The following is a 48489-nucleotide window of genomic DNA, read 5'->3' as shown; positions in this document are numbered from 1 at the left end:
TGGATCGACGAGCCAGCGGAAAGGGCATAGCTCACCGCGCTGAGCACTTTGTCGGTGCCGCCGCCCACCGCCTCAATCACCTTGTCGCCGGCATTGTCGACATAGTATGTGTCGTTGCCGCCATAGCCGGCCATCGTGTCGGCTCCGCCGAGACCGTTGATGACATTGGCACCGGCATTGCCTTGGATGGTCTGGGCGAACGCATTGCCGGTCAGGTTGATGGCCGTGGTGCCGGACGGGCTGTTGGTGGCGAGAAGTTCGATTTCCGATCCGGCCTCAAGCGCATGACTTACGGAGGCGAATGCTTTGTCGGTACCGCCGCCCGCAGCCTCAATCTCCTTATCGCGGACATCATCGACATAATAGGTGTCATTGCCGCCATAGCCGATCATCGTGTGGCCGCCGGCCCCGTGAAACACATCGTCGCCGCTGGTGCCGTACAAGGTGTCGCTTGTGTCGACGGGAGGCGGAGTGGTCCCCGTCGTTGCAAGGTTGTGTTCCCGGAAAACGGCCTGCAGTTCCGAAGAGCTCTCCAACGCTGTGTCGCCTCGCTGTGAACCCCAGGCGTATGCGTAGTCGAAGGCGGGTGACGGAACCAGCTTGGCCCAGTGCTCCATCATGGTTTCCATCTGGGCGGCGGTGGGCACCACATATTTGCCACCCATGTCGGTGTTATACTCGCCACCTCCAAACGCCTGGTAGCCCGGAACGATCTGGCTCGTCGGGATGCCCGATGCCTGAGCGGCGGCGACGAATTTATCGATCATGTTGTAGTCGACCGGGCCATCCGTGCGGACGGGATAGACATCTATGCCGTAGTAATCGATACCCGTATTGGCGGGATTGTACGTGCCCCTAAAATCCGGATTCGCCGACGTCCCCAAGCTCATCATTGTGATGTAGGTCTTGGCGCCTGGAAAATGCTCATGAATCCAGTCGGATTCTGCCTTCAGATTCGCGGCGGAGGCGTAAGTGCCCCATTGGCCGGTGGGATCCGGCTCGTCAACTAGGAAGAACCCAAATACGTTCGGATTGCCGAGGAAAGGAGTAACCTTGTCGATAAAGGATTGGGTTACGCCGTTGGCCTCGTCGAGATAGACCAAGCCTTTCATGCCCTCTGGCAGCTCATTGACCTGGTCAACATATTGCACGCTAGCCAGATTGAATCCGGCTTTTGCAATGTCCGTGCCGGATCCGCCCGACGTGTAATGGAGAGTCGCCATCCATAATCCCTCATTTTGATTCGATAGCGCCCCGCGGATGTCTGCCTACTAGAAGGTGTATATTAGCGCCAAATCACATACCTGCACGCCCTGATAGAATGATTGATCGGCGGCAGGATTCTCACGTTGCGGCGAAAAATATACTTACGGATAGTCGACATTGTGAGATAAAAAACAAATTTAAATGCAGAGATGCCCACGCTGTTTTCCGAGAGATGCTTATTGATATTTCTGCGACATTATACTTGTTGATGGCAGTACAAGGTAATATGATCGCTGATGTTTAAAAATAAATTACATTTTAATTAAAATTAGTTTTATAATTGCGCTGGTTGCTACTAGAGAAGCGTTGGAGGTCGCTGACTTATCTGAAGAAGAGCGAAAAAATCTGATGTTTTGGATTATAAAAGTCTAGACTATAAGATCGAACGCCGAACCGGGGCAGAAAAACTGCTTTTCTCCACAAGATGCATTTGACTGCCGGCCAATTGAGCCGACATTAAACTAAGATGCCAGCCGGATCGCGCTCTCTGCCGGAGACACCAATTTGTTGTGGACAGATACCGCAGATACCAGTCCGCGACCAAGGTGTCTGCAACTGAGATTACGACTCGGGGGATCGTCAGAATTGGAGAACTGGCTGGGGCGCCAGGATTCGAACCTGGGAATGTCGGTACCAAAAACCGATGCCTTACCACTTGGCGACGCCCCAACAGCCGGAGCCTGCCCGCTGTGCGCGCGGCCTTATAGGACGAGCCGGGAGAAAGCTCAATGCCGACTATGCGCGACCGATCCACCAGTTTTGCAAATCGCTAGTTTGAACGGATCTATTCACCCCACACCGCCATTTCATTGCCGGCCGGATCGACGAAATGGAACCGCCTGCCGCCGGGGAATGAAAAGATCGGCTTGACGATGGTGCCGCCGGCATTTTCGACGGCGCTCAATGTTTCCTCCAGCCTTTCGGAATAGAGCACGGGCAGCGGCTTGGCCGGCGGATCTTGCCCATCCGCCTGAAAACCGCCGTCCAGCCCTTCGGCAAAAGCTGAATAGGTCGGCCCGTAATCGGTGAACGACCATGAGAAGGCCGCGCTGTAGAAAGCCTTCACGCTGTCCAGCGTTCCGCCCGTCGCTGGCATTTCCAGATAATCGAGCTTTCCGGTCATTCTCATCGCTCTGCCTTTTGTTCTCGATATGTTCTACAACAAAGCTTTCCAAAAAGCAAGTCTTTTCGGCGCCGGTTTTCCTTAATCGATTGTAGAGGCCGGCCGGCTTGGTCGATGCCTTGCCTTTCGCACTGCAGCATCATATCGCTCGATTTGTCAGTATTTCCAATCTCCTGCAACCGGGGAGCAAGCATGACCAAATGGGTCTACACCTTTGGCGATGGAGCGGCGGAAGGCCGTGCCGGCGACCGCAATCTGCTCGGCGGCAAGGGCGCCAATCTTGCCGAAATGTGCAGCCTGGGCCTGCCGGTGCCACCAGGATTCACCATCACCACCGAGGTCTGCAACGCCTATTACGCCAACGGCCACGCGTATCCGGCCTCGCTGGAAGCGGATGTTGCGGTCGCCCTCGACCATATCGGCCGGCTGACCGGGCGCCGTTTCGGCGATCCCTCGAAACTGCTTTTGGTGTCGGTGCGCTCCGGTGCCCGCGCTTCCATGCCCGGCATGATGGACACCGTGCTCAATCTCGGCCTCAACGACGAGACGGTCGAAGCCCTGGCCGCCGATTCAGGCGACGCGCGTTTTGCCTATGACAGCTATCGCCGTTTCATCCAGATGTATTCCGATGTCGTCATGGGCCTCGACCATGAGGTCTTTGAGGAAATTCTCGAAGACCAGAAGGGCGGCCTCGGCCATGAGCTCGACACCGAGCTGACGGCCATCGAATGGCAAGGCGTGATCGCGCTCTACAAGGCCAAGGTCGAGGAGGAGCTCGGCAAACCGTTTCCGCAGGATCCGAACGAGCAGCTGTGGGGCGCCATCGGTGCGGTGTTTTCCAGCTGGATGAACAACCGCGCCATCACCTACCGGCGCCTGCACGATATTCCCGCAAGCTGGGGCACGGCGGTCAACGTTCAGGCCATGGTCTTCGGCAATATGGGCGACACTTCGGCCACCGGCGTTGCCTTCACCCGCAATCCTTCGACCGGCGAAAAGCAGCTTTACGGCGAGTTCCTGGTCAATGCGCAGGGCGAGGATGTCGTTGCCGGCATCCGCACGCCGCAGAACATCACCGAGGCGGCGCGCATTGCCGCCGGCTCCGACAAGCCGTCGCTGCAGAAACTGATGCCGGACGCCTTCCAGGCTTTCGTCAGCATCTCCGACCGCCTGGAAAAACATTACCGAGACATGCAGGATCTCGAATTCACCATCGAGCGCGGCAAATTGTGGATGCTGCAGACCAGGTCAGGCAAGCGCACCGCCAAGGCAGCGCTGAAGATTGCCGTCGACATGGCCAGGGACGGGCTGATCTCGAAGGAGGAGGCCGTCGCCCGCATCGATCCGGCCTCGCTCGACCAGTTGCTGCATCCCACGATCGATCCGAAGGCGGCGCGCGATATCATCGGCGTCGGCCTGCCGGCATCGCCAGGTGCTGCCACCGGCGAAATCGTGTTTTCCTCGAACGACGCCGAGGAGGCCAAGACACAAGGCCGCAAGGCGATCCTGGTGCGCATCGAGACCAGCCCCGAAGACATCCATGGCATGCATGCGGCCGAAGGCATCCTGACGACGCGCGGCGGCATGACCAGCCACGCCGCTGTTGTGGCGCGCGGCATGGGCAAGCCTTGCGTTTCGGGCGCCGGCTCGCTGCGCGTCGACTACAAGGCCGGCACGCTGATGGCGATGGGATCGACGTTCCGCAAGGGCGATATCATCACCATCGACGGCGGCAACGGCCAGGTGCTGAAAGGCGCGGTACCGATGCTGCAGCCGGAACTCTCGGGCGATTTCGCCGCCATCATGGAGTGGGCCGACGGCGCGCGCCGCATGAAGGTGCGCACCAATGCCGAGACGCCCCTGGATGCGCGCATGGCGCGGTCCTTCGGCGCCGAAGGCATCGGTCTTTGCCGCACCGAACACATGTTCTTCGACGGCGACCGCATCGTTGCTATGCGCGAGATGATCCTGGCCGATACGGAAAAGGATCGGCGAACGGCGCTGGCCAAGCTGTTGCCGATGCAGCGCTCGGATTTCCTCGAGCTGTTCGAGATCATGGCCGGGCTGCCGGTGACGATCCGATTGCTCGATCCGCCGCTGCACGAATTCCTGCCGAAGACCGAGGAGGAGGTGGCCGAGGTCGCCGCCGCCATGAATGTGTCGCCGGACAAGCTGCGGCGGCGCACCGAAGCGTTGCACGAGTTCAATCCGATGCTCGGCCATCGCGGCTGCCGGCTTGCCGTCTCATATCCCGAAATCGCCGAGATGCAGGCACGAGCCATTTTCGAGGCGGCCGTGGAGGCCGGCAGGAAGGCCGGCGCGCTGGTGGTCCCCGAAATCATGGTGCCGCTGGTCGGGCTGGCGAAGGAGCTCGACTACGTCAAGGCGCGGATCGATGCCGTCGCCAAGAGCGTGATGGAGGAAACCGGCGTCAAGATCGACTATCTTACCGGCACGATGATCGAACTGCCGCGCGCCGCGATCCGCGCTCATATCATTGCCGAGGCGGCCGAATTCTTCTCTTTCGGCACCAACGATCTGACCCAGACCACCTTCGGCATCTCGCGCGACGATGCGGCCTCGTTCCTCGAGACCTACCGGAAAAAAGGCATCATCGAGCAGGATCCGTTCGTGTCGCTCGATATCGAGGGCGTCGGCGAACTGGTGCGGATGGCGGCCGAAAAGGGCAGGGCAACGCGACCGGACATCAAGCTCGGTATTTGCGGCGAGCATGGCGGCGACCCGGCCTCGATCCATTTCTGCGAGAAGGTCGGCCTCGACTACGTCTCGTGCTCGCCATACCGGGTGCCGATCGCCAGGCTGGCCGCCGCGCAGGCGGCGGTACAGGCTGCGAAAGAACGGCCGCGGATAGGAGTTAAGGAGTCCACCGGCATCTGACCTTGCCGATTTGTAACCGAATTCACGCGAACGTGCGTCTGTCGGCTCCAAATCCCGACATCGTTTCTGCCCAGTTTCCGGCCCCCGAACCCGCCCCGGTGCCAGAAACAGATGTTGCAGAACCCGCCCACGCACGTCCGCTCGATTCTCATCCTCCAGACGAAATTCATCGGCGATCTTGTCCTCGCTTCCGCGCTCGCCAGAAACCTGCGCCTCCAATATCCAAAGGCCAGGATAGTGTTCCTTTGCGAGGCGAACTTTGCCAGTTTCCTGTTGGCTCATGGCATCGCCTCGGACGTGGTGGCGTTCCGGCGCGTACGGATGCGTGGCACCCCGGTGCAGCGTGGTAGCGAGCTTTACGCGATGGTGCGCGCTCTGCGCCGGTTCAGGTTTGACCTGACCATCGACCTGGCCGATTCCAAAACCTCACGCATCATCGTCAGGCTCGTCAACGCCAAGACCCGCGTCGGATATGATCCTCCCGAAAAACCGTTGCGCTGGCTGGAACGCCAGCCCGCCAACGTCCTAGCCAAGCCGTTTGGCTTTGGTGGCCAGCATTATCTCTACCGCTATCTTTCGCCGCTTGAGGCGCTTGGCGTGGAGTTGCGTGCGCCGGTCCCAACGATTGGGCCGCTGCCGCTGGAGACCGCCAGGGCATTGGCGCTTCTCGACCGGCATCATCTCCGGCGTAACGCCTTCATAGCCGTTCATGCAGGAGCGAGCTTCCGGGGGCGGCAATGGCAGCCGGAACGTTTTGCGCTGGCGATCGACGAGATCTCGCGGCAGACCGGGTTGGACTTCCTGCTTGTCGGCGGCCCCGATGAACGGGCATCTGCCGAGCGCATCGTCGCCAAGGCCGCTTCGCCGGTGGTCAACGTGGTCGGGGCGCTGTCGCTGGCAACGCTGCTGGCGGTCCTCGGCCAAGCACGCCTGTTCCTGGGAAACGAGAGTGGCCCGATGCACATGGCCGCCGCCGCCGGAACGCCGGTTGTCGGCCTGTTCGGCCTGACCGACCCGGCCGTCTGGGGGCCTGTCGGCGTGGCCAGTGTTACGCCGCGGCCCTCCATGCCTTGCGAGTGCATAGCCAGGGACGTGTGCCGCCGACCCGATCCGAGCAAGGCTTGCTGCGTCTGGCGACTTGAGGTCAAAGCGGTGGTCGACGCGGTGCTCGCGATCCTTTCACGTAAGGTTAAGGACGTGGAGCACGCATTGTGACCTCGCGCTTGCCAAAGGTCAGACCGGCGGTCAAATTGCTCCTGCCGACGCTTTTGCAGGGGCATCGTCCCGATTTCCGCCTTGATGGCGGTCTTGGGGTCGCCGCTTCAACTTTGATCCGGCCGACCTGGAAATAATCGATGCGCCCGTTCCAAAAGTTTTTTTGCGCCATTGCGATATCGCTGTGGGCTGTTTCTCCTGGCAACGCCCAGTTGCTCGTCGCACCGACGCTGCACATCAAGGCCGAGGCGGGCGGCGGCCGCGTCGCGCTGACGCTCGATGCGTGCGGCGGAAGGACCGACACACGGATTCTCTCGGCGCTGGTGCAAAACAAGATTCCTGCCACCATTTTCGTCACCGGCATCTGGCTGAAGCACAACGCCGCCGCCGTCGAGATCATGCGGGCGCATCCCGAACTGTTTGAATTGGAAAACCATGGCGGCCGCCATGTCCCGGCCGTCGACACGCCGCAAAAGATCTACGGCATTCGCAGTGCCGGCAGCCCGGAGGCCGTGCTGGCCGAGGTCGAATCGGGTGCTGCCGCGCTTGCCGTGACCGGCGAACCGGCGCCGAAATGGTTTCGCGGCGCAACCGCCGAATACAGCCCGTCGGCAATCGCGATGATACGCAAGCTTGGTTTCAAGATCGCCGGATTCTCAATCAACGGCGATGGCGGCTCATTGCTCGGCGCAAAAGAAACCGCCCGGCGCATTGCCGCGGCGAACGACGGCGACGTCATCATCGCTCACATCAACCAGCCGACCCATGCGGCCGGCGAAGGCGTGGTGCAGGGACTTCTGGCGCTGAAGGCCAAGGGCCTCACCTTCGTGCGTCTCGACGATGCCGACGGCGTCGGCGATGAAGGCACCACCGACTGATCAGTCGGGCGTGGCCTCGATGGTCACCTTGTTCGGATAGAACGCGCCGTGGTCGCGGATATCGGCCATCTCGTCGAACGGCCGCTCATAGGCCCACATCGCATCCTTGCCTGCATCGCCGGCGGGCAGCACGCTCCAATAGCTGGCATCGCCCTTATAGGGGCAATGGGTCGAGTGTTCGGTCTTGCCAAGCTGTTTGAAGTCGATGTCGCCGAACGGAATGTAGAAAACCGGGGGGTAGGGCGATTCGGTCAGCACTTTGGCCTTGTTGGACGAAGCGATGACGACATCGCCGGCGCGCACCGTCACGGTGCCCTTGTAAGGCTCGACTGTGATGACCTTGCCCGGATTCTGCTGAAAGCCGGGTGACCGGTTTGCGATCTGGTCCATATCGGATCTCCTTGCCTCTACCCCAAGATGTGTCTGGCAAGCGCGTTGCGCAAGACCTGCCCGCCACCGGCGGGCATCGCCTGCGGGTGGCAGTCTTGCGCTTTCCTCCGGTATCCCGCCTAAAATCAGGCGGCGGCCTGGAAAGCGTCCATCAGCCCGGCATACGCGGCGGCAATGCCGGCCACCGGATTGGTGCTTTTCGAGGTGGTCTCGACCTTCAGCGCACCACCGCTGGTCGGCAAGGTGAGCAGCAGGAACTGGCGATTGCCGGCATCGCCGACCGATGCGGCGGCGACGTGCTGGGCTTCGCCCTCGTTCTCGACGCACATCTTGAACAAGAGTGTGCCGCCGACCGCCTCGAGAGCGCCGCCAACGACCTCGACGAATTCATCTTCGGAAACGGTTGTGGCGCCGGGAACCAGATCGGCCGGCGCCACATCTGTCGCCACCAGATCGGCCAGGCTTTCGGCAAGCGTATTTTCCAGGGCTTTGTCGTCGAGCTGCGCGTCCATGCGAACCTCTTTCATCCGCCAATCGCGCCCCACCTTTTAATCAACGTTAACGCCGAGCATGGCCGGATTGTGGCGAATTCGGCCTCAATTGGCTCCATGCCCCGCTCCAGCCCGATCCTGGCTGGACAATCCGCCGGTTCGTCCCACAATGGGGCAAAATAACGGGAGGAACAAGATGCTCGGGCTGATGCAGGAATGGCCGCTGCTTTGCCATAAGCTGATCGACAATGCCGAGAGGCAGCACGGCAGCCGCGAAATCGTGTCGCGTTCGATCGAGGGGCCGATCGTGCGCAGCACATATGCCGAAATCCATGGTCGTGCCGTGAAGGTCGCCGAGCGGCTCGAGCGTGACGGTTTCGGGCTTGGCGACCGCATCGCGACCCTGGCCTGGAACACCGCGCGCCACATCGAGGCCTGGTACGGCATCATGGGTGTCGGCGCCATCTATCACACGCTCAACCCGCGGCTCTTTCCCGAGCAGATCACCTGGATCATGAACAATGCCGGGGACAAGGCGATCTTCGTCGACCTGACCTTCCTGCCGCTGCTCGAAAAGATCGCCGGCGCGGTCAAGTCGCTGAAGCAGGTTATCGTGCTGACCGATGAGGCGCATTTGCCGGAGACTGCGCTGCCCAATGTGGTTGCGTACGAAGAATGGCTTGCTGAAGCCGACGGCAACTTCGCCTGGAAGACATTCGATGAAAACACCGCCGCCGGCATGTGCTACACCTCGGGCACGACGGGCGACCCGAAGGGCGTCCTCTACAGCCATCGTTCGAACGTGCTGCACGCCATGATCGCCGCGATGCCCGACGCCATGGGCCTGTCGTCACGCGATACCATATTGCCGGTCGTGCCGATGTTTCACGCCAACGCCTGGGGCCTTGCCCAGAGCGCGCCGATGATTGGCGCCAAGCTGGTCATGCCCGGCTGCAAGATGGATGGTGCTTCGCTCTACGAGCTGCTCGACGCCGAGAAGGTGAGCTTCAGCGCCGCCGTGCCGACGGTGTGGATGATGCTCCTCCAGCATCTGGAAGAGACGGGCAAGAAACTGCCCTATCTGCAGAAAGTCGTCATCGGCGGCTCGTCCTGTCCACGCGCGCTCACGACGAAGTTCCAGGACAGTTACGATGTCCAAGTCGTCCACGCCTGGGGCATGACCGAGATGTCGCCGCTCGGCACGCTGTGCACCCTGAAGCCGGATTACGCCGGGCTGAAGGGCGAGGCCCGCCTCGGCGTCCAGCAGAAGCAAGGCTTTACACCGTTCGGCATCGAAATGAAGGTGACGGACGACGCCGGCAACGAACTGCCATGGGACGGCAAGACCTTCGGCCGGCTCAAGGTCCGCGGGCCGGCCGTCGCGCGCGCCTATTATGGCGGCATCGGATCCGAACAGTTCGATCAAGACGGCTGGTTCGATACCGGTGACGTCGCGCATATCGACCCCGGAGGCTATATGCAGATCACCGACCGCGCCAAGGACGTGATCAAGTCGGGCGGCGAATGGATCTCGACCATCGAGCTCGAGAACCTCGCGGTCGGCCATCCCGATGTGGCGGAGGCCGCCGCCATCGGCATTCCGCATTCGAAATGGGGCGAGCGGCCTTTGCTCGTGGTCGTGCGCAAGCCGGGTAGGGAGCCGACCAAGACGGACATCCTCGCTTTCATGGACGGCAAGGTGGCGAAGTGGTGGATGCCGGACGACGTCGCTTTTGTCGGTGAAATTCCACACACCGCTGCCGGCAAGATCCAGAAGATTACCTTGCGCCAGCAGTTCCGGGATTATCACCTGCCGACGGATTGACCGGAGATGCGGCGTCTTTTCGCCTTCAAGCCGCCGCTGAAAGGCACTATGCCTTTGTTCGGGTTGGGGCAGCGCGGAAAACAATGACGGGAATTCCCGAGCGACAAACGTCGAGGGCTGCCGGTTGGTCGCGGCGCGCCGGCGCGTTTTCGGCGATCCTGCTGCTGACCGCTTTCATCGGCCACCGCTATGACCTCGTCGAGACGCCCGCATTCCTGTGGGTGCTTTGCATTGTCGCCCTGCTGGCCGCATTTGCGCTTTTGTTCGCCGGGTTTGCCTTTGCGCGACTGTGGAATTTCGGCGATCGCGGCGGCCACGACCTGACCGTCGGCGCCTTGCTGGCGGTTCTGGTGCTCATCCCTTACGGCGTCGCGGCCTATTGGGCGGCGACCTATCCGCCGCTACGCGACATCTCGACGGATTTGGACGACCCACCGGTGCTCGATATTTCTACCCGGACAAAGGACATGAACGAGCTTTTGCCGCCGACGCCCGGCGAGCAGCGCCTGCAAATCGAAGCTTATCCGCTCGTTACCGGACGCAGCTACACCTTGCCTTTCGATCGCGTTCTGGAGGCGGTCAAAACCGTGCTCGATCGGCGCGGCTGGCAGCTCACGGCGCCGTTTCCCGACGCAGCAGGGCAAAGCGACGTGACGGTCGATGCGCTGGCCAAGAGCTTGCTGCTTGGCCTTCCCGCCGATGTTGCCATCCGCGTGACCGACGATGGTGATGTGGTCATCGTCGATATGCGCTCCGCCTCGCGTTACGGCCGCCACGACCTTGGCGACAATGCAGCGCGCATCACCGACTTCCTTGCCGAACTCGACCAGGAAGTCGCCGGCCAGGTGGGCGTGGCGCCGGCGGAATGATATCGGGAGGGTACTACTTTGCCGGCGAATAGATGCCGTCGATAGCCGGCGCGCCATCGGTGTGGACCAGGCCGCGCGCCACCAGGTCTTCCAGATGGGCAAGCACCGACAGGCCGGCCGCGCCATGCAGGCGCGGGTCGGTGTCTCGATAGATCGCCTCCACCATGTCCTTGATTGCCCGGTCGCCGCTGTTGATCCGCTCCAGAATTGCTCGTTCGCGCATTTTGCGATGCGTTTTCAATCCGCGCGTGAAGTTGCGCGGTTCGGTCACCGGCCCGCCATGGCCGGGCAGCAGCAGCCGGTCGTCGCGTTCGATCAGCCGATCGAGCGATGTCATGTAGTCGGCCATCGCGCCGTCCGGCGGCGCGACGATCGTGGTTGCCCACGCCATGACGTGGTCGGCCGAGAAAAGGATGCCGGTTCCCTCCAGCGCGAAGGCCGCGTGATTGGCGGTATGGCCGGGCGTCAGCACCGTCCGGATCGCCCAGCCGTCGCCGTCGATCACCATATCGTCCGGCAGCGCGATATCAGGAACAAAGTCGGTGTCGGCGCTGGCATCGAGTGGATTGACCTCGCCGGTGCGCAACGGCCGCGCCGGGCGATGCCGGCCCTCCGCCAGAACCACCGCACCAGTATGCTGCTTTAACCGAGCCGCCAGCGGCGAATGGTCGCGATGCGTGTGGCTGATGAAGATATGGCTGACCGGCCTGGTCCCGATCGCTTCGAGCAGTGTTCGAAGATGTGCCTCGTCATCCGGTCCGGGATCGATCACCGCCAGCGTCTCGCGCCCGACGATATAGCTGTTGGTTCCGTGAAAGGTGAACGGGCTTGGGTTCGGGGCGGTGACGCGTTGAATACCAGGCGCAACGGCTACGCCCTGGCCATAGGCCGGATCGAAGCGTGTATCGAATTTCAGCGCCATGCGAACGTCGCGACCTTTTTTGGGGCGAGGGCAAAACCGATTGCCGCATAGCACGGAAGCCAATATAGGAAAACGCAAGGCCGCGTTCGGCGGCAATCCGGAACGGAGAAGACTATGGCAATTACAACGACGATGCGTCCGCTCATTTCTCTCGCTTTGCCTGAAAAGGGCGCGGCCCGGCTGGCAGGACAGCTTTTGCTGGCGATCGCCGGAACGTTGCTGCTGATCTTGTCTGCCAAGACGAAGGTTATTCTCGGACCGGTAGACATCTCGATGCAGACGCTCGCCGTCTTCCTGATCGCTGCCTCCTTCGGCATGCGCCTTGGCGTCGCCACGCTGCTTCTCTACATGGCCGAGGGCGCGTTGGGCCTTCCGGTCTTCCAGAGCACGCCCGAAAAGGGCATCGGTATCGCTTACATGCTCGGTTCGACCGGCGGTTATCTAGCCGGCTTCGTCGTCATGGCGGCGATCGTCGGCTGGGCTGCCGACCGTGGCTGGGATCGCCATCCTATCAAGCTCTTCAATGCCATGCTGGTGGCCGAGATCGTCATGATGGCAATGGGCTTTGCCTGGCTGGCGCTGTTGATCGGCCCGGAAAAATCCTGGCAGTTCGGGGTGTTGCCCTTTATCGTCGGTGATCTGATCAAGGTTGCGCTGGCCGCGAGCTTGGTGCCGGCTGTCTGGTCGCTGTTGAAGCGTTCGTGAACGCCGGTCAAGCGGCTTGAGGTAAAAAAGCGGAATGCACATCGCATCGCTGTCACCATGTTATGGTCATTCCTTGATCGTAACCTGGTCTCCACGACGACCCATCGAAATGGCTTTTTCGTCGCGGTAGGTATGGCCGTGCAGGATCTTCTCGCTGGCGGCAGGCTTGTAGCGCGACGCCATGCAGCGGAGCCCGTCACATTAGCTTCAAGTCGACGGACTAAGTACCAGAACCAACGGGCGATTCGTCACGACCAGCGTAACCAAGCACCTACGTATGGAAATAAATTGCTCGACATAGCATCTGAGCCAGCTGAAAAAGAAAGCGGCTCGATGATTATTTAGGCACAGCTAAATTTCTGGACTATGTGTAGGAAATTCTTAACCCAACCGCCTTGACTCTAGTGGCTTGGTTGCTTGCTGATATCCACACACTGTCGTAACCGTTGACCTGAAATCATGCCGCCGAACGCCGAGGGAAGACACGTGAGTAGCGCGGAAAAAACAACGAGCAACGTGACCACCCTGTCGTCGGAGCCGACCGCGGCGCCGGCAACCCGCTGGTACGCGGCCAGCGTCTTTCCCGGAAAGGAGCATGTCGCCGAACGGCATCTCCGGATCCAGGGATTTCAGCCGTTTGTGCCTCGCTGCGAGAAAACCGTGCGTCATGCCCGGCGGCTCGAAACCCGGTCTGCGGCGTATTTCCCCGGTTATATGTTCATCGCCCTTAACGTTGCGCTGCAACGTTGGCGCTCGGTCAATGGAACATTCGGTGTGCGTTCCCTCGTCACGCAAGGCGACCGGCCTTTGCCGGTCCCCTCGGGTCTGGTAGAGCGTTTCATTGCGTTGACCGGTAAGGACGGGCTGCTTGATTTCAGTGGAGGCCTCGCAGCAGGCGCCTCGGTCCGAATCCTTTCGGGCCCTCTCGCGGAAACGATCGGTCGCCTTGACCGGCTTGATCCAGCCGGAAGGGCTCGGGTTCTAGTTGCCATCATGAATGGCGAGATCCCTGTCGATCTGGATGCCAGGGATCTAGTAGCCATCGCGTAGTCGCAAGCGTAAGGCGCGGCGAGGCGATGTAAATCGTTGTAGGATCGGCTCTCGGGTTTTCACCCGGGAGTGCGGTAGCCGTTGTTAATGGGATACGCGCTGTGTGGCGAAGTTGCCTCATCGGCGCTGATTGAGAGTACGCAATATGCGAATAACAATGATTGGTGCCGGCTATGTAGGGCTCGTCTCCGGCGCCTGTTTCGCCGATTTTGGCCATCAGGTCTGCTGCGTCGATCGTGATGCGGAAAAGCTTGCCATGCTCAAGCTTGGCAAGATACCGATCTACGAGCCAGGGCTCGACGATCTCGTCACGACCAACACCCTGCAAGGTCGCTTGCGATTCGACGACAATCTGGCGGATGCGGTTTCTCAATCGGATGTCGTCTTCATCGCCGTGGGCACGCCGTCACGGCGTGGCGACGGGCATGCCGATCTGTCCTTCGTTTACGACGCGGCCGCCGAAGTTGGTCGCGCACTCAAGGGGTTTACGGTCGTGGTGACGAAATCGACCGTCCCCGTCGGTACCGGCGATGAGGTGGAGCGAATCATCCGCGAGCAAAATCCCGCTGCCGATTTTGCTGTGGTTTCCAATCCGGAGTTTCTTCGCGAAGGATCGGCGATCGAGGATTTCAAGCGGCCCGACCGTATCATTGTCGGAACCGATGCCGAACGGGCAAAAGCCGTCATGGGCGAGATTTACCGGCCGCTTTCGCTGAACGCCGCGCCGATATTCTATACGAGCCGCCGTACGGCTGAGCTTACCAAATATGCTGGCAACGCATTTCTGGCCATGAAGATCACCTTCATCAACGAAATTGCCGATCTCTGCGAGCGGTTGGGGGCCGATGTGCAGGACGTCGCGCGCGGCATCGGCATGGACAACCGCATCGGCGCAAAATTTCTTCATGCCGGGCCGGGTTACGGTGGCTCCTGTTTCCCGAAAGATACGCTGGCACTGGTCAAGACTGCGCAGGATGCGGCAAGTCCGGTCCGGCTTATCGAGACGACGGTCTCTATAAACGATCAGCGCAAGCGGGCGATGGCGCGCAAGGTGGTCGAGGCCTGCGGCGGCTCGGTTCGCGGCAAGACCATCGGTATCCTGGGCCTTACGTTCAAGCCAAACACCGACGATATGCGCGATGCCCCCTCATTGGCGATCATTCAGGCACTCAAGGACGCGGGCGCTTCGATCAGGGCCTATGATCCGGTCGGCATGGAGCAGGCGCGCAAGATGATCGAGGGCATTGAATTCGGGGAAAGCGCCTACGCTGTGGCCGACGGTTCGCATGCGATCGTCATCGTCACCGAGTGGAACGCGTTTCGGTCATTGGATCTCAAGCGGCTTCATGCACTTATGGCGACGCCGGTGATGGTCGATCTTCGAAACGTCTACCGGGGCGAGGACGTCGTGAAGGAAGGCATAGCCTATTCGAGCGTTGGCCGAGGGCGGCATCCGGTCCAGTGAATTTCCAGGTTTCATGGGGCCCGATTCGCGGGATTCAAATTGATCGCCACCACCATCCATTTACCCAATCGAAGGCACCTCCTGCTCCGGATGCGCTTTCAACTGCTTGGCGGATTGACATTCGCGATTCTGCTGCCGGCGCTGGTCCGCATGTCGGTTGATCCCCGGGTAATCTGGTCATCGAACATGCAGGCTACGATTTTTGCAGCATTCATCGCGCACACGACAGGTTATTTCTTTTACAAGCGCATCGGCAATTTCCCGGGAGTCGCAGCGGCTGGTTACATTTTGCCGACCTTCGCCCTGACCTACGGCTTGGTGTTCGCTACCATTTTCTTCTTCAGGTTCGATTATAGCCGGTTCCAGGCTGCAGCGAGCTTCATTCAGTCGACATTGTGGTATTTTGGCTTGAGCCTGGTCACGCGTAGGCTCGATGCACACCGGCTGGCGATAATTCCTGGCGGCGACGTCCATAGGCTGGAGAGCATACCGGGTGTGAGCTGGCACAGAATTCATTCACCCGACATGGTCGTCGAGTACGCGACCGGTGTGGTGGCCGACCTTCGAGCCGACCTTTCGGATAACTGGGAGCGATACATCGCCGACCGCGCGCTCTCGGGAACACCGGTCTATCATGTCAAGCAAATCAGCGAATCGCTCACAGGCAGGGTAGAGATAGAGCATCTCTCTGAAAACACTCTAGGCTCCTTGAATCCAAACCAGGCTTACCTGAAAATAAAGCAGGCGATAGACTGGGCTTCTGCGTTATTTGTGCTTGTTGTTTTCTCACCATTGCTGTTGTTCGTGGCGATTGCGGTTAAGATCGATTCGCCTGGACCGGCGCTATTTAGACAGAAGCGAATGGGTTATCGAGGACATCCGTATGAGGTCTACAAGTTTCGAACGATGTCGCTCAGCGACACGGCTGTCGACGAGAAGGAAGCGGCCATCACGAAGGCCGGCGACACACGTATCACCCGATTGGGGCAGTTCTTAAGAAAATCCAGGATCGATGAGTTGCCGCAGGCCTTCAACATCCTGCGCGGCGAGATGAGCTGGATCGGTCCGCGGCCGGAAGCACTCGTACTGTCGACTTGGTACCAGGCGGAGCTGCCATTTTATCGGTACCGGCACATTGTTCGCCCTGGCATTACCGGATGGGCGCAAGTCAACCAGGGCCACGTTGCGGCTGTGGACGATGTCTTGGAAAAACTTCACTACGATTTTTACTACATCAAGAATTTCTCCCCTTGGCTCGACGTGCTGATTGTGTTTCGTACCATCCGAACCATGCTGACAGGATTTGGTGCGCGTTGACCTAGCTGCGAAGGGCAGCCGGTACGGTGAGCCCGCCACTCACGAGCACAGGATGGGATGCGACGAGGTTTTGAAGATGAGGCCAGGCTTTTGAAAGAAAATTGGCCTAGGCTTTTGAAATGAGTACAATAAGTCTCAGGCTACGCTGATCGTTGAGAGCATCGTAGTATCGACTCGGAGAAGCACAATGACTAGGAAGACCGCGCTCATTACCGGCATCACCGGCCAGGATGGTGCCTATTTGGCGGAACTTCTTTTGGCAAAGGGATATAACGTCCACGGCATCAAACGGCGTTCCTCGTCGTTCAACACCGGTCGCATTGACAATCTCTACCAAGATCCGCATGAAAAAGACGTAAGGCTGTCGCTGCACTACGGCGACATGACCGACGCTACCAACCTCATCCGCATCGTCCAGGAAGTGCAGCCAGACGAGATCTACAATCTCGCCGCACAGTCGCACGTCCAGGTGAGCTTCGAGACCGCGGAATATACGGCGAATGCCGACGCGATCGGCACGTTGCGTCTCCTCGAAGCCATCCGGCTGCTCGGACTGACAAAGAAGACGCGTTTTTATCAGGCGTCGACTTCCGAACTCTACGGCAAGGTGCAGGAGATCCCGCAACGGGAGACGACGCCGTTCTATCCTCGCTCGCCCTACGCGGCAGCAAAGATTTATGCCTACTGGATCACCGTCAATTACCGCGAAGCTTACGATATCCACGCTTCCAACGGCATCCTGTTCAATCACGAGAGCCCGATGCGCGGCGAGACGTTCGTCACCCGCAAGATCACGCGCGCGGCTGCCGCGATAAGCCTCGGCCTTCAGGACAAGCTCTACCTCGGCAATCTGTCGGCTGAACGGGATTGGGGGCATGCCCGCGATTATGTCGAAGGCATGTGGAGAATTCTCCAGCATGAGGTGCCCGACGATTATGTCCTTGCAACCGGGGTGAAGAACTCGGTCCGCCGCTTTGTCGAGCTTGCGTTCAACGAAGTCGGGACCGAGATCCGATGGGTTGGTTCCGGCATCGAAGAAAAAGGCATTGACGTGAAATCAGGTGCTGTTCTGGTCGAGGTGGACCCGCGCTATTTCAGACCGACCGAAGTTGAGCTTCTGATCGGCGACCCCGCGAAAGCGGAGCGCGTTCTCGGGTGGAAGGCAACGACGTCGCTCGCTACGATGGTCCAGGAAATGGTCCACTCCGACCTAGAAACGGTAAGGCGGGAATCCGAGCATCGGCGCCTTGACGAGGATCGCATCCGCGTTGCAGCACAGTAAGCGGCTTTGGTTCGGGTTGACATGAAAATCTCGGTCTTAACCGTCTGCTGGAACTCTGCGGCGACGATCAGGCATACGATCGATAGCTTCTTTGCTCAAGACCATGATAACAGGGAGCTGGTGGTGGTGGACGGCGGATCGTCGGACGAAACGCTGGCGATAGTCGGGTCCTATCCCCAAGACCGGATCCAGTTGGTCAGCGAGCCTGATCGCGGGATGTATGATGCATTGAACAAGGGACTGCGCCTCTACACCGGAGACGCCGTAGGTGTGCTGAATTCCGACGACTGTTTCCACGACTGCACTGTGCTGGGGCGAATTTCGGCGGGGCTCGAAAAGACTGACATTGTGCATGGTGATCTGGACTTTGTTGAAAATCATCTCAACAAGCGGGTTGTACGACGCTGGCGTGCTGCTCCAAGGCCGGCCAAAGGTTTTCGGACTGGTTGGATGCCGGCCCATCCGACGTTCTACGTCAGACGGAAGGTGGCGGAAGCGGTCGGCACGTTCGACCTCAGCCTCAAGGTGGCATCGGATTACGATTGGATGTTGAGAGCGGTTGAGCTCCATGGATTCGAATCCATCACCACCAACCATACATTAGTGGACATGATGGTTGGTGGGGTCAGCACAGGCAGCGTGGCGTCCTATATTGGGCACAATTTTGAGGCGCTGCGGTCGCGACGCCAATGGCTGCGCTCCGGTCCAATCGACTATGCGCTTCTTGCCAAGCCGGTGCGAAAGCTCGGGCAGTTCTTCGGCGTTAGCACTGACAGCACTGCTAAGCGAAGCCGCCATGGGTGGGCTGAGTAGTGGTTTCGGTACGTGATACCCGTGGTTGAAAGGTAGGCCCAGAGATGAAGGGCGACTGCGTTCATATGTCTGCGCCCAATGGCCACCGCCAATTTTATCAGGATCTCTGTGCCGGCTTATTTAGCGTTGGACTGGTATGGGCCGCATTGGCTTGGGCTGTGGCTCGACTTGGATCTGGCCCGCCATTTCCCGGTTGCTGCCATAAGACGATGGCGCCGTTGGTTTATAGCAGCTGCGTTTAGACGATCGCTGATGGGGGCGGCGGACGGCTAGGCTTTTTCTCAGGCCTTCAAATGCTTCGAGAGCGGGAGGCTCGTTTACCGTCTCAAGAGATGGACTTTCAGTAACTTGCACTATTTGCCTCACCTGTCGCACCTACGATTTTGCCGTGTCGGACGACGAACTTCTGAGCCTGTGTTAAATTTGCGATTTGCCTGGTGCCGCTACAAGCCGGACTATGATCAGGCATCCTCATACAGAAATCCGTGCGGCCCTTTGACCCGCTGTCCGGATGTCCGTCAATACCGTCGCCGCGGGCATTGGGGGCCGATTATGGTTCTGAGGATTCAAGATAAAGGCTAGTCACATGTTACACTCCTTGGGTCCGAAGGCGAAGGCCGCGATGCGCGACGTAGGGCGGCGGTTCGGCTTTGACGTCCGCCTGAATGGCATTAACTCGCGCGATGATTTGCGTTTCGTGCATTTCCTTCAAATGCATGAAGTCGATCTGGTAATCGATGTCGGCGCCAACAAGGGTCAATTCGGCACGATGCTGTTTGCCGCGGGGTTCCAGGGTTCGGTGATTTCGTTCGAACCGCTGCCAGATGCCCATTCCGAGCTCGTGCGCACTGCCAAGGCGTCGGACCGGAGGTGGATGGTTGGACCGGCGGTTGCGCTGAGCGACACTGCTGGGTCGGCGACGTTCCACGTGACGGAAGCAGCAACGAGCAGCTCGTTGCACGAGCCGCGCGATTCGTTCGTGGAACATACTCCTCAGGTGGCCATCGCCAAGCGGATCGAGGTCAAGACTGAGCGGCTCGATGCCTTCGCGAGTATGATCGACCTCGCTGGAAACCGAGCGTTCCTGAAAATTGACGTGCAGGGCGCCGAAGCGGCTGTTCTTGCAGGTGCCACCACCGTCCTGCCGCAACTGCGAGGCGTCCTGTCGGAACTGTCGCTGGTCGAACTCTATGCCGGTCAAGCCACTGCTCTGGAGGTGCATCAGCTCATTGCTGGCGGTGGATTCGAATTGTGGGATGTCTGGCAAGGGTATAGAAACCCCCGGACTCAGCGCTTAACCCAGATTGACGCACTATATTTTCGTGCAAGCGCCGGGCTTGGAAATTGAAAATACCGGCTGGCTTGAGAGTGTGGTAAAAAATCAGGAGCTTCCACCATCGAAGCGAAAAGTGGGACGCCTGCCGCACGGATGGTTCGAATACCATGAATGTTCTTCAGATTGTGGGCTGTGCGCTCGATACTGGCGCGGGTCGAGCGATCCGTGCTGTGCATGAAGCCTTATTGGAGGCGGGAGTTCATTCCCGCATCCTGGGGAGGGTTGAGCGCGATCTCCCGGAGGACTTGTTCGCCAGAAGAGTTCCCTTACTCCAACGCCTGCCTGTTGGTGTTACGAACCGTTTGTACATGTGGCATTTAATGCGCCGGTTCGGCGAAATTCCGGCGGGTTTCCATCCCGTCTCCCATGGCCTCCGCCTCCACAATTCGCCGGAATATCGGAAAGCTGATATTATCCATGTCCAGTGGTCACACGCTCCCACGCTTGGACCCGATTTCTGGCACGCGATCAACCGCGAAAAACGGCCGGTGGTCTGGACCCTTCGCGACATGTGGCCGTTCACTGGCGGGTGTCATTTCTCCGGTCGCTGCGAAAAATATGTAAGTGGTTGTGGCCAGTGTCCTCTGTTGGGTGGAGGGGACGAGACAATTACATCTGACGATGTTGCTTTCAAGGCCGAACACTACGGGCCACAATCTGTATTCGTCGCAATCAGTGAAACGATCGCCAAGCAGGCCCGAAAGAGTACGGTCCTACGCGATCGTGATATACATGTCATCCCCAACAGTGTGCAAATGAGCCAGCTTCGTCCGGTGGACAAGGCGCAGGCGCGTAGCGCATTGGGACTGCCAGCGAACAAATTCGTAATCGCCTCCGGTGCTTTGAATCTGGCTGATCCACGCAAAGGCGCGGATATCATGCGACATATGCTCAACATTTACCGAGATGAGAAGAATGTTCACTGGTGTGTGTTTGGCAATGGACTTGCAGAACTGGTCAATCCGGTGCCTGAAAACTGCACGGGCTTTGGCCTCATCCGCGACGAAGTCACTCTTGGTCAGATATATTCGGCGGCCGACGTGTTCGTGATGCCCTCACTTCAGGAGTCCTTCGGCAAGGTTACGGTCGAGGCGATGGCATGCGGGACTCCTGTCATCGGGCTCGTCAAAACGCCAGCCGAGGAAATCATCAGCCACGGGCGGACCGGATGGTTGGCCAAACATGGTGACGTTAATGCAGTGGTGGCCGCTGTTGAGACAGCACGGGCCATGCCAATTCCAAAATTAAGGAATTTTGGAGTGAGCGCACGCGCTGCCGTGATCGATAGATACTCACCGGAGGCGATCGCCAGTCGCTATATTGATTTTTATGAAGCGTTGTTGAACGGCAACCAATCATGACCCGAATCATGACATTTCGTTCTGCTGGTGCGTAAGGGCTTTATCTTGGTTCGAAAATTTGCAGGTCTCGTCGGACGATATTGGAGGTATGTTTCAAACTCCCTGTGGTTGATTTCTGAAAGGCTGCTAACGAGTCTGATGGGGCTGTTTGTGGTAGCCGCGGTGGCGCGCTATCTCGGGCCGAGCGATTTTGGATTGCTTTCTTACGCGTTCTCTTTGGCACTCCTGTTTGCGGTTGCCGGGCAACTTGGGCTCGATGGGCTGGTTATTCGAGAAATCGTCAACCGCCCCGACGACGTGCCGCGCGTACTCGGCACAGTATTCGTTCTGAAGTTCGCCGGGCATTTGCTCGGAGCCACAGGTTTGGTCATTTATGCGGTATTTGTCAGCATGCATTCGACAGAGCGTGTATTGTTGTTTTGGGCCGCTGCTTTCATACCCTTGGCGGCGCTGTCCGCGTTCCTCGGACTCTGGTTCCACTCGCGTGTTCAGGCCCGGTACAGTGCTATTTCGTCCAGCATATCCACGCTACTGGTCAGCTTGGGAAAACTCGGACTTGTTTGGGCAGGGGCTGGAGTGGTGGCGTTCGCCGCGGCAAACGTGGTCCAAGTTTTGATAGCGGCCACGCTCTCGCTCCGCTTTTACAGGCGCCAGAAAGGTCCGCCTTTATCGGCATTGCGGTTCTCACCGACGCTGGCCAAGACCCTGCTGGCCGAGAGCTGGCTGCTTTTCCTTGGGTCCATCTTTGCGCTCATTTACCTGAAGATCGACATGATCATGCTTCGCTGGCTGGCCGGGCCAGCAGAGGTTGGCACCTATGCGGTGGCAGCGGCCCTTTCCGAGGCAGCATACTTTGTGCCGGCCGCGTTGGTCGCGAGTGTGTTCCCCAAGCTGATTGAGTTCGCGAAAAGCGATCAAGACTTGTTTGACAGGCGGCTCCAGACGGTTTTTGATGTCTTGTGGCTCGCTGGGCTTGGCCTGGTCGCGACGATGTTCTTGCTTGGCGGGCCCATTATCCGGCTTTTTTTTGGAGCTCAGTACGAGGCATCAATCCCGGTGCTGCTGGTCCATGTCCTGTCTGCACCTTTCTATTTCATGCGGATCGCGTTCACGCGATGGACGATCATAAAAGGTGGCGCCACATTCTTCCTGATAACGGAAGGCCTTGGTGCGCTTACGAACGTGGCGCTTAATTTTCTTCTCATTCCACATTATGGGAGTCTTGGTGCCGCGCTCGCGACGTTCGTGTCATATGCGACGGCCTCCTACCTTACATTGTTCTTCCCGGTCCGCACGAGGCCGGTCTTCGTAATGATGTCGCGCTCCGCCTTGATGCCATGGCGCGCTCCCAAACAGTTTTTGAACTATGTAAGACGAAGCGCCTATGCCTGACCGGGCAGTTCTAGTGGCAAGACCAACTGCCCTATATCGCCGCCCCGGCGGCGGGCGTCCTTAGCGGCGATATTCAGTTGCAAACCAAGGCGGAGTTATGAGCGCATGACCGTGTTAAACAGGATCGCGACAAAGTGGAACCGCTTTGCGCAACGTTCCAACGATACGCGTGCTGCGGTAGAGTTATCCCGGCTGAACCTACCATACTTGCCGTGGTCCGACGCCTCCTTGCTTCCTTCAGCCCTGCAGGTCGTGCTCAACGAAATTGAAATCAATTCTCGCATGACAGTCGTCGAATTCGGAAGCGGTGTTTCCACCATCTACATTGCCCAAATCCTGTCGGGGCTTGGCGGCCGGATCGTCAGCTTCGAGAGCGACCTAGAATGGGCAACCTTCGTTCACAACCGCCTCGCAGCCTTGAACCTGTCTGAGTTCGTCTCAGTCATTCATGCGCCTCTTCGACCCTGCACTTTGAGTAAGAACGGTCTGCAATGGTACGACCAAGCGATCGTCACAACGGCTGTGCAGGATCTGTCGGTTGATTGTGTCGTCGTCGATGGCCCGCCCGCCTACAAGGCAGGATATGAATTGGCGCGCTATCCCGCACTTCCTGCTCTACAGGCACGTCTCGCCCAAGATTACGTGGTGTTTCTCGATGATATCCATCGCCTTGGGGAGCAGGAGATATTGCGGCTGTGGGCGGAACGCTTTGGTATCAAATTTCTTTCCCATTTTTCCAAAGGTAACATCGCGCGCGGTGTCCATGGCGAGGCACACTTCGTAGTCTAAGTTGTGCGCCGCGTATTTGAGCCGCGCCTTCACTGAGACTGTATTTTTGCTATTAAATCGGAGCTGGGCTTTTTGCAAATCGTCAACAGAGTAGTATATGTAAAGACCTGTGGCGGTCACAAAGGATCATACTTGGTTACGCTGGGTGAGATCTTCGGAATGCAAAAGGCTTTTGGCCGCATTGACACCAAGATGGCTTATAAACTACTCGCATGTAGCGAGCTACTGTTCGCTACGCTCGACGAGCACATATTTTCATTCGTCTTTTTTTCGCTGGCAAGAAGCCTACTTGGGAAGAATACGGTCGCGTTGTTTCTGCGGCCCGAGCAATGTTTCTTGCCCGGAAAAGCTAAATATCGAATGAAATGGCTGCTTTTCAGAGCTTTGCGACACCTTCCGGGCCTCACTGTTGTAACCATAACGCCGTTCAACGTAGTGGATAGGTACGCTCAGGTGGCCAGTGCCGGTGTGCACGACCCACAGTACTGGGACCTGCACGACGGTATGTCCGTCCTATGGCCGAAGGAGACCAGCCTATCTGCCCATGTTCGCTCAATGGCAGGTCGGAAGCGCTTGTGCACTGCGACGGGAGTTCTGAACGCGGGCAAGGGCTTGGAGTTCCTGGCCGACACTCTGGAGCAGTTTCCTGAAATCAAGGAACATACTCAGATTGTGGTGGCGGGCTCAGCAAACGCTCACACTCGCAGCCTGTTGAAAAGACTGTCCGATGCAGGATCGATCGTAGTTGACAGGCTTCTTTCTGATGGTGAACTCCTGAGCTTGATAGGTGCCTCAGAGTTGATTTGGGCATGCTATGATCCGAGGTATGATCAGGCCTCCGGCATTTTTGGTCGCGCCGTGCAGCTAGGCTCGGTCCCTATCATTCGAGAGGGCGCAATAGTTTCCCGGTTAGCGTCCGAGTCCGGAATCCCCTCTTTTCAGGTAAGATATGGGGCCACGGAACAGTTGGCGCAGGTTTTGATCGCAGGGAGGCCAACTACCACCGACCTGAGAGGTCCTGGCGCGGTCGAGATTGGGGAGTGGCGTCGAGATTTTATCGAAGTAGTGAGTGCTGGTTTGGCAGGAAAGACTTGAATGCTGCCAAGCCGCTATCTTACCGATGGAGATCACGCACCTTAGTGATGAAGTATACATCAATTGCAGTAGCCATGTATTCGGAATTTGGATTATGATGGTAGGTGATAGGCCCACCCGATCTTTCCAACCAGCGAGGTTGGTTGTTGTTGCGACTTCTGGCGCCGCGCTCTGGTTTGCGGCTTTTGCGAAGGCACAAGACTTCGAGGGTCAACTGTACCCTCCTATGAATGCTCCGCTTGAAGCTCTTTTCTCGTTGGGCCGCACTTTGTCGTTTGGCACTATGTTGCTGGCAGTTGTGGTCACCTTGACGTTTGGCAGCGGGCTCAATCGCATGGATTGGCGCAATGCATCCATGTACATCGCCGCGGTGAATGTGTTCATTCTTTTCAAATTGATGCTATATGGAAACTATGAGATATTTTTCCAAGGGTCGTTTGCAATTATCATTCAGATGCTTGTCTTCGTAGTATGTGCTTCTGGATACGAGAAGGAAGAGTTTGACCAGCAGAACCACGTCTCGCATGTCGTGCAGATTTTATATGTGTTTTCTGTACTTTTCATATTTACCAACGTTTATGCGTTTGTTTATTTCCCGAGCAGCTCCACTGTCCAAGCAAGTGGCCGGTTTTTCGGCATAACGGCTAACCCACAGCACTTGGCAATGTCATGCGCCTTGTGCGCGCCAGCTCTGCTGTATTGTCTTGTACATTACGGAGTAAGAAGTATTATTGGCGCATCCGCAGGTATTATGTCGTCCTGTGTGCTTTTTATCGAGTATGAATCGGGATCGCGCCTTGGATTCATAGCGACGTCGATATGTATTATTATGGCATGCCGGTATTTTCTGGATCGGCGTCGCATCGTTTACGTGATGATTGTAGGTGCTCTGGCGCTGCCGGTAGCCTATGCCTCGTTCTATGAATCGATATCGGGCCTGCTTCGGTCACGTTTTCTCGAAGGGCGCACCGATACTCGATCCGAGTACTGGATCTCCGGATGGAATGATTTTCTTCAAAACCCTTTGGTTGGCATCGAACCAACTGGCGACCCTCCTAAATATTATTTTACAGTTAGCTCTTGGGTGTCTGCAGCATACAGCGGAGGAGTGATAGCGTTGGTGCTTCTCCTCGTGTTTCTTTTTTCTGCAATTAGCTATGTTTTTCGGATTAACAAATTGAGAACGCTTCCATATATAGATCAAGAATACGTTGACCTTCATATATCAGCTGTTACAATGATTCTTGTTTTAAGTGTCTTTGAGGCGGTTTTTCTAGGTGTTTTTTCGACTCACACGATGATGGTGTATTTGTATGTTGCTGGCGCTGGCTCGCTTGTTGGCGGGTCAAAGAAATTGTTATACGCGAGGTATCGACAATTTGCTGATGCGGGCCGACTTCGTGTTGGGCGCCAACGATGAATGCGAAAGTAGTAGATCGGCTAGCCATGACGTCACGTCGTATTGAGTCTATTGCGTTCGCGTGGTCGGGTCTTCCGGACTATGCGGCTCGATGCATTCGCGCCGTGATTGATCGACATCCTGGGCGCGTAAAAGTGATTGGGACCCGGCCGGTTGTGCCAATTGCCGGTATGGAGCGTTCTCTTGGCCAAGCTGTGCACTGGGTTGATGGTCGAGACGCCAATGCAGACTGGAACCGCCTCGGCATGCGTCCGCCTGACTTGTTTTTCCAAGGCGGATATCACCGGGCCGCCTTCAACTCGCTAGGTCTTCGTTGCCGGTCGGATGGTGGAAAGGTGGTGTTGCAAACTGATTCGAATTGGCAAGGAACGCTGCGGCAACATTTGGTTGACCCGATACGACATCGCGCTTTTTTGAGGCGGCACTTCGATGGAGTGTTTGTGCCGGGCACTTCGGGAACGATATACGCTCAGCGTATGGGGTATCGGTCAAGCACTGTGTTCGAGGGACTGTACGGCGCCGATCCGACATTGTTCAACGGGGGCCCACCGCTGCACTCTCGCCCTAAGCGTTTTTTGTTCGTCGGAAGATTGGTGCAGGTAAAGTGTGTTGTCGCCCTCGCGCAGGCGTTTGTGCACTTCGCTGCCGACCGGTCAGATTGGTCTCTCCAGATCTGTGGGGCCGGACCATTGCGAGACCAGTTGCCTCATCATCCACTGATTGAGGTGTCTGATTTTCTCCAGCCAGCCCAACTTGCTGACGTGTTTCGAAATGCACGCTGTCTGGTTCTTCCATCCCTGTCTGAACCCTGGGGGTTGGTGGCCCATGAAGCTGTTCTTAGTGGATGTGCTCTTGCCTTGTCACAGGTGGTTGGCGCAGCAGCAGACCTTGCAACGAAAAGCAACTCGATCTTGTTTCGTCCCGGTGATGTGAATGCCATCGCTGATGCCCTACACTCCATCGCTTCCTGGGATACGATCCGTTGGCAGGAGGCCGAAAGCATGTCTCGATCGGTGGCCACCAAGTTCGGACCAGAGCCCTTCGCCAATGCTGTTGCTCAATTTATCGACAAGTTGAACAGCGAAATGTAAGCCAAGACCGCGGAGATGCGGTGTCGTGTTTCTTGAGGTGGGAGGATTAGTGTTAAGGGTCAGCTGCTACAGAACGAGGCTGCGGGCCAGCGGTTGGACGGATGTTTCCAACTGGCGACGTTGATGCCTTGGCCCGTTACTTGAGGACACAATGGCGAAATGCCGGTACTTCACAGCCTAGCACTTGGTGCGCTGGTTCCGGGCGACTGCTGGTGCCCAGTATCTGGATACGATCGTGTGCCGTTCGGCAAACCAGAGCGACCGATTTCCACACCTGGGAAACAAGGGACAATGTGCCGTAGATGAACGCTCCCAATTGCAACTGTCATAATGAATACCGTTGCGTCCGGACGAGGACTGGCGCTTGGGGCTGTTCGGTGTAACCATGCGCATTTCCCACACCGTATCCTCGATTGAGGCCCAAGCTTCAGGCCCCTCATATTCAGTGCCTCGCTTATGCCAAGCGCTTGCAGAGCTGGGGCATGCGGTCGACCTCAGCTCGCTTGGCGAGCCGCGCCCGGTTAATGTTGGGAGCTATCGCGACATACGTTCCAAGCGCGATCTTACGCAGCTTGAGACGTTGCGGAGGCTTGGCGTCTCCGCCGGCATGCGGCGCACTCTCGCGGCTTCGGGAGCAGAAATCTTTCACACTCACGGCCTATGGATGATGCCGAATGTCTATCCAGCCATGGTCGCCAGAGAACATCAGCGCCCACTGGTTCTTTCGCCCCGTGGTATGTTGGGGAAGGATGCTTTGCGTTTTTCCAAACTCAAGAAGCGAATCTTCTGGGCTCTGGCGCAAAGTACTGCCGTTCGATATGTGAACTGCTTTCACGCCACCTCGGACCACGAGTATGAAGATATACGGGCCTTTGGCTTAAGGCAGCCTGTCGCGGTCATACCGAACGGCATTGACTTGCCGGTCGCACAGCATCGGCTGACGAGTGTTGAGGCGCCTTTCGTGCTTTCCCTCGGCCGAATCCATCCCAAAAAAGCGCTCGACAGCCTTGTTCGCGCTTGGGCGCTGGTAGCGCCCGACTTTCCGCAATGGCGGCTGAAGATCGTCGGGCCCAGCGAGGTCGGCTATGCAGATCAACTGAAGAGATTGGCGCAGCAGTTGAAGGTCGACTCCGCCGAAATCTCCGGACCGGTGTTCGGCGACGAGAAGATCGCGCTGCTCGCCGAAGCTGAACTGTTTGCCCTGTCGACCTTGCATGAGAATTTCGGCATGGCTGTAGCGGAAAGCCTGGCAGTTTGCACGCCCGTAATTTCGACCAAGGGCGCACCTTGGTCAGGGCTTGAATCGCATGGGTGCGGATGGTGGGTCGATCACGGTGTCGAGCCGTTTGCCGTTGCTTTGCGTCAAGCGATGTCGATCTCGCCTGAACAGCGACACGCCATGGGCGAGCGGGGTCGCGCATGGATGGAGCGCGATTTCGCCTGGGCAACCATCGCCCCACAGATGGCCGAGGTCTATCATTGGCTTGTCGAAGGTAGCGATATCCCTCCTTGTGTGCGAGTGGGGTAAGCCGACGTGAAAAACGAATTCCACCTCGACGTCGCCGGCAATCGCGCTGCCCGGAAGTGGTCGGGAACTGAACTGGTGGTCCGCCTCCTTTGGGACCTATCGCATCCGCTGTTCGCCTTGAGCCCGCGGCCGCTCTGGGGATGGCGGCGTTCCCTCCTTCGCTTGTTCGGTGCCCGGATTGGCCGCGAGGTGCATATCTATCCCACTGTGCGGATTGCCATTCCGTGGAACCTGACGATCGGCGATCAGTCGGCCATCGGCGACCGGGCCATCCTGTACGCGCTCGGACCCATCTCGATTGCCGCGCGAGTCACTATCTCGCAAGGAGCTCACCTATGCGCGGGTACGCATGACTATCGCGACCCTGTCATGCCCCTGGAAAAACGCCCGATTGTCATCGGGCCGGGGGCTTGGGTTTGCGCGGATGCCTTCATCGGTCCCGGTGTGATGATTGGGGCCGGTGCTATAGCTGGCGCTAGAGCTGTCGTGGTGAAGGATGTGGATGAAAACTCGATCGTAGCCGGAAACCCTGCAGTGAAAGTTGGCCGTCGTTGAAAGACCGTGACATCGTGATTCCTGTTACTGTGATCATCCCTGTGAAGAATGAAGAATTGAATATTGGAAGATGCTTATCAAAGCTTCATAAGTTTGAAAAAATAATCGTTGTCGATTCGGGAAGTACCGACTCAACGAGAGAAATCGTGTCTGGGTATGACGTTGAACTCGTGAATTTCTCGTGGAACGGAAATTACCCAAAAAAAAGAAACTGGATGCTTATCAATCACGAGTTTGAAACACCATGGGTGTTATTTCTGGATGCAGATGAGCTTGTCTCAGACGAGTTTTGCAAGGAAATGGTTAGCGTTCTGGGGAGTACTGAAATTGAAGGATTCTGGCTAAATTATACGAACTACTTCCTAGGCGTTCCGCTTCGATTTGGTGTGCCGCAAAGAAAACTTGCCCTCTTTCGGGTTGGCTCTGCATATTACGAGAGAATTGATGAAGATCGTTGGAGCAACCTTGACATGGAAGTCCACGAGCATCCCATACTGAACGGCCAGGCCGGTGAAATAAAATCGAAAATAGATCATCAGGATTTCCGTGGAATAGAGAAGTTCATTGACAGGCACCAGGACTACGCCAAATGGGAAGCGAAGCGATACATCAACATTGACTGGTCAAAAGATACAGGGCATTTGACAGATCGGCAAAAATTCAAATATAGACACATGGGAAGCTGGTGGTATCCGTTGTTTTACTTTTTGTACAGCTATCTTTTGCGACTTGGGTTTTTGGACGGATCCGCAGGATTTGCTTATTCATTTTATAAGGCTTGGTATTTCTTTATGATACGAAATCTAATGGTTGAAGATAGTATTGAACAGAATAGGTAATAGGTAAACTGTGCATAACGCAAGGGACTCTGGAGAATGACAAGAATATATGGAAGCCGCAAACGGATCCTCGTTACTGGCGGCGCGGGGTTTGTTGGTTCGCACCTTATCGATCGCTTAATTGACGCGGGGCATGAGGTACTGTGTGTCGACAATCTGTTCACCGGAACGAAAAGGAATATCGATCATTTACATAACAGCCCGCGATTTGAATTTCTGAGGCATGACGTGACACTCCCGCTTTATGTGGAGGTCGATGAGATTTACAATCTTGCCTGCCCAGCGTCGCCCGTTCACTATCAACATGATCCGGTTCAGACGACGAAAACGTCGGTGCATGGGGCAATCAATATGCTCGGCTTGGCCAAGCGGCTTCGTTGCAAGATACTCCAGGCGTCAACTAGCGAAGTTTACGGCGACCCGGCAATTCACCCCCAAACAGAAGAATACTGGGGGCACGTAAATCCCATCGGGCCGCGATCATGTTACGATGAAGGGAAGCGGTGCGCTGAGACGCTCTTTTTCGACTATCATAGACAGTTGAATCTTGAGATAAAAGTGGCAAGAATATTCAATACTTACGGTCCGCGAATGCACTTGGCCGATGGGAGAGTGGTTTCCAATTTTATAGTTCAAGCTCTGAATGGTAACCCCATCACGATCTACGGGGACGGGAGTCAAACTCGTTCGTTCTGCTATGTAGATGATCTGGTCGAAGGGTTGATACGGCTTATGGAGACGAGTTACTCCGTTACCGGGCCCATCAACATTGGAAATCCCACGGAATTTACCATCAGCGAGCTGGCCCAAAGAATTTTAGCAATGACGGGATCTTCTGTTCCGATTGTCATGATGGATCTGCCCCAGGACGACCCGCGGCAGCGGCGGCCTGACATAACCAAGGCTAGGGACGTGCTTGGTTGGGAGCCAAAGATAGATCTCAAAGAGGGACTCCGCCGAACCGTTGAATACTTTAAGGAGGCGATGTGAGCCGAAACGGTACGAGCGCAAGCGGCTGGCTTGCATGGCTCAGTGCGGCGCTGTGTCCGAAACCTCATCTGCTCGGGAGCAAAGTGAACAAGGCCTCGTACAAGTTAGGCCTACCGATGTGGCGTGCGTGAAAAGAGCAGAGAATAGACGCTACTTGGTCGCGTTGGTCTGTTTGGCCATCGTTGCAGCTTTTGGATCTTTTGCCTTCTGCACCAGAAGCAGCGTTGCGCAGTCCGCTCAGGATTTCGATTGGAGCAGCATTCCTGCATTCTCCATGGCGGGTGGTCTAGAGGCATTCTGGAACGTCGGAGACGGTTCGAAGGGCGAGGCTTCGAAGAACGCCTACGCGAGGGGCTTCAAGCCCGTAACGATCTTGAACACCTATTCGGATTTTCCGGGTGGGCAACGTGAGAATATCTCCCGTGCGGTAGGGGTAAAGAACCTCAACCCGTGGCAGAGGCCGGCTTTCTTCGAGCGTATCATACGGCGCAACATCGAACGGGCGCCGGCAAAGGGGATATACGTCCACGACATTGAGTTCTCCTTCGAGGAAGATACGACACGTGCTTGGGGGAACCAGGCGACCCGACAGGCGTCGGGCATATCGCTAAAGGACGCATTCAACGAAGCTTACTTCCGACAATGGGCGGAATGGTTCTGGCTGCCTCTGAAATGGACGAAGGAGCGTTATCCGGATGCCCGCGTCGGATTGTACGGGGCACAACCGTTTCGCCGAGACTACTCGGGTAGATCCGGCAAGAATGCAGCTCAAATCGACGGCACTCACAGATCGGATTGGCAGCTTTGGAAATATATTGACCCCTACGTCGATTTTTACATAGCCAGCATATATGTGCTCCATAACAGGCCAGATTCTGTCTTGTACATGGCGGCCAACGTCGAAGAAAACTTTCTACGCACTCGGTCCCTGAGCGACAAGCCGGTTTATGCCTACGTATGGTTGCGATTTCATGACGCTAATCCACGGCTCAAGGGCACGGAACTGCCCCCTTACCTGGTCGAGGCGATGGCAATCGTGCCATACTTCAGCGGGGCCAAGGGCGTTGTCCTGTGGGGCTGGGAGCCTCAGCTGAAAGTTGGTACCCGGCAGCCGTATGAGCAGCTAGCGCTTTTCGCCCAGTCACTAAAGAGAATTTCTGCACTCTCGGAGAAAATAGCTCACGGTCGGCTAATAATCGATCAACCTGCCTATGCAGTATGGAACACACGTGGATCCTTAATCCGTAGGGTGATAGTAGATGAAAACGAGTGTGTTGTCATGGCGATCAACCCCTGGCAGAACGACAACGAGCGAACGACGCAACCCATTAAATGCGGCTCACTCAGTGCCCAAATCGTCCTCAAAGGTAAGCGTACGACTTTGGTTGTCGTGAATAGGCAGGGGGTGCGGGCTTATTGACCTGCTACAGACGGTCGAATTCGCACGGCCAGGAGATGTGGGCCGGGCACGACGGGAGTAGAGACATGTCGACGAGGATGGCGACGGTACTCGGCTTGATAGCGCTCGCGTTTACGGGCGGCTTTCTGATCCTCATCATCAACAAGGGAACGAATTTGCGCTCGCCGGCGCCGAAACCAATCCCGGCCCTCACACCGTTCGATGGCAAGCTTGTTGTCAAATCGATCGACGATTTGCGCATCGCCAACCGTAAGATCGTGCTGTGCGGCGTAGCATTTACCAAATCCCAGTCAATGCGCAGTCTGGTCACTGAGGCGATGCGCCGGGATTATCAAGGGCTCGCCTTGACATGTAAGCCCGTTGGCGCGGGGACACCATGCGACGGCAATATCGGGCCGAAATTCCGTGACGCCGTCGTCGTGCAGTGCCTTACCTCCGAGGGTAGGGACCTGGCTGCGGACCTCGTCGAAGCCGGGATCCTGTGCGGACAGCCCGCGCAGGCCGGCTCGACCTACAAAGCTTGCGCGCAAGGCTCCTAGTGGTTCCTGCTTGCCATGAGAGTCCGTATCGAGACTGCCTGCCCGCGTGCGAGTCATGGTAAGCGCGGAGCTGATGCCGTTTTGGTAGTTCCAAGGCATGAGCGCCTCGATATCGCTGTTTGGCCAGCCATTGGCGATGCGCTCGAGGGTCGCGGTGAGCCAGGCGGTATCCATATGGCCAAGGCCGCGATGCTATGGTCTCGAGTTGCCGCAGGTTTGGGCGGAGCATCACCGGCAGCCCTGTGCTCTTGATGATTTGCCGAAGGTTGTCGATGCCGGCTTGGGTGAAGAGGACAACAGTTTCGCTTAATTCGTGCGGCAACCGTCTTCCGAGAACATCTCGATCGAGCAATCGCGCAAAAAGTCTTCGTCCCCTTCGAGCATCTCGGCCACGCATTTGAGAGTGTAAAGAGCGGAGTTGCGATATCCACCTCGCGGCCTCAACGATCCGGTTTGCATGTGAGCCCAATGGGCCAGATCAGGCATCTTTAGCTGCTGTGATCGTCAAAGGGCTCCAATTCCAGGGAAGCGAGTCCTCGAGCCGTGTGATCGACGTGTCGGCGACGCGCGCGAGGACATCGGCCAGCCAAGCCTGCGGATCGACGTCGTTGAGCTTGGCAGTGTCGATCAGCGTCGCCATGAAGGGGGCCCGATCGTCACCGCGATCGGAGCCTGCAAACAACCAAGCTTTCCTGCCGAGAGCAAAACCACGCAGCGCGCGTTCGGCGGCGTTGTTGGTCAGGCAACCCGGCCGTCGCCGAGGAAGGACGTGAAGCCGTCCCAGCGCTTCAGCACATGATCGATTGGCTCAGCAACCGGAGAGCTTCGGGACAGTCTTGCCCGCTCGCTCCGCATCCATTCCTCAAGCGCCTCTGCGATCGGCCGGCTTTCCTGCTGGCCAGGTCCATTCCTTTGACCGCCTCGAGCGCGATCGGCGAGATCGGTGCGGCATCCTTGCCGCGCTTGGCATTGGTAGCGATGTCGGCAAGCACGAAGAACTTTCGGCGCGCATGCGCCCAGCACAGCGCCTGGGTCAGCGGACCGGGATCGCGGCCCACTTTGAACAGCAGGTTATAGCCGCCATAGGCGTTGGCCTGCAGAATGCCGCTAAAGGTCTTCACCGCCATCAGGACTTCATCCGCTTGCTCAATGCGATGGACGCCGAAGGGCCGACCCGCAAATTCGTCCACGTCATCCTCGACAGGTACGCCGCTCACAAAGCGCCCCGAAGTCCGTGCCCAGGCTCGAGCGCAACCAGCGCTTCACCTTCTACTTCATGCCGTCCTCATGCTCGGGCCTCAACGGGATCGAAGGCTTCTTCGCCAAATTGTCTAAGGTGGTCTCAAGCGAGGCATCTCCACCGTCGACCTTCAGGCGGTAATCAAACGCTTGCTCGTCGAGCACAACCAGAACCAAAATCTTTCACGTGGACCGCCGGCCCGAACATCATCGCTGCCGTCCAACGTGGCCACCAAGTGGTAGCTTCCATTCACTAGCTCCTGACTTGAACGCAAGAGGCTGGATGGACAATATCAGGACATTGTCTACCCCAAAGTTTTGTGCAATGCGTCTGAACGACTAACGTCTGCGACGTGCATTGCGGCGGGCTGTTGAGACGGTCGCTACGCTATTCTAACGGTGTGCTCAATCAATCACACCGAAACCAAAAATTATCTCGCATATGCGAAATGGGTTGGATTTGGCGCAGAAAGCTGTTACGCGCTTTTGAGTACCTTATCGGTTGGGTGGGCCTCAGGTAACGTGGGACAGAAGGATTGATGCGGATGAACCTAGTTTTGAAAAGTGCGTTGGCCGGAGTTGTTGTGTTGGCCGGCTTCGCCCCGGTGTCGTCTTTCGCGCAGGACGGGTCGTGCACCTGTGCAACCGCCTATAACGGCGTAAATCCGATTGGATCGCTCGGCCGTGTCAATGGCGACGTAATGGTCTCGCAGGTGGCTGGCTACGGCCCGGCGCAAGCGGGCGGCGCGCTGGATTTCGGCAGTCGTGTCGTGGTTGGCGCCAAGGGCTCGGCTTCGGTTCAGGTCGGTGGCTGTAATCTGAGCGTCCCGGCGAATTCGACGCTGGATATTTCGCGGGTCGAGAATAAGATTTGCCTCAATGTCCTGGGTTCTGAGAAGACCGCCCAGACGGGCAATCCTAACACAAACAACAACACGCCGCTCTTCATTTTTGGCGGCATGGCTCTTGGGGCCGGTGTTCTGGCTGCAACGGCGGACAAGGACCACGGCCACGCCGTTAGCGACTAAGTTGATCGCGTAATAAATAAGGCAACGGCAGCAGAGGCGTGTGGCCTTCTGCTGTGTCTGTCGTTGGCGACAGAGCGAGCTTGGCGTGTGTGCTGGTATCGCGCTGTCGCATCGGTCGGATCGCCTAACCCAAGGCGACATGCGGGTGTCATGCGGGTGTGTGAGGCTGGCGAACATGCCGGGATGAGGGGCGAAGTGCCGGTCTATCCAGGCAAATTTGTTGATCGCGATCTTTTGCTGCTGCGTGTTGGTGCAAGTTTCGGATACGACGAACGCGACGGTCAAGATCAATCCTGCGGAGGGCGGCATGTGTCTGGCGCTCGAAACGTCAAGCGCCGCTTTTGCCGCCGGTGCGGCGCTGATCATCGGCCCGTATGATGACGACAACTCTGTCCGCCAGTAGCTGGGACCTGGCATCCATCGTATCGCATGAACTTGACAAATGCGTCATTCGCTGTTTTGCGGGTGACGCATTTATACTTTTTGGGGATGACGTCGCCAAGTTGCTTCGCTGCAGTCACAAACGCCCATGATCGATCTACATTCCCATATCCTGCCCGGCCTCGACGACGGCTCGCCCAGTCTTGCCGAATCGCTGGAAATGGCTCGGCTGGCGGTGGCCGACGGAACGACCCACATGGCTTGCACGCCACACGTGACACCGGGCGTTTACGAGAACGGAACATCGAACATTGTCCGAGCGGTTCAAGAATTACATCAGGCGCTGCGTAGCGCCGCCATACCACTTGCTCTCTACGTCGGCGCCGATGTTCACATAGCGCCGGATCTTCCGGACCAGTTGGCGGCGGGCAGCGTGCCGACCTTAAACAGGTCCCGCTATTTTCTGTTCGAACCGCCGCATCATGTCTTGCCTCCACGAATGGAGGATCTTGCTCTACGCCTCATAAACGCCGGTTTTATTCCGATTCTTACTCATCCTGAGCGTTTGACCTGGATCAAAACGAATTACGACGTTATCGAGAGGTTGAATGCGGTCGGCTGCCTTATCCAGCTTACTGCAGACTCGATTGTTGGTGCTTTTGGACGCACGGCGCTTTATTATTCGGAAAAGCTGATTGACGAGGGCAGGGTGGATATCATCGCATCGGACACCCATAGCACAACACGCCGCCGTCCTGGGCTTTCTAAGGCGGTTGCTGCTGCTGCCAAGCGATGTGGGGACGACGAGGCCCGCAATATGGTGTTGAAACGTCCAGGTGAAATATTGGCGAACCGGCCACTTGAGCCGGTTGGAAAAGCACGTCCGAAAAAACCAAGCGTGGCTAACAGTGGCCGTTTTGGAGGCTTTGGCCGCTTGTTCAAAGGCGGGACAGCGTAATGGGCGGTTTTCGTTTTGCAAAAATCCATGTGGGCACGGTATTCGTTTTGCTCGCCTCACTCGCGACGTCGGCATGCACGAGCACTTCGGCGACGGCACCAACCTCGTCCGTTGATGCGCTGCAATTGACATCATCGTCAACGCCACTTTCAGGCGGCGGCGCATTACGGGTGGTGAAGGAACTGCCTGCGCCGCAAAACACACAGAACGGCAGCGAGCAGCCTCTGTCTCCAAACGATGTGCTCGAGGTAAGCGTGTTTCAGGTCGACAACTTAAACAGGACGGTTCAAGTCGACTCTGGTGGCCAGATTTCGCTTCCGCTCATCGGCACAGTTACCGCGGCCGGAAAGACCGTCCGTCAATTGGAGCAGGAGATCGAGACCACCTACGGCGCCAAATACCTGCAGTCACCTGACGTGACGATTTTCGTCAAGGAATCGATTGGACAACGCATAACCGTTGACGGCGAGGTCAACAAGGCCGGCATATATCCGGTGTCGAGCAATTCCTCTCTTCTGGACGCAATTGCTCTCGCGGGAAATTTTAGTCCGATAGGAGACGCAAAGAAGGTGTTCATTTACCGCAACATTGGCGCAAATACGCTGGTCGCCAATTACAATGTGGAGGCAGTTCGTGCCGGCAAGGCTCGCAATCCACGCATTTACGGTGGTGACAAGATTGTCGTCTTTGCCTCAAGCTCGAAAATAGCGGTGAACAATCTCAAGGACGCGCTCGGCATTGCCTCCAGTGCCGCCCGAATTGCCGTGATTCCAGGGATATAGCGCGCTGCCGTTCAGAATGTAACCGAATCTAGGATCACCGCGCACCATGCTCGATCGCAACAGGCAGCACCAAATTGCAGGTCCAGGACATGGCCAGGCCCTGTCCGCCGACCTCTATTATGACGGTGCGCAAAACTATAGCCGCTATGGCCGCGACTTCTCAGAGCAGGAAGAAGGCTTTAATCCGCTAACGCTGCTCTTTTACGTCATCCAGTATCGGTGGCTGTTCGTCATGATGGTGGCCGCCGGGCTTGTTGCCGGTGTAATCGTCACGATGATGCAGACGCCAAAATATCAGGCAACAACGCAATTGGAAGTGCTGGTTCCTTCGGCCAAGGTCTTCCAGGACATCGAAGTGGTTTCTGAAAATGCCGACGTGCGGGCTTTCCTGACCGCTCGTGAAAAGCTCAAAAGCCGCGCATTGGCGCAGCGCGTTGTGTTCCAATTGGGGCTCAGTGAAAAGCCGGATTTCCTCTTTCCCACGCCGAGCTTTTCCCTCGGCAACATCTTCTATCGCGCGTTCGGAGTTTCAAAATCGCCTTCAATTCAGGAGAAAACTCCAGAACAGCGGGAGGCAATTGCTATCGGGCGGATTCTAAATGACCTCACCGTTAGCCTAGTTCCCAATACGAGCCTGCTCTCGATCACATTTGTCGACCAGAAGCCTAAATATGCGAGCGATGTTGCCAATCAAGTTGCACAAAGCTTTATCGATCAACGCCTCGATCAAACCAGCGAAACCTCTGACCTGGCGCGGCAATTCATCCAGGAGCAGGTCCTGCAGGTGAAGCAAAAGCTTCAGAAATCCGAGGAGGAACTGGTCGCCTATGCCAAGGACGCGGGCATCACTATAACAGGCGACGACAAATCGCTGATAGGATCAAATATCGAGGCGCTGAACACTGCGTTGGCAACGGCGATTCAGGACCGCCTTGATGCAGGGCGGGTAGTAGACCAGATAGATAAGGGCCGCGGCTCGAGCCTCGCTCCCGTTCTGGAAAGCGAAGGTCTACAGAAGCTTAGCGAAAAGCTGGCGGATTTGACGAGCCAATACCAGCAGAAGCTAGGCATTCTAAAGCCTGGCTTTCCCGAAATGCAGCAGCTTCAGTCACAAATCAAAGAATTACAACGCCTCTATAATAACGGAGTTTTGGCGATAACAGACTCACTCCGATTGAAATACCAAGAGGCACAGAACAAGGAGGCCGATCTCAAGACTAAGCTTGCTGAAATGGAAAAACAGCAGACCCTTTTCAACGACAAAAACATTAAATACACTATCCTCAAGCGAGAGGTAGATTCGAACCGATCGCAATATGACAACCTTATCGCCAAGCTCAACGAGGTTGGTGTCAGCTCCGAACTTAAGACGCAAAGCGCCGCAATTGTCGATTTCGCCTCACAGCCGGATCGCCCGTATTCGCCACGCCTCAGCGTCAATCTCGTGCTCGCGCTGGCTCTTTTCCTTGCTCTGAGCGCGTCGGTTATTTATGTCATCGAGCTGCTGAACAATACCTTTACGAACCCTGAGCAGGTCGAGAAGGAGCTAGGATTAGCGATGCTCGGCATCCTGCCGCTTGTCGATGACCGAGAACTCACGGCCAGCATCGCCGATCAGAAGTCCGGCTTGTCTGAGGCTTACCGTTCGCTTCGAACATCGTTGCAGTTCTCCGGTGCCGAAGGTGCGCCACGATCTCTGGTTGTCACCAGTGCGGAGCCCTCCGAAGGCAAGTCGACCACCTCGTTCAAGCTCGGACAGGATTTTGCCGCGCTTGGTGCTAAAGTTCTCATTGTCGACGGTGATCTTCGAAAGCCAAACCTCCATCGCCTGTTTGGCCTCGATAACACGATTGGGCTCAGCAATCTGCTGACAAACACGGTCCGCAAGGAGGATCTGACCAGCATTTTCAGGGCGACGAAGTATCCCAACGTGACTGTTCTCACTTCCGGAACGATCCCGCCAAATCCCGCGGATCTGCTTTCTTCACCGAAGATGGCTCTGATCGTAACCAATCTAGGCAAGCGCTTCGATCTTGTTGTCATCGACGCCCCACCGATCGTCGGCCTCTCGGATGCTCCCATCCTCAGCAGGCTCGCAGAGGGTACATTAATGGTGATTTCAACAAATCAGGTGACACGCAAGTCGGCCAAGGCGGCGTTGAAGCGCCTGCGAGCAGCCGGCGCGAATGTAGTCGGAGCGGCTATGTCCAAGTTTGCGGTTAACAAGTTCGATTATAATTACGCTTACAAGTATATGAACTACCAGTACTATAACTACGGCGCTGACCCGAATACTCCAAAGATTGAGGGCAAAGTGTATGATGGAGCAACCCAGCCCGATTATTCAAAGTCTTCGGCATTCAGTCGTTTGGTTCGCCGCGTCCGTTCTAGTGTTGGTGGCTTCCTCAATCGGGCTAAGTCGATTTCTTGAGACAGAGACGCCACCCGTCTCTCTTGCGCTGGATCCGCTTAACGTTGATGCGCTGATAGCTGAAATCACCAGCGACCTCAACGATACGAGCGATGCTCCCGATCTTGACGCATTGCTAACCAGGGCCAAAGACGCGCTCGCGTTCGATCTCGCTGATGCGCGCCTCTATAGTCTGATCGGCGAGATTAAATACCGGCAGGGCGAAAAAGACCAGGCCTATGAGGCCTTCAATCAAGCCCTTAAACTGTCCAAAACAGAAATCCATGCGCTGCAGAGATCCATCAGTCACGCGGTAGAAACGGGTGATTTGTCAAAGGCCGTTGGTGAGATTGATATATTGCTACGGCGATGGCCGGAGCAATTTTCGGCAGTCGTCAAAGGCATACCGACGATTCTCTCAAACCCCGACGGATATCAAGCCGTGCTGACTGCCATCAAGGCGGAGGCGCCCTGGAGGGCCAGCCTGTTTTTCTCTCTTAGCAACACTCCCGAGGGGCTCGATTTCGCAAATCGGCTGCTGCTCGATTTGACTGTATCACCCAGACCGCCGAACTCGAGCGAACTCAACCGTGTAATTAGCGGCTATATTCGTCAGAAGAAATATGACGCGGCATATCGGCTGTTTCTTTTCAGTCTCACTGACGACGAGCGGAAGTTGGGCGGATACATTTTTAACAGCACGTTCGAGCCGGTCTCCCGCGGAAAGCCTTTCGCTTGGCAGGTCTCTGATCAATCGGGCTTGGAAATTACATTTGCAGCATCCCAAAATGCAGTGGAGGGCGAGGGCGGCGCGACTGTCCGGTTCTTGAACACGCCAGTCAAGAACACGGCTCTCCAGCAATACATTGCGCTGCCGCCAGGATCGTACAAGATTTCGCTAATAGCCTCTGCACGAAACTTGAAGAGTCCGAAGGAACTGTTCTGGTCGATGAGGTGTATTGATCCAGCGGGAGAAATAGGACGATTAAGCATTCCGGAGGGCACGTATAACCGTCAAGAGCTGAGCCAGGACTTCTCGGTCGGACCGGCTGCGTGCCCGCTGCAGCTGCTGAGGTTGCAGACTGCCGCCATTGCCGAGAGCTGGCGATTTCGGTATGTGGGCACGTTAATAATGCACAAATTGAGCATAGAGAGACTTCCATCTTGAATGATCGGCCGTCGGAATGGGATAAATATCTCCTCGGGTCAGTCTTGTTTTTAGCCCTGATGATCGGCGGTGGTACGGCGAGCGGCCTCTATTCCGACACTCTCATCCAGATTGCGGCAATTGTGTCCGCCGCGGCCGTGTTCTCCCAAACTTCTGGCCAGAGAACCGTGCATTCTGGTCTGTGGCTGCTGATCCTAGCTGTCGGGCTGGGCGTTTTGCAAATCGTTCCACTTCCGGCTGCGATATTCAACGGGTTGCGGCCGGAACTGCTGCTCGGAGGTCCCTGGGTCGGAGAAAACCGATTTCGCTTTATCAGCGTTGGTGTCGGACGCACGGTCGAATGTCTGCTTTATCTGGTGGGTGCAGCTGCATTTTTTTTGGCCGTGTTGCGGCTACGTGTCGAGCAGGTCAATGCGCTACTCCCGTTCTTCTTCATGGGGGTACTTTGCAACGGTTTGGCGGGGGCCATTCAATACTCACTCTCCGACAGTATCGCCATTGTTGGGCTGTTGCCTTTTACGATTAACGCCGGGCTTTTTGCCAATGTGAATCACTTTTCGGCTTTGCTTTTTGTGTCCATTCCCTTCCTTGTCTACTACGGTCTCTTCCGTGGACATCTTCTGTCCGGATCCATCGGCTTGATCGTGCTTTTGCTGCTTCTTCTGGCCGCCGGTTCCCGCGCTGGCGTTTTGATTGGACTGGCGATCACCGTATTGTCCGTCGTGTTTCTTTCGGCCCATTCAAGGTCGGGTGGGCTTAGCGTCCTCCTCATTTTCGTAGGGCTTTCTGTCTACACCATTGGCGCCTGGACCAAGATCGATGCGGAAGTGATCGATCCTGCATTTGGGCGAGGAGAATTTGCCCGCACCACAATCGACGGGATAAAGGATAATTGGCCAACTGGCGTTGGATTCGGCAATTTTCAAAAGGCCTACCAAATTTATGAAAGCAAGAGCATGATTTTCGACAAGTATGTTAATCATGCACATAACGATTATCTTGAGGTAGCCTTTGAGGGCGGCGTTATTGCTGTCCTGTTGATGATCGCTTATTTTTGCTTGCTCCTGAACAGGTTGATTGAGGTTCGTCGCGATCCGTTTCAGAAGGCAGCATTTCTGTCGGTCTCTTTTCTTCTCATTCATTCACTGGTTGATTATCCCCTGCGGACGGAGGCGTTGGCGATGACCTTTGCTTACATGAACGCCATCATCTTCCACAAAGGTTTTGCGGAACGTTTGAGCCGCAAGAGTGAGGTGATCGAGATCGATCACAATGGTGACAAGCTGTTTGTTCCTGTAGAAGCTTCGAGGATGTCAGCCGCTACGGACGCATCGGTTTAGCGGTGCTCGACTGCGATCTGGCATCGGTTTCCTCGTTGCTTGGGATCAGACCACTCGGTCTCGAAGGCGTGCTGGAGATCGTGCAGATGATTCGGGATGCTCGGGACTTTTTGTAAGCGACAAGCCGACCCATCGGGCGCGGCTTGAGGTGATGAGCGAGAGATAGTGACACTGAAGCAAGGAGCCGAGGAGCTTGCAGTGTGAATTTCTATTTCTGCGCCTATGCCTGATGATAGAAGTTTCCATGTCCTTGAGGCGGTCCCGAACCGGCTGGAGGCAAGCCCGCAGCGTCCGCGGCGGCGCTGGTCAAGCTTATCAGCAAGTTCCACCACATGCTCAGGACATCAGGACATGCAGCCGCGTGTCGTCCGAAGCGAGGTGCTTGACTTTCCGGTTGGTATGGACGCAGCCAGGGTGCTGTATGGATGTCGCCGATACCTATTTGCCCAAGCATTGCCGAGCAAACTGTTTCGAGGATCCTGCGATCCGCGTGGATGGCCCGTGATGGCTGGCGGAGTCTAGTTTTGAATGACCTCGAGGCGTAGACGGTATTCATCGATCTGTTCGCATGAGCGGCTGGCGATTGCATGAGGAGGGTGGCATGAACTTTCTCGTAACCGGGGGGGCCGGCTTTATCGGCTCGGCGGTCTGCCGGCAATTGTGCAGCAATCCGGCCAATCGTGTGACCAATCTCGACAAGCTTACCTACGCAGGAAATCTCGCTTCTCTTCGATCGATAGAAAACGCCTATAATTACAGATTCGAATACGCCGACGTTTGTGACGCGAGGGCGATTCTGGATGTACTAAATCGCGATGAAATCGATATTGTCATGCATCTGGCCGCCGAAAGCCACGTCGACCGGTCGATCGTTGGACCTGCTGCCTTCATCGAGACCAACATAGTTGGAACCTATCAAGCGCTGAATTCGGCGCTGGAATATTGGCGCGGACTCCCCAGCGAGAAAAGACGACGGTTTCGCTTCCTCCAGGTTTCGACCGATGAAGTGTTCGGCGATCTACCCTTCGACGGCAGTGTCTTCACCGAACAGACACCCTATGCACCATCCTCGCCCTATTCGGCCTCAAAAGCTGCATCCGATCACCTGGTGCGCGCATGGTACAAAACTTACGGCCTGCCAGTCTTGCTGTCGAACTGCTCGAACAATTATGGTCCTTTCCAGTTTCCCGAAAAATTGATCCCGCTCGTGATTTTGAATGCGGTCGACGAGAAAGCGCTGCCGATCTACGGCAGGGGCAGCAATGTGCGCGACTGGCTTTTCGTCGATGATCATGCACGAGCCTTGGACATGGTCGCGACGCGAGGTTCAGTGGGCGAGAGCTACAATGTCGGAGGTGGCTCGGAGCGCACCAACCTCGCAGTGGTCGAGGCCATCTGTGACATTCTCGACAGCAGACGGCCACGGTCCGGCGGCCGGCGGTATCGTGACCTGATTGCCTTCGTCCCTGATCGTCCGGGCCATGACCGTCGCTATGCGATCGACGCCTCAAAGATCGGGCGCGATCTCGGCTGGGCGCCGCGCGAAAGCTTCGATGCTAGTCTCGCCAGCACGGTCGATTGGTATCTCCAGAACGAATGGTGGTGGGGGCCGATCCGTCACGACCGCTACGCCGGCGAGCGACGTGGCGAAGTGCGCAAGGGGGCTGCGTGAGCCATGTCGTTGTCAGGCGACGGCCCAAGTGGTCAGAGGCTTGGTCGAGCCTGGCCAGCTGTATGCACGATTGAAGGTCACTGCCGTCGCCGGTGATCCCGTCTGGCGAATTCGGAACGATTGCTCCGGCGCTCGCGGCCACCCGATCTCGTCGTTCCTTCGTTACCTGACCCGCCTTGATCCTTGAACAGGCCGAAGGTGAACTCGAGCTTGCCCTGCCGGATAGTGACCCGCAAATAAGTGTAATCCTCATCGCGGCCACCGGCAGATCAGATTCGCAATTGCGGGCGAGTTTTGGAAGATTGGGGCAGCGAAATCGCTTTTCGACACGCCCCCTCTGCCTTTGCCAAGATTAGCGGCAGGGACGGTTTCGACCGAGGCAAAGGCGATACACCAAAATCGGTGCCGGCTCTTGGAGCGTGCCAACGGCCCAGGCAATATTTCCCCGTCCCTTCAGCATGCCCCGGCTCGCTGGGCAGGAATTTCCCGATTTTGCCGGCTGTATGGAAAATTCATTCCCGAACCATTCGGCCGCAAGCCTGTCTTGCATTGTTCTGGACCGGAACGATCTGCTAGAACGCCCGCACGAGAATAGATTGTCCGGAAGTGCAGTTTGAATCGGGCGGCTGAAGGTCGCCTCCGATGCAGGCCCTTCCGTGGATCGGTACGAAAGAACGCTCGCAGTCCATGAACATCGCACTTACGCACCTTCAGCGGCTTGAGGCCGAATCCATCCATATTTTTCGCGAGGTGGCCGCGGCTTTCGCCAAGCCGGTGATGCTCTATTCGGTCGGCAAGGATTCGTCCGTGCTCATGCACCTGGCCATGAAGGCATTCTATCCGGCCAAGCCGCCCTTTCCCTTTCTCCATGTCGACACGACCTGGAAATTCCGCGAGATGATCGCCTTTCGCGACCAGATGCAGCAAAAGCTCGGTTTCGACCTCCTGGTCCATGTCAATGAAGACGGCGTGCGTGACAATATCAATCCGTTCGAGCATGGCTCCAACACCCATACGCATGTGATGAAGACGGTGGCGCTGCGGCAGGCGCTCGACAAATACGGGTTTGACGCAGCCTTCGGCGGCGCCCGTCGCGACGAGGAGAAGTCGCGCGCCAAGGAGCGCATCTTCTCGTTCCGCAACGCCCAGCATGTCTGGGATCCGAAGAACCAGCGGCCGGAGATGTGGAAGATTTTCAACACCCGCATCGCTGCCGGTGAATCGATCAGGGTGTTCCCGTTGTCGAACTGGACCGAGCTCGACATCTGGCAGTACATTCTCCAGGAAGACATCCCGATCGTGCCGCTGTATCTGGCCAAGGAGCGGCCGGTCGTCGAGCGCGATGGCATGCTTATCCTGAGGGATGATGAGCGCATGCAGCTGCGGCCCGGCGAAACAGTGGAGAACCGGATGGTGCGGTTCCGCACGCTCGGCTGCTATCCGCTGACCGGCGCGATCGACTCGGAAGCCGACACTCTGGAGGCGATAGTCGGCGAAATGCTCACGGCGCGCACTTCCGAGCGGCAAGGTCGCCTGATCGACCGTGATGAAGCCGGCTCGATGGAAAAGAAGAAGCGCGAGGGGTATTTCTGAGCATGCGCCATATCATGGCCAAGAGCCTCGCCCCGACCGACGGCGTCCGCGACTATCTGGCGGCGCAGGAACGAAAGTCGCTGCTGCGCTTCCTGACCTGCGGCTCGGTCGACGACGGCAAGTCGACGCTGATCGGGCGCCTGCTTTCCGACACCAAGCAGATTTTCGAGGACCAGCTGGCCACGCTCGAGCGCGATTCGCGCAAGCACGGCACCACCGGCGATGACGTCGACTTCGCGCTGCTGGTCGACGGCCTCGAGGCCGAGCGCGAGCAAGGCATTACCATCGATGTCGCCTATCGCTTCTTCGCCACGCCAAAGCGCAAATTCATCGTCGCCGACACGCCCGGCCACGAACAATACACGCGCAACATGGCGACAGGTGCATCGACCGCCGATCTCGCCATCGTGCTGATCGATGCCCGCCAGGGCGTACTGCGCCAGACCAGGCGGCATTCGATCATTGCCTCGCTGCTTGGCATCCGCCACATCGTGCTCGCCGTCAACAAGATCGATCTTGTCGGCTTCGACGAGGCGGTTTTTGAACGGATCGTCGCGGATTACGCACAGTTCTCACGTGAGCTCGGCTTCCAGACGATCGTGCCCATTCCGATGTCGGCCCGCTACGGCGACAACGTTACCGGCCGTTCCGACAGGACGGACTGGTATTCCGGCCCGACGCTGATCGAACATCTCGAAACCGTCTCGGTCGACGAGGCCGCGGTCGAATTGCCGTTCCGGTTTCCGGTCCAATATGTGAACCGTCCCAACCTCGATTTTCGCGGTTTCGCCGGCACCATCGCCTCCGGCTCGGTTGCGCCGGGCGACGAGGTAGTCGTCGCCAAATCCGGCAAATCCTCGCACGTCAGGCGCATCGTTTCGCATGGCGGCGATCTTCAGCAGGCTATTGCCGGCCAGGCCATCACTCTTGTCCTCGACAACGAGGTGGAAGTCTCGCGCGGCAATATGCTGGTATCGCCGGCGGCGCGGCCGCAGGTCGCCGACCAGTTCGCCGCCAACATCGTCTGGTTCGACGAACATGCGCTGCTGCCTGGCCGCTCCTACATCCTGCGCACCGAGACCGACCAGACCAGCGCCACCGTCACCGACCTGAAATACCGCGTCAACGTCAACGACTTTGCCCATGAGGCGGCCAAGTCGCTTGAAATGAACGAAGTCGGCATCTGCAATATCTCGACGCGGTCGCCGATCGCCTTCGATCCGTTTGCCGAAAACCGCACCACCGGCGCCTTCATCCTGATCGACCGCATCACCAACGCCACGGTCGGCGCCGGCATGATCCTGCATTCGCTGCGCCGCGCCGAAAACATCCACTGGCAGTCGCTCGACGTCGGCAAGCGCGCCCGTGCCGATATGAAGAACCAGCGGCCGGCCGTGTTCTGGTTCACCGGGCTTTCGGGCTCGGGCAAGTCGACCATCGCCAATCTGTTTGAAAAGAAGCTCTTCGCCACCGGGCGCCACACCTACATTCTGGATGGCGACAACGTCCGTCACGGCCTCAACCGCGATCTCGGCTTCACCGACGCCGATCGTGTCGAAAACATTCGCCGCGTCGCCGAAGTGGCGCGCCTGATGGCCGACGCAGGGCTGATCGTCATCGTCTCGTTCATTTCGCCGTTCAGCGCCGAGCGGCGCATGGCGCGCGAATTGATGGCCGACGGCGAATTCGTCGAAGTGTTTGTCGACACACCCTTCGAGGAATGCGCCAGGCGCGATCCGAAGGGGCTCTATGCGCGGGCATTGAACGGCGAGATCAAGAATTTCACCGGCGTCGATTCTCCGTATGAGATGCCGGAGAAGCCCGAAATCCATCTCAAGACCCTCGGCAGATCGGCCGAGGAGATGGTGGACGCCCTGGAACACTGGCTGAACGAGCGGGACATTGCCGAAGACCAATATGACAGCGGCGGCGGTATCTGACGACGAAGCGATGCTCGCCGTCTTCGAGCACCTTGCCTTGGCGGCAGGGCGCGAGGTGATGCGTGTCTTTCGTGCCGGCTGTGCGGTCGACAGCAAGTCGGACAGTTCGCCAGTAACGGAGGCGGATCGCGAGAGCGAAAAGATCATCCTTGCCGGGCTGCGCGCCGCATTTCCAGAGATTCCATGCGTGGCAGAGGAGGAAGCCTCTGCCGGCATCATGGTGCCGGATCTCGGCGACGCCTTTTTCCTGATCGATCCGCTCGACGGCACCAAGGAGTTCGTCAACCGGCGGACCGATTTCACTGTCAACATCGCGCTGGTCCGCCATGGCGTGCCTGAGATCGGCGTCGTCTTCGCGCCTTGCACCGGCCGCTTCTTTTCCGGCCGGCCGGGCAAAGCGGAAACGATCGAGATCAATGACGACTACGAGATCGTCGATCGCCGGTCGATTTCGGCAAGGGCCGGTATGGTGCCGCTGACCGTCGTTGCCAGCCGCTCCCACAACACGCCGGAAACCGACGCTTATATCCGCGCGCTTGGCGCTGCCGAGATCGTCTCGGTCGGCTCGTCGCTGAAATTCTGCCTTGTCGCCGGCGCCGAGGCGGACGTCTATCCGCGCTTCGGCCGCACCATGGAGTGGGATACGGCCGCGGGTGACGCGGTGCTACGCGCTGCCGGCGGCGTGACGCGCACGCTGGATGGCGAGCCGCTCGCTTACGGCAAGCGTAACCAGAGCGATGACGAGGATTTCGCCAACCCGCATTTTATCGCAAGCGGCAAGGCTGCTGGATTTGGCTAGACGGTGATTGCGCAGTTCCAGACCCGTACGAAAGTGCGGGTGTTGCAAGTGACTTATGCAAGCGACATCAGATACTGCTCGAGATCTGTAAACACAGCGGTACGATCCCCATCCAGCAGACAGTTGGGTCGGCGTGGCCGATTCGATTCGTGTCCGGTCGATGCTGCGGGGCCTTCACACGGTGTATCCAAATTGCTGTATACCGATACACTGTAAGCGCTGTTCTCAGGCCACGGCCTTTAGCTCGGGGGCGCGGATGTAGGCCCAAGGCAGCAGGTCGTCGATCCGGCTGTTCCGATGGCCGTTGACGATCCT

40 protein-coding genes, 1 tRNA gene and 3 pseudogenes are annotated in these 48489 nt (G+C 57.3%); 36 read left to right on the top strand and 8 right to left on the bottom strand.

Features of this window, described 5'->3' with window-relative positions:
• The 3 genes from NKI17_RS32240 to NKI17_RS32230 form a co-directional block, all read right to left on the bottom strand.
• On the bottom strand, positions 1–1223 hold a 1223-nt coding region (locus NKI17_RS32240; protein ID WP_352907419.1), incomplete at its 3' end, for a calcium-binding protein.
• Between the two features lie 637 nt (positions 1224–1860).
• Positions 1861–1935 (bottom strand) — tRNA-Gln (locus NKI17_RS32235).
• Between the two features lie 115 nt (positions 1936–2050).
• On the bottom strand, positions 2051–2395 hold the full coding sequence (locus NKI17_RS32230) for a VOC family protein (RefSeq protein ID WP_352907418.1): 345 nt from the start codon (positions 2393–2395) through the stop codon (positions 2051–2053).
• 186 nt (positions 2396–2581) lie between these two features.
• On the opposite strand from NKI17_RS32230, the gene ppdK reads away from it, so the two are divergent.
• From ppdK to NKI17_RS32215, 3 genes are all read left to right on the top strand, one after another.
• Positions 2582–5287, top strand: coding sequence for a pyruvate, phosphate dikinase (gene ppdK / locus NKI17_RS32225; protein ID WP_352907417.1), 2706 nt, complete (start codon positions 2582–2584; stop codon positions 5285–5287).
• Positions 5288–5398: 111 nt separating this feature from the next.
• The gene (locus NKI17_RS32220; protein WP_352907416.1) at positions 5399–6502 is read left to right on the top strand and encodes a glycosyltransferase family 9 protein; all 1104 of its coding nucleotides are present in this window, start codon (positions 5399–5401) and stop codon (positions 6500–6502) included.
• 140 nt (positions 6503–6642) lie between these two features.
• Entirely contained in the window at positions 6643–7380 is a 738-nt protein-coding gene (locus NKI17_RS32215; protein WP_352907415.1) for a polysaccharide deacetylase family protein, read from the top strand.
• Here the strand turns inward: NKI17_RS32215 and NKI17_RS32210 are convergent, their stop codons facing one another.
• Both NKI17_RS32210 and NKI17_RS32205 read right to left on the bottom strand, forming a co-directional pair.
• Complete coding sequence (locus tag NKI17_RS32210) at positions 7381–7770, bottom strand: DUF427 domain-containing protein (protein ID WP_352907413.1); 390 nt, start codon at positions 7768–7770, stop codon at positions 7381–7383.
• Between the two features lie 125 nt (positions 7771–7895).
• Complete coding sequence (locus tag NKI17_RS32205; protein ID WP_352907412.1) at positions 7896–8282, bottom strand: hypothetical protein; 387 nt, start codon at positions 8280–8282, stop codon at positions 7896–7898.
• 175 nt (positions 8283–8457) lie between these two features.
• On the opposite strand from NKI17_RS32205, the gene NKI17_RS32200 reads away from it, so the two are divergent.
• Positions 8458–10086 (top strand): fatty-acid--CoA ligase, encoded by a 1629-nt coding sequence (locus NKI17_RS32200; protein ID WP_352907411.1) that lies wholly within the window; start codon positions 8458–8460, stop codon positions 10084–10086.
• An 83-nt stretch (positions 10087–10169) separates the two neighbouring features.
• Positions 10170–10955 carry a DUF1499 domain-containing protein gene (locus tag NKI17_RS32195; protein WP_352907410.1) on the top strand — a complete coding sequence of 262 codons (786 nt, stop codon included), beginning with the start codon at positions 10170–10172 and terminating at the stop codon, positions 10953–10955.
• Between the two features lie 13 nt (positions 10956–10968).
• On the opposite strand, the gene NKI17_RS32190 is transcribed toward NKI17_RS32195, so the two are convergent.
• A complete protein-coding gene (locus NKI17_RS32190; protein ID WP_352907408.1) occupies positions 10969–11877 on the bottom strand; it encodes an MBL fold metallo-hydrolase in 909 nt (302 codons plus the stop codon).
• A 114-nt stretch (positions 11878–11991) separates the two neighbouring features.
• Here NKI17_RS32190 and NKI17_RS32185 point away from each other — a divergent pair, with 114 nt between their 5' ends.
• The 19 genes from NKI17_RS32185 to NKI17_RS32095 all read left to right on the top strand — a co-directional run bounded on the left by NKI17_RS32185 (position 11992) and on the right by NKI17_RS32095 (position 32864).
• Entirely contained in the window at positions 11992–12582 is a 591-nt protein-coding gene (locus NKI17_RS32185) for a biotin transporter BioY (RefSeq protein WP_352907407.1), read from the top strand.
• 486 nt (positions 12583–13068) lie between these two features.
• Positions 13069–13632: a transcription termination/antitermination protein NusG gene (nusG, locus tag NKI17_RS32180; RefSeq protein WP_352907406.1), complete on the top strand. Its 564-nt coding sequence runs from the start codon at positions 13069–13071 to the stop codon at positions 13630–13632.
• A 145-nt stretch (positions 13633–13777) separates the two neighbouring features.
• A complete protein-coding gene (locus NKI17_RS32175) occupies positions 13778–15097 on the top strand; it encodes a UDP-glucose dehydrogenase family protein (protein WP_352907404.1) in 1320 nt (439 codons plus the stop codon).
• 39 nt (positions 15098–15136) lie between these two features.
• Complete coding sequence (locus NKI17_RS32170) at positions 15137–16414, top strand: sugar transferase (protein ID WP_352907403.1); 1278 nt, start codon at positions 15137–15139, stop codon at positions 16412–16414.
• A gap of 187 nt (positions 16415–16601) precedes the next feature.
• Positions 16602–17696 (top strand): GDP-mannose 4,6-dehydratase, encoded by a 1095-nt coding sequence (gmd, locus tag NKI17_RS32165; RefSeq protein ID WP_502894677.1) that lies wholly within the window; start codon positions 16602–16604, stop codon positions 17694–17696.
• 21 nt (positions 17697–17717) lie between these two features.
• Positions 17718–18509, top strand: a complete 792-nt coding sequence (locus NKI17_RS32160) for a glycosyltransferase family 2 protein (RefSeq protein ID WP_352907402.1) — start codon at positions 17718–17720, stop codon at positions 18507–18509.
• A 622-nt stretch (positions 18510–19131) separates the two neighbouring features.
• Complete coding sequence (locus tag NKI17_RS32155; protein ID WP_352750343.1) at positions 19132–19857, top strand: FkbM family methyltransferase; 726 nt, start codon at positions 19132–19134, stop codon at positions 19855–19857.
• A 95-nt stretch (positions 19858–19952) separates the two neighbouring features.
• On the top strand, positions 19953–21206 hold the full coding sequence (locus NKI17_RS32150) for a glycosyltransferase (protein ID WP_352907401.1): 1254 nt from the start codon (positions 19953–19955) through the stop codon (positions 21204–21206).
• A 27-nt stretch (positions 21207–21233) separates the two neighbouring features.
• A complete protein-coding gene (locus tag NKI17_RS32145; RefSeq protein WP_352907400.1) occupies positions 21234–22598 on the top strand; it encodes a flippase in 1365 nt (454 codons plus the stop codon).
• A 105-nt stretch (positions 22599–22703) separates the two neighbouring features.
• Complete coding sequence (locus tag NKI17_RS32140) at positions 22704–23387, top strand: class I SAM-dependent methyltransferase (protein WP_352907399.1); 684 nt, start codon at positions 22704–22706, stop codon at positions 23385–23387.
• Between the two features lie 72 nt (positions 23388–23459).
• Positions 23460–24482 (top strand): hypothetical protein, encoded by a 1023-nt coding sequence (locus NKI17_RS32135; protein WP_352907398.1) that lies wholly within the window; start codon positions 23460–23462, stop codon positions 24480–24482.
• A gap of 94 nt (positions 24483–24576) precedes the next feature.
• Positions 24577–25902 (top strand): O-antigen ligase family protein, encoded by a 1326-nt coding sequence (locus tag NKI17_RS32130; RefSeq protein WP_352907397.1) that lies wholly within the window; start codon positions 24577–24579, stop codon positions 25900–25902.
• Entirely contained in the window at positions 25899–26993 is a 1095-nt protein-coding gene (locus tag NKI17_RS32125) for a glycosyltransferase (RefSeq protein WP_352907396.1), read from the top strand. The genes NKI17_RS32130 and NKI17_RS32125 overlap by 4 nt, the downstream gene beginning before the upstream one ends.
• A 364-nt stretch (positions 26994–27357) precedes the next feature.
• Positions 27358–28521 carry a glycosyltransferase gene (locus NKI17_RS32120; RefSeq protein ID WP_352907395.1) on the top strand — a complete coding sequence of 388 codons (1164 nt, stop codon included), beginning with the start codon at positions 27358–27360 and terminating at the stop codon, positions 28519–28521.
• A 6-nt stretch (positions 28522–28527) separates the two neighbouring features.
• Positions 28528–29076, top strand: coding sequence for an LbetaH domain-containing protein (locus NKI17_RS32115; protein ID WP_352750336.1), 549 nt, complete (start codon positions 28528–28530; stop codon positions 29074–29076).
• A complete protein-coding gene (locus NKI17_RS32110; RefSeq protein WP_352750335.1) occupies positions 29073–29915 on the top strand; it encodes a glycosyltransferase family 2 protein in 843 nt (280 codons plus the stop codon). Before NKI17_RS32115 ends, NKI17_RS32110 begins: the two co-directional genes overlap by 4 nt.
• Before the next feature lie 36 nt (positions 29916–29951).
• The gene (locus NKI17_RS32105) at positions 29952–30905 is read left to right on the top strand and encodes a UDP-glucuronic acid decarboxylase family protein (protein WP_352907394.1); all 954 of its coding nucleotides are present in this window, start codon (positions 29952–29954) and stop codon (positions 30903–30905) included.
• Between the two features lie 154 nt (positions 30906–31059).
• Positions 31060–32325, top strand: a complete 1266-nt coding sequence (locus NKI17_RS32100; protein ID WP_352907393.1) for a hypothetical protein — start codon at positions 31060–31062, stop codon at positions 32323–32325.
• Positions 32326–32402: 77 nt separating this feature from the next.
• The gene (locus tag NKI17_RS32095; RefSeq protein ID WP_352907421.1) at positions 32403–32864 is read left to right on the top strand and encodes a hypothetical protein; all 462 of its coding nucleotides are present in this window, start codon (positions 32403–32405) and stop codon (positions 32862–32864) included.
• Positions 32865–32945: 81 nt separating this feature from the next.
• Here the strand turns inward: NKI17_RS32095 and NKI17_RS32090 are convergent.
• Together NKI17_RS32090 and NKI17_RS37175 are read right to left on the bottom strand one after the other, a co-directional pair.
• Positions 32946–33029, bottom strand: a pseudogene (locus NKI17_RS32090) (transposase domain-containing protein); the annotation flags it as partial.
• A gap of 313 nt (positions 33030–33342) precedes the next feature.
• Positions 33343–33976, bottom strand: a pseudogene (locus tag NKI17_RS37175) (IS66 family transposase); the annotation flags it as partial.
• Between the two features lie 6 nt (positions 33977–33982).
• Here NKI17_RS37175 and NKI17_RS32075 point away from each other — a divergent pair.
• The 12 genes and pseudogenes from NKI17_RS32075 to cysQ all read left to right on the top strand — a co-directional run.
• Positions 33983–34360 (top strand): annotated as a pseudogene (locus NKI17_RS32075) (transposase); the annotation flags it as partial.
• Between the two features lie 282 nt (positions 34361–34642).
• Positions 34643–35131 (top strand): hypothetical protein, encoded by a 489-nt coding sequence (locus tag NKI17_RS32070; RefSeq protein WP_352750530.1) that lies wholly within the window; start codon positions 34643–34645, stop codon positions 35129–35131.
• Between the two features lie 220 nt (positions 35132–35351).
• On the top strand, positions 35352–35534 hold the full coding sequence (locus tag NKI17_RS32065) for a hypothetical protein (protein WP_352750513.1): 183 nt from the start codon (positions 35352–35354) through the stop codon (positions 35532–35534).
• A gap of 126 nt (positions 35535–35660) precedes the next feature.
• The gene (locus NKI17_RS32060; protein ID WP_352907391.1) at positions 35661–36470 is read left to right on the top strand and encodes a tyrosine-protein phosphatase; all 810 of its coding nucleotides are present in this window, start codon (positions 35661–35663) and stop codon (positions 36468–36470) included.
• The gene (locus NKI17_RS32055; RefSeq protein WP_352750516.1) at positions 36470–37252 is read left to right on the top strand and encodes a polysaccharide biosynthesis/export family protein; all 783 of its coding nucleotides are present in this window, start codon (positions 36470–36472) and stop codon (positions 37250–37252) included. The genes NKI17_RS32060 and NKI17_RS32055 overlap by 1 nt, the downstream gene beginning before the upstream one ends.
• 46 nt (positions 37253–37298) lie before the next feature.
• On the top strand, positions 37299–39683 hold the full coding sequence (locus tag NKI17_RS32050; protein WP_352750518.1) for a GumC family protein: 2385 nt from the start codon (positions 37299–37301) through the stop codon (positions 39681–39683).
• Positions 39643–40830, top strand: coding sequence for a tetratricopeptide repeat protein (locus NKI17_RS32045; RefSeq protein WP_352907390.1), 1188 nt, complete (start codon positions 39643–39645; stop codon positions 40828–40830). Before NKI17_RS32050 ends, NKI17_RS32045 begins: the two co-directional genes overlap by 41 nt.
• Positions 40827–42170, top strand: coding sequence for an O-antigen ligase family protein (locus NKI17_RS32040; protein WP_352750522.1), 1344 nt, complete (start codon positions 40827–40829; stop codon positions 42168–42170). Before NKI17_RS32045 ends, NKI17_RS32040 begins: the two co-directional genes overlap by 4 nt.
• Before the next feature lie 601 nt (positions 42171–42771).
• Positions 42772–43842, top strand: coding sequence for a dTDP-glucose 4,6-dehydratase (gene rfbB / locus NKI17_RS32035; protein ID WP_352907389.1), 1071 nt, complete (start codon positions 42772–42774; stop codon positions 43840–43842).
• Positions 43843–44529: 687 nt separating this feature from the next.
• Positions 44530–45435 carry a sulfate adenylyltransferase subunit CysD gene (gene cysD, locus NKI17_RS32030; protein ID WP_352451750.1) on the top strand — a complete coding sequence of 302 codons (906 nt, stop codon included), beginning with the start codon at positions 44530–44532 and terminating at the stop codon, positions 45433–45435.
• 2 nt (positions 45436–45437) lie between these two features.
• The gene (gene cysN / locus NKI17_RS32025; RefSeq protein ID WP_352907388.1) at positions 45438–47375 is read left to right on the top strand and encodes a sulfate adenylyltransferase subunit CysN; all 1938 of its coding nucleotides are present in this window, start codon (positions 45438–45440) and stop codon (positions 47373–47375) included.
• Between the two features lie 10 nt (positions 47376–47385).
• Positions 47386–48174, top strand: coding sequence for a 3'(2'),5'-bisphosphate nucleotidase CysQ (gene cysQ, locus NKI17_RS32020; protein ID WP_352907420.1), 789 nt, complete (start codon positions 47386–47388; stop codon positions 48172–48174).
• The last annotated feature ends 315 nt before the right edge of the window (positions 48175–48489 follow it).

The sequence above is a fragment of the Mesorhizobium sp. M0816 genome, from assembly GCF_040320005.1.
Lineage (GTDB): Bacteria > Pseudomonadota > Alphaproteobacteria > Rhizobiales > Rhizobiaceae > Mesorhizobium.
The sequence above is the reverse complement of the archived record's forward strand: the minus strand, read 5'-3'. Positions and strand labels throughout refer to the sequence as shown.

Coding starts and splice junctions, on each gene's coding strand:
- NKI17_RS32215 (WP_352907415.1), top strand. CDS start 6,643: ATGCGCCCGTTCCAAAAGTTTTTTTGCGCCATTGCGATATCGCTGTGG.
- NKI17_RS32050 (WP_352750518.1), top strand. CDS start 37,299: ATGCTCGATCGCAACAGGCAGCACCAAATTGCAGGTCCAGGACATGGC.
- gmd (WP_502894677.1), top strand. CDS start 16,602: ATGACTAGGAAGACCGCGCTCATTACCGGCATCACCGGCCAGGATGGT.
- NKI17_RS32055 (WP_352750516.1), top strand. CDS start 36,470: ATGGGCGGTTTTCGTTTTGCAAAAATCCATGTGGGCACGGTATTCGTT.
- NKI17_RS32210 (WP_352907413.1), bottom strand. CDS start 7,770: ATGGACCAGATCGCAAACCGGTCACCCGGCTTTCAGCAGAATCCGGGC.
- NKI17_RS32205 (WP_352907412.1), bottom strand. CDS start 8,282: ATGGACGCGCAGCTCGACGACAAAGCCCTGGAAAATACGCTTGCCGAA.
- NKI17_RS32230 (WP_352907418.1), bottom strand. CDS start 2,395: ATGAGAATGACCGGAAAGCTCGATTATCTGGAAATGCCAGCGACGGGC.
- NKI17_RS32125 (WP_352907396.1), top strand. CDS start 25,899: ATGAATGCGAAAGTAGTAGATCGGCTAGCCATGACGTCACGTCGTATT.
- NKI17_RS32095 (WP_352907421.1), top strand. CDS start 32,403: ATGGCGACGGTACTCGGCTTGATAGCGCTCGCGTTTACGGGCGGCTTT.
- NKI17_RS32130 (WP_352907397.1), top strand. CDS start 24,577: ATGATGGTAGGTGATAGGCCCACCCGATCTTTCCAACCAGCGAGGTTG.
- NKI17_RS32060 (WP_352907391.1), top strand. CDS start 35,661: ATGATCGATCTACATTCCCATATCCTGCCCGGCCTCGACGACGGCTCG.
- NKI17_RS32140 (WP_352907399.1), top strand. CDS start 22,704: ATGACCGTGTTAAACAGGATCGCGACAAAGTGGAACCGCTTTGCGCAA.
- NKI17_RS32175 (WP_352907404.1), top strand. CDS start 13,778: ATGCGAATAACAATGATTGGTGCCGGCTATGTAGGGCTCGTCTCCGGC.
- NKI17_RS32220 (WP_352907416.1), top strand. CDS start 5,399: ATGTTGCAGAACCCGCCCACGCACGTCCGCTCGATTCTCATCCTCCAG.
- NKI17_RS32160 (WP_352907402.1), top strand. CDS start 17,718: ATGAAAATCTCGGTCTTAACCGTCTGCTGGAACTCTGCGGCGACGATC.
- ppdK (WP_352907417.1), top strand. CDS start 2,582: ATGACCAAATGGGTCTACACCTTTGGCGATGGAGCGGCGGAAGGCCGT.
- NKI17_RS32195 (WP_352907410.1), top strand. CDS start 10,170: ATGACGGGAATTCCCGAGCGACAAACGTCGAGGGCTGCCGGTTGGTCG.
- cysN (WP_352907388.1), top strand. CDS start 45,438: ATGCGCCATATCATGGCCAAGAGCCTCGCCCCGACCGACGGCGTCCGC.
- NKI17_RS32190 (WP_352907408.1), bottom strand. CDS start 11,877: ATGGCGCTGAAATTCGATACACGCTTCGATCCGGCCTATGGCCAGGGC.
- NKI17_RS32185 (WP_352907407.1), top strand. CDS start 11,992: ATGGCAATTACAACGACGATGCGTCCGCTCATTTCTCTCGCTTTGCCT.
- NKI17_RS32150 (WP_352907401.1), top strand. CDS start 19,953: ATGAATGTTCTTCAGATTGTGGGCTGTGCGCTCGATACTGGCGCGGGT.
- NKI17_RS32070 (WP_352750530.1), top strand. CDS start 34,643: ATGCGGATGAACCTAGTTTTGAAAAGTGCGTTGGCCGGAGTTGTTGTG.
- cysQ (WP_352907420.1), top strand. CDS start 47,386: ATGCTCGCCGTCTTCGAGCACCTTGCCTTGGCGGCAGGGCGCGAGGTG.
- NKI17_RS32105 (WP_352907394.1), top strand. CDS start 29,952: ATGACAAGAATATATGGAAGCCGCAAACGGATCCTCGTTACTGGCGGC.
- cysD (WP_352451750.1), top strand. CDS start 44,530: ATGAACATCGCACTTACGCACCTTCAGCGGCTTGAGGCCGAATCCATC.
- NKI17_RS32155 (WP_352750343.1), top strand. CDS start 19,132: ATGCGCGACGTAGGGCGGCGGTTCGGCTTTGACGTCCGCCTGAATGGC.
- rfbB (WP_352907389.1), top strand. CDS start 42,772: ATGAACTTTCTCGTAACCGGGGGGGCCGGCTTTATCGGCTCGGCGGTC.
- NKI17_RS32200 (WP_352907411.1), top strand. CDS start 8,458: ATGCTCGGGCTGATGCAGGAATGGCCGCTGCTTTGCCATAAGCTGATC.